The organism is Nocardioides guangzhouensis (genome assembly GCF_004519545.1).
Lineage (GTDB): Bacteria > Actinomycetota > Actinomycetes > Propionibacteriales > Nocardioidaceae > Nocardioides > Nocardioides guangzhouensis.
The window spans coordinates 1-56,244 of record NZ_SDKM01000020.1 but is presented as its reverse complement, the minus strand read 5'-3'; the positions used below and the strand labels follow the sequence as shown (position 1 = coordinate 56,244).

Genomic DNA, 56,244 nt, shown 5'->3' with positions numbered 1-56,244 from the left:
AGAGGGTCTGGAGGACGACCAGGATCCCGAACAGCGCGACCAGGAAGACCCGCAGCACAAGGACGACGTGACGCTCGATCATGGATCGAGTTTCGGTGGTTACCTATCGATTGTCAATCGATAACTGTCGACTGCGTCAGTGCGCGGCCTCGTGCCAGCTGTGCCCGGTGCCGACCGAGACGTCGAGCGGAACGGTCAGGTCGGCAGCGCCGGCCATCTCCTCCCGCACCAGCTTCTCCAGCTGGTCCCGCTCCCCGTCGGCGACCTCGAACACGAGCTCGTCGTGGACCTGGAGCAGCATCCGGGAGGCCAGGCCGGCCTCGCGCAACGCCCGGTCCGTGTTGAGCATCGCGACCTTGATCAGATCGGCCGCCGATCCCTGGATCGGGGCGTTCAGGGCCATCCGCTCGGCCATGTCCCGGCGCTGGCGGTTGTCGCTGGTGAGGTCGGGGAGGTAGCGACGCCGGCCCCAGATGGTCTCGGTGAAGCCCGCCTTGCGGGCCTCGTCGACGACGCCGCGGAGGTAGTCGCGCACCCCGCCGAAGGTCTCGAAGTACTCGTCCATGAGGCCGCGGGCCTCGCCCGGCTCGATCCGCAGCTGCTGGCCGAGGCCGAACGCCGACAGCCCGTAGGCCAGGCCGTAGTTCATCGCCTTGATCTTGGCCCGCATCTCCACGGTGACCTCGTCCGCGGGCACGTCGAAGACCCGCGACGCGGTGATCGAGTGGAAGTCGCGTCCGGACCGGAACGCCTCGATGAGCAGCTCGTCGCCCGAGAGGTGGGCCATGATCCGCATCTCGATCTGGCTGTAGTCGGCGGTCATCAGGCAGTCGTAGCCGGGGCCGACCACGAAGCCCTCGCGGATCCGTCGCCCCTCCTCGGTGCGGATCGGGATGTTCTGCAGGTTCGGGTCGGTCGAGGAGAGCCGCCCTGTCGCCGCGATCATCTGGTTGAACGTGGTGTGGATCCGGCCGTCCGGCGCCACCGTCTTCAGCAGCCCCTCGAGCGTCTGGCGGAGCCGCGCCACGTCGCGGTGCCGCAGCAGGTGCAGCAGGAACGGGTGCTCGGTCTGGACGTAGAGCTGCTGGAGCGCGTCGGCGTCGGTGGTGTAGCCGGTCTTGGTGCGCTTGGTCTTGGGCATGCCGAGCTCGTCGAACAGCACGACCTGCAGCTGCTTGGGCGAGCCGAGGTTGATCTCCTTGCCGATCACCGCGAACGCCTCGTCGGCGGCTCGCCGCACCTCCGCCGCGAAGTGGCTCTCGAGCTGCTCGAGGTGGTCGGTGTCGACCGCGATGCCGACCCGTTCCATCTCCCCGAGGACGCGCACCAGCGGCAGCTCGACCTCGGCCAGGAGGCGGGTGCCCCCGGCGGCCTCGACCTCGCCGTCGAGCGCCTCGGCGAGGTCGATCACGGCCCGCGCGTGCAGCATCGCGGTGTCTGCGACCTCGTCGCCACCCCCGGCCGGGTCGTCGAACAGGGAGTCCTGGTCGTCCTCCTGCTCCGTCCGCAGCTCGCGGCGGAGGTAGCGCAGGGTGAGGTCGGACAGGTCGTAGGAACGCTGGTCGGGCTGCACGAGGTACGCCGCGAGGGCGGTGTCGCTGACCACGCCCTCGAGCGTCCAGCCCTGGGCGGCCAGCGCGTGCGCCGGCCCCTTGACGTCGTGGAGCACCTTGGGACGGTCCGGGTCCGCCAGCCAGGTCGCCAGCGCCGCGTCGTCCTCGGGGGTGAGACCACCGACGTCGAGGTACGCCGCGAGTCCGCTGACGTCCGCGATGGCGATCCCGTCGACGCTTCCGGTCCCCGATCCCCAGTGCCCCCGGACGTGCACGCCGACGTGCTGGTCGCCCAGACCGCCGAGGAACTCCGCGACGTCGCCCGGCCCGAGGCGGCGCCCGGTCAGCTCGAAGCCGCCCTCCTCAACCGGCTCCTCGTCGGGACCGAGCGTGTCGATGGTGCGGGTGCGGAGCTCGCCCCGGAACTCGAGGTCGTCGAAGAGGGTCAGCGCCGTGTGCCGGTCCCACGGGGCCAGCACGAGGTCACCGGGCTGGCGCTCGAGGTCGAGGTCGCGGACCAGCGCGTTGAGGTGGCGGTTGCGGATCACGTCGCCGAGGTGCTCGCGCAGCGCCTCCCCCTTCTTGCCCGTGATCTGGTCGGCGTGCGCGATCACGTTGTCGAGGCCGTCGTACTGGTTGATCCACTTGGCGGCGAAGCCCTGACCGACGCCCGGCACACCCGGCAGGTTGTCGGAGGTCTCGCCCACGATGGCCGCGAGCTCGGGGTAGCGGTGCGGCGGGACGCCGTACTTCGTCTCGACCGCCTCGGGTGTCATCCGGGCCAGGTCGGAGACGCCGCGCATCGGGTAGAGCACGGTCGCGTCGTCGCTGACGAGCTGGAGCGAGTCGCGGTCACCGGTGAGGATCAGCACCTCCATGCCACCCTCGACGGCCTGCGTGGTGAGCGTGGCGATGATGTCGTCGGCCTCGTAGCCGTCCTTCTTGAGGAAGGTGATCCCGAACGTCGTGAGCACCTTCTCGATCAGGGGCAGCTGGCTGCTGAACTCCGAGGGCGTCTTGTTGCGCTTGGCCTTGTAGTCGGCGTACTCCTCGAGGCGGAACGTGTGGCGGGACACGTCGAACGCCACCGCGACGTGGGTCGGCTTCTCGTCGCGCAGCACGTTGACCAGCATCGAGGTGAAGCCGTAGACCGCGTTCGTGTGCTGCCCGGTGGTGGTCGAGAAGTTCTCCACCGGGAGCGCGAAGAACGCCCGGTAGGCCAGGGAGTGACCGTCGAGGAGGAGCAGGCGGGGACGGCCCGCGCCGGCCGTCTGACCGGTGCTCGGATCCGTGGTGCTGTCGGGCGTCGTGGCGGCGGTGTCGGTCACCCTCCGGACTCTATCCACTGCCGCCGACAGGTCGGGGGTGGGCCACAATGGCGCCCATGACCGACGCCACCCCCTCCCTGCCGGCCGGCCTCTCCATCGACGACTTCCTCGCCGCCATGCCCCAGGGCATGGGCGCGCTCAACGAGAAGATGGGCATCGAGCTGCTCGAGATCTCCCCCGAGCGGGTGGTCGCCACGATGCCGGTGGCGGGCAACACCCAGCCCTACGGCCTGCTCCACGGCGGCGCCTCGGTGGTGCTGGCGGAGACCCTGGGGTCGGTCGGGTCGGCCCTGCACGCGTGGCCGGACAAGCTCTCGGTCGGCGTGGACATCAACGCCACCCACCACCGCTCGGCCACCTCCGGGACGGTGACCGGTGTCGCGACCGCGACCCACCTGGGGCGCTCCATGGCGACGTACGAGATCGTGATCACCGACGAGAACGACAAGCGCGTGTGCACCTCGCGGATCACCTGCGCGCTGCTGCCGGCCAAGAAGTACACCTGAGCGGCCCGTCCCACCCGGGACGGGAGATCTGGACCGGTCGGTCAGACCGGGTCCTGCTGACGGCGGGCCGAACGGCGGGCCGCGAGCACCTGGCCGAGCTGGCGGTTGGGCGGCATCGGACGGCTGGCGACCGGGCGTACGACGGTCGGCAGCTCGACCGGGATCTTCGCCCGGATCTGCGCGGTCGGGCCGACCCGCATCACCGCGACCGGGGCCAGGCCCAGGCGGGCCAGGAACCGGTTGCCGGCCCGGGAGTTGACCGAGACGGCTCCCACGTGGGCGACGCCGAGGTCCTCGGCCCAGGCCACGGCGGCCTCGACCAGGGCCCGGCCGACGCCGCGGCGGCGGTGGTCGGGGGCCACCCGGAGGTGCGAGATCTGCACCGCCTTCTCGGTGGAGAACGGTCCCATCGTCTGGAGGCTCAGGTGGACCGCGCCCGCGAACGCACCGGAGTGCTCGGCGACCACGATCCGGGCGTCCTCGGACGCGAGGACGGAGCGCACGGACTGGGCGAGCTCCTCGACGGCGTCGCGGCCGTCGGCCGGACGACGGGAGAACTCCTCCCACAGCGCCAGAAGGTCGGCGGCGTCCTCGACGCGGACCTTGCGCAGCGCAATGGCAGACCTGCTCATTCGACCCTCCCAGGGGAACACAGACGGACGTACATGGCTTCACCCACGATTGCCTCCCCCGAGGCACAGGGTGTGAGACTACGCCCCGAGAGCACCAGTCGCCACAGGAGGAGCATGTTTCCCGGAATCGGAACGGTGGTGAACGTCGCCGCGGTGCTGCTCGGGGCCGGGATCGGGGTCCTGGTGGGCAACCGGCTCCCCCACCGCACGCGCGACCTGGTGACCGACGCGCTCGGCCTCGTGACGCTGCTGATCGCGGCCACCAGTGCGATGGCGGTGCTCGACGACGTCCTGGCCGACGAGGTCGGGGACTCGGCCCCGATGCTGATCGTGCTCGGCGCGATGCTGCTCGGCGGCATCGCCGGATCGCTGCTCCGGATCGAGAGCCGGCTCGAGGGTTTCGGGGGCTGGCTGCGCACCCGGTTGGCCGGGGAGGGATCCGCGGAGGCGCGGCGCCGGTTCATCGAGGGGTTCGTCACCGCGTCCCTCATCTTCTGCACGGGTCCGCTGACGATCCTTGGCTCCCTCAATGACGGCCTGGGCAACGGCGCCGACCAGCTCTTCCTCAAGTCCGCGCTCGACTTCTTCGCCGCGATCGCGTTCGCGGCGGCGTTCGGCTGGGGCGTCGCTGCCAGCGTCCTGGTGGTGGTCGCGGTGCAGGGCTCGCTCACGCTGCTCGGGCTCGCGCTGGGCGACGTCCTGCCCGACCCGCACCTGGCCGCGATCACCGCGACGGGTGGGCTGCTGCTGGTCGGGGTGGCGCTCCGGCTGCTCCGGATCCGGGAGATCCCGGTGGCCGATCTTCTGCCCGCGCTGTTGGTCGCGCCTCTTCTGGTGAGCGTCGTGGCCGCCGTACGCTGAGGCAAACGCCACGGAAACACATTTGTTGCACGACTGTTGCTGGGGTCGCTCTCGGACGGCCCGACGGTCCCCTAGGGTGGGGCCGCACATCGAGTGAAGAAGTGACTCAGGTCACGGTAGGGTCCGGTCGTCGGACCCCCGCGATCCGGCACATACCGGTCATACGCGACAGGAGCCAAATGCACGTGCGACTGCTACGAGTCTCAGTGCTCGTCCCACTTCTCCTCGGGGTCTTCTTCGCGCTGCTCGTCAGCACCTCAGGCGGTGCCCAGGCCTCCCCGGCCGGCACCAGCGTCGCTCCGGCGGCCGTCGAGGAGCCCGAGTGCGTGAAGCCCAAGGAGCGCGACGACGACACCATCCACGTGCAGGGCTGCCTGCGCGACAAGCGCGGGGGCGGCGACAAGCCGGTGCCCGGCGTGACGATCACGGTCGAGGACGACCAGGGCAAGGTCGTCGGCACCGGCGAGACCGACGAGACCGGCCTCTTCGACATCCCGCTGCCCGGCTCGACGATCGACGTGCTCGGCAAGACCTTCACGATCAAGATCGACACGAAGACGCTCCCGGAGGGCACGGCGCTCCAGGACCCGAAGCAGGTCTCGCTCAAGCAGAAGATCAACCTCGAGACGGACGTCTTCGTGACCTTCCCGATCGACGACAAGCCAGAGGTCGAGTCGGACCTCGAGCGGGCGCTCGACCTGGCGGTCGGCGGCATCGTCTTCTCGCTCTGCCTGGCCATGGCCGCCCTCGGACTGTCGATGATCTTCGGCACCACCGGGCTGACGAACTTCGCGCACGGCGAGCTGATCACGTTCGGCGCGATCGTCGCCTTCTGGGTCGACCAGTGGCCCGGTGACATCACGATCGGCGGCCTGAACATCACCTTCGTGGTGGCGATGGTCATCGGCTTCGTCGCCAGCGGTGCCTTCGGCTGGCTCAACGACAAGGCTCTCTGGGCCCCCCTGCGCCGGCGCGGCACCGGCCTGATCGCGATGATGATCGTCTCGATCGGCCTGTCGATCTTCCTGCGGAACGTCTACCAGTACGCCGCGGGCGCGAACAACCGCAACTACTCCCAGTACGGCAACGCCGCGCCCATCAACTGGGGCTGGTTCACGTTCACCTCCCGCGACGTCTTCGTCGTGGTGATCTCGGTGGCCGTGCTGGGCGCCACCGTGCTGGCCCTCAGCCGGACCCGCATGGGCAAGGCGACCCGGGCGGTCGCGGACAACCCGGCGCTGAGCGCCTCCTCCGGCATCGACGTCGAGCGGGTGATCAACGTGGTCTGGATCGGCGGCGCCGCCCTGGCCGGCCTGTCCGGCATCCTGCTCGGCCTCACCCAGGGCTTCAACTACCAGCTCGGCTTCAAGGTGCTGCTGCTGGTGTTCGCGGCGGTCACGCTCGGTGGTCTCGGCACCATCTGGGGCTCCATCATCGGCGCCTTTGTGATCGGCATCTTCATCGAGGTCTCGACGCTGTTCATCCCGGCGGAGCTGAAGTACGTCGGTGCGCTGGTGATCCTCATCCTCGTCCTGCTGGTGCGACCACAAGGCATCCTCGGCAGACGAGAGCGGATCGGGTAAGGGAGGAACGACATGGACTTCGTGAGCTTGTTCGGCGACTCGATTCAACAGGCCATCGGCCCGACCGCCATCGTCTACGCTCTGGCCGCCATCGGCCTCAACATCCAGTTCGGCTACACCGGGCTGCTGAACTTCGGCCAGGCCGCCTTCATGGCGGTCGGCGGCTACACCATGGCCGCGTTCGTCAGCACCTGGGGACTCAGCTTCTGGCTGGGCATCGTGGCCGGCCTCGGCCTCACCGCGGTCCTCGCGCTGCTGCTCGGGATCCCGACCCTGAGGTTGCGAGCGGACTACCTGGCGATCGTGACCATCGCAGCGGCCGAGATCGTGAGACAGGTGGTGGGATCGGTCAGCCTGAAGGACTGGTTCGGCGGCCAGGACGGCCTGCAGGAGTTCTCGGACACGTTCCGCTCCTACAACCCGTTCTCCGACCGGATCGAGGTCGGCACGCTGGTCGCGTGGAGCGCGAACGACGCCTGGGTGATGCTCGTGGGCTGGACCCTCGTGCTGCTCTGCTGCCTGATGACCTGGCTGCTGGTCCGCAGCCCGTGGGGCCGGGTGCTGAAGTCGATCCGCGAGGACGAGGACGCCGTCCGCAGCCTCGGCAAGAACGTCTACTCCTACAAGATGCAGTCGCTGATGCTCGGCGGCATGTTCGGTGCCCTGGCCGGCTTCTGCGTGGCCCTGCGCAGCGCGGCGATCAACCCGTCGATGTTCGCCACCGACGTGACGTTCTTCGCCTACACCGTGCTGCTCATCGGTGGGGCCGCACGCGTGCTCGGCCCGGTGGTCGGCTCGATCATCTTCTGGTTCCTGATCACGTTCCTCGACCTGTTCTTCAGCCAGGCGACGAACCCGTCGAGCGGACCGCTGATCCCGCCGTCGATCATGACCGAGACCCAGGCCAGCCTGATGCGCTTCATCTTCCTGGGACTCGCGTTGATGCTGCTGATGATCTTCCGGCCACAGGGGATCTTCGGCGACCGAAAGGAGCTGGCGATCGATGCCCGCTGAGACCAACCTCCCCACCAACGTCGAGGCCGCCACGCCCGAGGGCCTCGAGCGCTCTCGGGCGGCGCGGGCCGCGCTCAAGCAGGTCGAGACCGAGCCGGGCGCCAAGAAGCCCGACCCGATCGTCATCGCGGACAACATCACCCGCACGTTCGGCGGCCTCACCGCCGTCGACGTCGAGCACGTCGAGATCCAGCGTGGCGTCATCACCGCACTGATCGGCCCGAACGGCGCCGGCAAGACCACGTTCTTCAACCTGCTCACGGGCTTCGACCGCCCGGACACGGGCTCGTGGTCGTTCAACGGGACCTCGCTGAACAAGGTGCCGGCGTACAAGGTGGCCCGGATGGGCATGGTCCGCACCTTCCAGCTGACCAAGGTGCTCGCGAAGCTCACGGTCCTGGAGAACATGCGGGTCGGCGCGACCAGGCAGCGCGGCGAGTCCTTCTTCTCGGCGATGTTCGCGCCGCTGTGGCGGGCCGAGGAGGAGGCCAACACCGAGAAGGCGAACCACCTGCTCGAGCGCTTCCTGCTGATCAAGAAGCGCGAGGACTTCGCGGGCGAGCTGTCGGGTGGCCAGCGCAAGCTGCTGGAGATGGCGCGGGCGCTGATGGCCGACCCCGAGCTGGTGATGCTCGACGAGCCGATGGCGGGCGTGAACCCGGCGCTGAAGCAGTCGCTGCTCGGGCACGTGAAGTCGCTGCGCGACGAGGGGCGCACGGTGCTCTTCGTCGAGCACGACATGGACATGGTCCGCGACATCTCCGACTGGGTCATCGTGATGGCGCAGGGCAAGGTGATCGCGGAGGGGCCGCCGGACTCGGTGATGGGCGACCAGCGGGTCATCGACGCCTACCTCGGCGCGCACCACGACACGGCTCTCACCTTCGAGGAGGAGGAGAGGATCCTCGCCGAGGCGGAGAAGGAGCTCGAGGAGGAGGCGGAGAGCAATGACTGACGAGACCGGAACCGCGACCACCACGCCGGAGCGCGAGGCGCACCTACAGAAGGCCGAGGGCGCCGTCCTGCGGGCCGACGACCTGGTGGCCGGCTACCTCCCCGGGGTGAACATCCTCAACGGCACCGACCTCTACTGCCAGGAGGGCGAGCTGGTCGGCATCATCGGACCCAACGGTGCCGGCAAGTCGACCCTGCTCAAGGCCCTGTTCGGCCTGGTGAAGATCAAGACCGGCACGGTCATGCTCCAGGGCGAGGACGTCACCAACCAGCGTGCCGACAAGCTGGTCTCGGCGGGCATCGGCTTCGTCCCGCAGACCAACAACGTGTTCCCGTCGCTGACCATCCAGGAGAACCTCGAGATGGGCGTCTACCAGCGCCCCTCGGCGTTCGACGAGCAGTTCAAGTTCGTCAGCGAGCTGTTCCCGGCGCTCTACGACCGGCGCGCCCAGCGGGCCGGCTCGCTGTCGGGCGGTGAGCGGCAGATGGTGGCGATGGGCCGGGCGTTGATGATGAGCCCGTCGGTGCTGCTGCTGGACGAGCCGTCGGCGGGCCTCTCCCCCGTCATGCAGGACGAGGTGTTCGTGCAGACCCGGCGCATCAACCGGGCCGGTGTCTCCGTGGTCATGGTCGAGCAGAACGCCAGCCGCTGCCTGCAGATCTGCGACCGCGCCTACGTCCTCGACCAGGGCCGCAACGCCTACACCGGCACCGGCGAGCAGCTGGCGAAGGACCCGAAGGTGATCGAGCTCTACCTCGGCACGCTCGCCAAGAACTGAGCGCGCACTACGACGCATCGACGGCCCCCGGGATCATCCCGGGGGCCGTCGTGCGTCCCTGTCCGGCCCCAGGTGCAGCGCGCCGGCGGAGGCTGCCACGATGACGTCCATGACGATCTTGCACCACCGCACCGAGGGCTCCGGCCCCACCGTCGTCCTGCTCCACGCGGGCGTCGCCGACCTGCGCATGTGGGACACCCAGGCCGAGGAGCTCCACATCGACCACACGGTCGTGCGCTGCGACCTCCGCGGCTACGGGAGGACCCCGCTGGAGCCGGGCTCCGACCACGGCGACGCCGAGGACGTGCTGGCGCTGCTGGACCACCTCGCCGTCGACACCTTCGCGCTCGTGGGCGCGTCGTACGGCGGCTACGTGGCGCTCCAGGTCGCCTCGGCCGTCCCGGACCGTGTCGAACGGCTGGTGCTCCTCGACCCCCTGGCCGAGGTGGCCGAACCCGATGACCGGCTGCGCGCGTTCTGGGAGCGCGAGGGTGCGCTGCTGGAGGCCGGAGACCTCGACAGCGCCACGGACCTCAACGTGGCCACGTGGCTGGGCCCCGAGGCCGCGCAGGACCACCGCGACCTGCTGTGGCGCATGCAGCGCAACGCCTTCGAGGTGCAGGTCGCCGCCGGCGACGTCGAGGGGCGGGAGCTGCCCGTCGACCTGGCCCGGATCACCGCGCCCACCACGGTTGTGGTGGGCGACCACGACCTGCCGTTCTTCCTCGAGACGGCGCGGATCCTCGCCGAACGACTCCCCCGGGCCGAGCTGGTGGAGCTGGCGTGGGCGGCCCACCTGCCGTCGCTGGAGCGGCCCTTCGAGACCGCCCACCTGGTGCGCGCCAGCCTGGAGTGACCGCGTCTCGCACCGGAGCGCGAACGCACAGGGCCCCGACCGGCGAAGCAGTCGGGGCCCTGTGTGTGTTGCCTGCTGGGCTACAAGGTCAGTCGAGAACGCCGGAGACGCTGTCGATCTGGCTGTACTTGTTGCCCTTGTACTCCTGGATGCCGATGGTGGCCTTGTTCGGGCTACCCGTGTCGTTCATGTCGCACGGGCCGGAGACACCGGTGTAGTCGATGTCCTCACCGTCGTCGAGCAGCTTCTTGCACTCCTCGAATCCCTTGCACTCCGTGCCGTCCTTGGAGACGTTGACGATCTCCTTGGCCAGCGCGGTGCCGTCGTCGTCCTTGGCCGCCTCGGCCGCCAGGGCGATCAGCATCACCGCGTCGTAGGACTGCGGACCGTAGGTGAAGTCCTTCAGCTTGGGGTTGACGGACAGGAGCTTGTCGTTGAACGACGTGTCCACCTCGGCCGGCGCCGGGAAGGTGCCCTTGACGCCGGTCAGGTCGACCTGCTTCAGGGTGTCGGAGTAGTCGGCCATGTTGCCGTCCACGAAGTAGAGCTGGACGTCCTTCGGGCCGATGCCCTTGGAGACGAACTGCGGGATGATCTTCGTGGTCTCCTCGAAGGCGACGAGCACGACGGCGTCGGGCTTGGAGGCCGCGACCTTGTTGACCTCGGCGGTGAAGTTCTCCGCGTCGGCGTTGTAGAGGACGTCCGCGGTGACCGTGGCGCCCTTCTCCTTGAGGGTCTCGACGACCTGCTCGGCGAGGCCCTGGCCGTACGCGTCCTGGCGGGCCATGACCGCGACATTGGTGTGGCCGTCCTCGACCGCCATGTTGCCGATGACCTGGCCCTGGAGGCGGTCGGACGGCGAGGTGCGGAAGTAGAGGCCCTTGTCGTCGTAGGTGTCGAACGCCGCGGCGGTGTTCGCCGGGGAGAACTCCACCTTGCCCGCGCCGGTGATCTTGTCGATCACGGACAGCGAGACGCTGGACGCAGCCGCACCGACGACCACGTCGGCGTTGCCGTTGAGCAGCTTGTCGACCGACGCGCCCGCGATGTCGGGGGTACCGTCACCGGAGTCCGCCTTCACCTGCGCGAGGGGCTTGCCCAGCACGCCGCCGGCGTCGTTGATCTCCTGGACGGCCAGGTCGACACCCGCGAACTCCGGCGGGCCGAGGTAGGCCAGGTCACCGGTCTGCGGGAGCAGGGTGCCGATGGTCAGGGTTCCGTCACCCTTCGCCGCGGTCTTGCTGCCGCTGTCGCCGCTGTCGCCGCCGTCGTCGTCCGAGCCGCAGCCTGCGAGAGCCAGGGCACCGACGAGAGCGATGGCACCGAGACGTGCAATGGTGGTGGGGCGCTTCATGAAGCCTCCGGTTCATCAATCAGTGTCCGGCGACACCAACTGCCGCCGAATGGGACGAAGTTAGCGCCAAACGCTGGGAAGACGCTGAGGGGCACCGGCTCGTTGTCAACTTGTGACCTTGCCGTTTCCGACCGTGGATGGAGGCTGCCCGGAGCGGGTCAGCCGGCGGCGCCACCGGGTCCGTGCTCGATGACTCCGTCCGCCACCTGGCGCATGGAGAGTCGCAGGTCCATGGCGGTCTTCTGGATCCACCGGAAGGCGTCCGGCTCGGTCAGCCCGAGGTCCTTCTGGAGCACGCCCTTGGCCCGGTCCACGGCCTTGCGGGTCTCGAGGCGGTCGGTGAGGTCGGCGACCTCCCGCTCGAGCAGCGTCAGCTCGGTGAACCGGCTCACCGCCATCTCGATCGCGGGCACCAGGTCGCTGCGGGAGAACGGCTTGACGAGGTAGGCCATGGCGCCGGCGTCGCGCGCCCGCTCGACGAGGTCGCGCTGCGAGAACGCGGTCAGCATGACCACCGGCGCGATCCGCTGCTCGGCGATCCGCTGGGCCGCGGAGATGCCGTCGAGCTTCGGCATCTTCACGTCGAGGATGACCAGGTCCGGGGTGAGCTGCTCGGCCAGCGTGATCGCCTGCTCGCCGTCGGCGGCCTGCCCGACCACCTCGTAGCCCTCCTCGGCGAGCATCTCGGCGAGGTCCATCCGGATCAGCGCCTCGTCCTCGGCGATGACGACGCGGCGGGCGGGACTGGCTTCGGCGGTCACGGGGCCAGCCTAGGGTGGCGGCGCACCCGCGCCGCAACCCGGGCGGACCTCCCTGCGGGTGCCCCTCAGGCGGTACGGCGCGCCGCGCGGTCGGCGAGGAAGCTCTCCACGTCCTCGCGTTCCACGCGCAGCCGCGACAGGTCGGTGCTGGCTCCGCGGGCGTTGGCGACGGCACCGGCGCCGCCCCAGCGCCGGACCACCGCGCCGGCCACCCGGCGTACGTGTCGGTCCGCTCGTGTCATGAAGCCCTCCCGTTCCTGACGTCCTCCGAACCAAACACTACAAACTGACTCGACATTGTTCAAGGGCTGCCGCGACCGAACGGCGCGGCATGGTCCGGTACGGTTTCACCACCCTGGCCGGGTTGGCGGAATGGCAGACGCGGTGGTCTCAAACACCACTGTCCGAGAGGGCGTGTGGGTTCGAATCCCACACCCGGCACGCGCAGACTTTTCTCTCGCACGATGTTGTCGGTACCGCCGGCGAGTCTTTGTCCATGCCCCATGTTCGCCCGCAGTCGGTCGTCGAGAGCGCCCTGCGCGCATCCGACGCGGGGATCCCTGACCGGAGGAACGCCGAGATGCACGGCGTCGCCGTCAAGACGATCCGCCGGTGGCGGCGCGACTACAGTGACGTGGACTCCCCCGCGGTCAGTCGCACACCTCTGCCGCGTGCCCGCGGTGAGGACGGATGGCTCGACACGGTCGCCTATGCCGAGCTCCTCGGGTGGTACCTCGGCGACGGCTACATCAGCAGGGGACGCCGAGGCGTCTTCAACCTGCACGTCTCCAACGACGTGACGTACCTCGGCCTCAACGCGCAAGTCGCTGAGCTGATGCGAACTGTGAAGCCGGGTGGACGCCCACACACGCGGCTCATGGGGAGGCAATGCATCGCCATCACCGTGTCGTGGAAGCACTGGCCGTGCCTGTTTCCCCAGCACGGCCCCGGCCGCAAGCACGAGCGGCCGATCGTGCTGGAGGATTGGCAGGCACGGATCGTCGAGGCGCACCCTGCGGACTTCCTGCGCGGGCTCTTCCACTCCGACGGCTCGCGGGTGGCCAACTGGACGCAACGCGTCGTGGCCGGGAAGCCGAAGCGCTACGACTATCCCCGGTGGCAGTTCACCAACGTCTCCGCCGACATCCGCGAGCTCTGCTGCTGGGCCCTGGACCTCGTCGACGTGCCGTGGCGACAGTCCAACCACAAGACCATCTCGGTGTCGACCCGCTCCGGCGTCGCCCGACTCGATGCGTTGATCGGACTCAAGGACCAGGGCGCGTCTCTCAAGTCGGTGCGAGACGCCCCTAGCGGTGACCCCGCCGGTACGCCGGCGCGGCCTCGTTGATCGCGTCGGCCATCTTGTGGATGCGCAGCGCGTTGGTGGAGCCGGGGATGCCGGGCGGCGAGCCGGCGATGATGACCACGAGGTCGCCCTCCTTGACCCGGCCGATCCTGAGCAGCTGCTCGTCGACCTGGCGCACCATCTCGTCGGTGTGCTCGACCGGCGCGGTCTTGAACGTCTCGACGCCCCAGGTCATCGACAGCTGCGAGCGGACCCGGGCCTCCGGGGTGAACGCCAGGATCGGGATCTCCCCGCGGTAGCGCGCGAGCCGGCGGGCGGAGTCGCCGGACTGGGTGAACGCGACGAGGTACTTCGCGCCGACCCGCTCGGCGACCTCCGCGGCGGCCTTGGCGATCACGCCACCCTTGGTCCGCGGCTGCCAGTCGATCGCGGTGAGGCCCTGCAGGCCGTGCTCCTCGGTGGCGGCGAGGATGCTGGCCATCGTCTCGACGGTGCGGATGGGGTACTCCCCCACGCTGGTCTCGCCGGACAGCATCACGGCGTCGGCGCCGTCGAGCACCGCGTGGGAGACGTCGGTGACCTCGGCCCGGGTGGGTGCCGGCGCGGAGATCATCGACTCCAGCATCTGGGTCGCCACGATCACCGGCTTGGCGTTGCGGCGGGCCTTGTCGATCACGCGCTTCTGGAGGAACGGCACGTCCTGGAGCGGACACTCGACACCCAGGTCGCCGCGGGCCACCATCAGCCCGTCGAACGCCTTGACGATCTCGTCGAGGTTCTCGATCGCCTGCGGCTTCTCGATCTTCGCGATCACCGGCACGTGCACGCCGACCTCGTCCATCACGGCGCGCACGTCGTCGACGTCCTTCGCCGACCGGACGAAGGACAGTGCCACGAAGTCGACGCTGAGGCTGAGCGCGAACCGGAGGTCCTCGACGTCCTTCTCCGACAGCGCCGGCACGGACACCGCGACGCCGGGCAGGTTGATGCCCTTGTGGTCGCTGACCTTGCCGGCCACCACCACCTCGGTGCGGACGTCCTCGCCCTCGACAGCGAGGACCTTCAGGCGCACGCGGCCGTCGTCGAGCAGCACCGGGTCGCCGGGCGAGACGTCGCCCGGCAGGCCGTCGTACGTCGTGGAGCAGACCTTGGCGTCACCCGGCACGTCCCGGGTGGTGATGGTCCACTCCTGGCCGCGCTCGAGGACGGCAGAGCCGTCGGCGAACTCGCCCAGCCGGATCTTGGGGCCCTGGAGGTCGGCGAAGATGCCGACGCCGTGGCCGGTGTTGTCCGCAGCCTTGCGGACCAGCTGGTAGGCCTTCCGGTGCTGCTCGTGGCTGCCGTGGCTCATGTTCAGCCGGGCGACATCCATGCCCGCTTCGACCAGAGCCTTGATCTGCTCCGGGGAGGAGGTCGCAGGACCGAGGGTGCAGACGATCTTTGCTCTACGCACCCCTCGACCCTAGCCGTCCGGAGCCAGCGCTCAACGACGTGCGCGTGAATTCGGACGCACCGTGAGACGGCGCCCCGGTCCGGACCGGACCGGGGCGCCGGACGAACCGGTCAGGCGGCGGGGTCGGACCCGGCCGAGTTGGGTCAGACCACCAGCGGCCGGGCGGTCGGCGGGATCGGCGCCGGCAGCGCGGTCGAGCCGGTGAGGTACTCGTCCACCGCAGCCGCCGCGGCCCGGCCCTCGGCGATCGCCCACACGATCAGCGACTGCCCGCGACCCGCGTCGCCGGCAACGAACACGCCGTCGACCGACGAGGCGTACGTCGTGTCCCGCTTCACGTTCCCGCGCTCGTCGAGCTCCACGCCGAGCTGCTCGACCAGGCCGGTCTGCTGCGGGCCGGTGAAGCCCATCGCGAACAGCACCAGCCCGGCCGGGATCTCGCGCTCGGTGCCCTCGACCGGCTGGAACCCGGCGTCCACCTCGACCAGCCGCAGCGCCCGGACGTTGCCGTCTTCGTCGCCGAGGAACTCGGTGGTGCTGACGGCGTACACCCGCTCGCCGCCCTCCTCGTGCGCCGAGGAGACCCGGAACAGCATCGGGTACGTCGGCCACGGCTGGCCGGCGGGCCGGTCCTCGCCCGGCTGGGGCATGATCTCGAGCTGCGTGATCGACGCCGCACCCTGCCGGATGGCGGTGCCGAGGCAGTCGGCGCCGGTGTCGCCGCCGCCGATGATCACGACGTCCTTGCCGGCCGCGGTGATCTGGTCGTCGACGGTCTCCCCCAGCGAGACCCGGTTGGACTGAGGCAGGTAGTCCATCGCCTGGTGGATGCCGCCGAGCTCGCGCCCGGGGACCGGCAGGTCGCGCGGCAGCGTGGCGCCGATGGCGATGACCACCGCGTCGTACCGCTCGCGCAGCTGGGTGCCGGTCAGCTCCCCGCCCACGTCGACGCCGGCCCGGAAGACCGTGCCCTCGCGCCGCATCTGGTCCAGGCGCCGGTCGAGGTGGCGCTTCTCCATCTTGAACTCGGGGATGCCGTAGCGCATCAGCCCGCCGATCTTGTCCGACCGCTCGTAGACCGCGACCGTGTGGCCGGCGCGGGTCAGCTGCTGGGCCGCCGCGAGCCCGGCCGGGCCGGAGCCGACCACGGCGACGGTGCGGCCCGAGAGCCACTCCGGCGGCTGCGGCCGCACCGCGCCCGACTCCCAGGCCCGGTCGATGATCGAGACCTCGACGTTCTTGATGGTCACCGGGTCCTGGTTGATGCCGAGCACGCACGCGGTCTCGCAGGGTGCCGGACACAGCCGACCGGTGAACTCCGGGAAGTTGTTGGTCGCGTGCAGCCGCTCGATCGCGCCGTCCCAGTCGTCGCGCCAGACCAGGTCGTTCCACTCCGGGATGATGTTGCCCAGCGGGCAGCCCTGGTGGCAGAACGGGATGCCGCAGTCCATGCAGCGGCCGGCCTGCTTGCTGATGATCGGCAGCAGCGCCCGCCCGATGCCGTCGGGGTAGACCTCGTTCCAGTCCTTGACCCGCTCGTCGACCGGGCGCCGTACGGCAACCTCGCGGCCGTCCTTCAGAAAGCCCTTGGGATCAGCCATTGCTGGCTCCTTCCACGTGGGTGCCGGGGATGCGGTCAGCGACGGCGCCGCCGTTCGCCGTCAGGGCGACGCGATCATCCATGAAGCACCTCCATGATCCTGGCCGCCGCCTCTTCCTCGCTGAGCCCGTCCTCGAGCGCCTCCTCGCGCGCCTCGAGCACCTTCTTGAAGTCGCTCGGCATGACCTCGGTGAACCGCGGCAGCGCGGCGTCCCAGTCGGCCAGCAGCTCCTCGGCGACCTGCGAGCCGGTCTCCTCGAAGTGCCGCTGCACGATCTCCTGCAGCTCCTCGGCCGCCTTGCCCTCCACCGGGCTGAGCTCGACCAGCTCCTTGTTCACCCGGATCTCCTTGAGGTCGAGCACGAACGCGTAGCCGCCGGACATGCCGGCCGCGAAGTTGCGACCGGTCCGGCCGAGCACGACCACGCGCCCTCCGGTCATGTACTCGCAGCCGTGGTCGCCCACCCCCTCGGTCACCACGGTGGCGCCGGAGTTGCGGACGCAGCACCGCTCCCCCACGCCGCCGCGCAGGTAGATCTCGCCGGACGTCGCGCCGTACGCGATCGTGTTGCCGGCGATGATGTGCTCGTCGGCGCGGAACGGCGCCGCCCGGTCGGGCCGCACCACGATCCGGCCACCCGAGAGGCCCTTGCCGACGTAGTCGTTGGCGTCGCCCTCGAGCCGCAGCGTGACACCCGGCGGCAGGAACGCGCCGAAGGACTGCCCGGCCGAGCCGGTGAACGTGATGTCGATCGTCCCGTCCGGCAGCCCCTCGCCGCGGTAGCGCTTGGTGACCTCGTGGCCGAGGATCGTGCCCACCGTGCGGTTGACGTTGCGGATCTCCAGCTGGGCCCGCACCGGCTCGCCGCGCTCCAGGGCGGCCTCGGCCAGCGCGACCAGCTCGTTGTCCAGGGCCTTGTCGAGGCCGTGGTCCTGGCCGCTGGTGTTGTGCAGCGCCGCCCCCTCGGGCAGCTCCGGCAGGTGCAGGATCGGCGACAGGTCGAGCCCGGACGCCTTCCAGTGCTCCACCGCGCGGGCCACGTCGAGCGAGCCGACCTGGCCGATCGCCTCGTCGAGGGTGCGGAAGCCGAGCTCCGCGAGCAGCTCGCGGACCTCCTCGGCGACGTACTCGAAGAAGGTGACCACGAACTCCGGCTTGCCGGTGAACCGCTCGCGCAGCACCGGGTTCTGGGTCGCCACGCCCACCGGGCAGGTGTCGAGGTGGCAGACCCGCATCATGATGCAGCCCGAGACCACCAGCGGCGCGGTCGCGAAGCCGAACTCCTCGGCCCCGAGCAGCGCGGCGATCACCACGTCCCGGCCGGTCTTCAGCTGGCCGTCGGTCTGGACGACGATCCGGTCGCGCAGCCCGTTGAGCAGCAGCGTCTGCTGGGTCTCGGCGAGCCCGAGCTCCCAGGGTCCGCCCGCGTGCTTGAGCGAGGTGAGCGGGGAGGCGCCGGTGCCGCCGTCGTGGCCGGAGATCAGCACCACGTCGGCGTGCGCCTTGGAGACGCCCGCCGCCACGGTCCCGACGCCGACCTCGGCGACCAGCTTCACGTGCACCCGCGCGGACGGGTTCGCGTTCTTCAGGTCGTGGATCAGCTGGGCCAGGTCCTCGATCGAGTAGATGTCGTGGTGCGGCGGCGGCGAGATCAGGCCCACGCCCGGCGTCGAGTGCCGGGTCTTCGCCACCCACGGGTAGACCTTGTGGCCGGGCAGCTGGCCACCCTCGCCGGGCTTCGCGCCCTGCGCCATCTTGATCTGGATGTCGTCCGCGTTCGTGAGGTACTCCGAGGTGACGCCGAACCGGCCCGAGGCGACCTGCTTGATCGCCGAGCGGCGCTCGGGGTCGTGCAGGCGCTCCGGGTCCTCGCCGCCCTCACCGGTGTTGGACTTGCCGCCCAGCCGGTTCATGGCGATCGCCAGGGTCTCGTGCGCCTCACGGCTGATCGAGCCGTAGGACATCGCCCCCGTCGAGAACCGCTTGACGATCTCCGAGACCGGCTCGACCTCCTCGAGCGGGATCGGCTGCCGGCCGCTCGCCCCCGCGTCCTTGAACCGGAACAGGCCACGCAGGGTCATCAGCCGCTCGGACTGCTCGTCCACGCGCGCGGTGTACTGCTTGTAGACGTCGTAGCGCCCGGACCGGGTGGCGTGCTGGAGCCGGAAGACGGTCTCGGGGTCGAACAGGTGCGGCTCGCCCTCGCGGCGCCACTGGTACTCCCCGCCGATCTCGAGCTCGCGGTGCGCCGGCGCGATCCCCTGCCGCGGGTAGGCCTTGGCGTGCCGGCGGGCCACCTCCTCGGCGATGGTGTCGAGCTCGACGCCGCCGAGCTTGGAGGTGGTGCCGGTGAAGTACCGGTCGACGACGGCCTGGGAGAGCCCGACCGCCTCGAAGATCTGGGCACCGGTGTACGACGCGACCGTGGAGACGCCCATCTTCGACATCACCTTGAGCACGCCCTTGCCGAGCGACTTGATGAGGTTCGCGACGGCCTTCTCGGGCTCGACCTTCACGTAGTACGCCTCGCGGGCGAGGTCCTCGACGGACTCCATCGCGAGGTACGGGTTGACCGCGGCCGCGCCGTACCCGACCAGCAGGGCGACGTGGTGCACCTCGCGAACGTCGCCGGCCTCGACCAGCAGACCGACCTGGGTGCGGGTCTTCTCCCGGACCAGGTGGTGGTGGACGGCACCGGTGAGCAGCAGCGACGGGATCGGGGCGAGCTCCGCGGTGGAGTGCCGGTCGGAGAGCACGATGATCCGGGCGCCGTCGGCGATCGCCTGCGATACTTCGGCACAGATCTCGTCGATCCGCTCGGCCATCGCGGCGCCGCCGCCCTCGACCTGGTAGAGGCCGCGGGAGACGTGGGTGATGAAGCCGGGCATGTCGCCGTCACGGTTGACGTGGCGGATCTTGGCCAGGTCGTCGTTGGAGATCACCGGGAACGGCAGCACCACCTGGCGGCACGACGCGGGCGCCGGCTCGAGCAGGTTCGCCTCGGGGCCGATGGTGCCGTTCAGCGAGGTCACGAGCTCCTCGCGGATGGCGTCCAGCGGCGGGTTGGTCACCTGCGCGAACAGCTGGCTGAAGTAGTCGAACAGCAGCCGCGGCTTGTCCGACAGCGCCGCGATCGGGGTGTCGGTGCCCATGGAGCCGAGCGGCTCCGCTGCGGTGTTGGCCATCGGCGTGAGCAGGATGCGCAGCTCCTCCTCGGTGTAGCCGAACACCTGCTGGCGCCGGGTGACCGACGCGTGGGTGTGCACGATGTGCTCCCGCTCGGGGATGTCCTTGAGGTGGATCAGGCCGGCGTGCAGCCACTCGTCGTACGGGTGCTCGGCGGCCAGCTCCTCCTTGATCTCCTCGTCCTCGATGATCCGGTGCTCCTCGGTGTCGACGAGGAACATGCGGCCCGGCTTGAGCCGGCCCTTGCGGACCACGGTGGCGGGGTCGAGGTCGAGCACGCCGACCTCGGAGGCCAGCACCACCAGGCCGTCGTCGGTGACCCAGTAGCGCGAGGGGCGCAGCCCGTTGCGGTCGAGGACCGCGCCGACCTGGGTGCCGTCGGTGAAGACCACGCAGGCGGGGCCGTCCCACGGCTCCATCATCGAGGAGTGGAACTCGTAGAAGGCCCGACGCTTCGGGTCCATCTCGGTGTGGTTCTCCCACGCCTCCGGGATCATCATCAGCACCGCGTGCGGCAGCGAGCGGCCGCCCATGTGCAGCAGCTCGAGCACCTCGTCGAACGACGCGGAGTCCGAGGCACCGGTGGTGCAGATCGGGAACAGCCGCTCGAGGTCTCCGGGGATCACGTCGGAGTCGAGCAGCGCCTCGCGGGCCCGCATCCAGTTGCGGTTGCCCATGACCGTGTTGATCTCGCCGTTGTGGGCGATGAAGCGGAACGGGTGCGACAGCGGCCAGCTCGGGAAGGTGTTGGTCGAGAACCGGGAGTGCACGACCGCCACCGCGGACGCGACCCGCTCGTCCACGAGGTCGGGGAACACGTGGTCGAGCTGCTCGGTCGTGAGCATGCCCTTGTAGATCAGCGTCCGCGACGACAGCGACGGGAAGTAGACGTCGGTCTCGTGCTCGGCCCGCTTGCGCAGGCAGAACGCGAGCCGCTCCAGGGCCATGCCGGCCAGCCGCTGGCCGTCGCCGGCCACGAACAGCTGGGCGAAGGCCGGCATCACGGACAGCGCGGTCGCGCCGAGGCTGTCCGGGACGACCGGTACGTCGCGCCAGCCGAGCACAGCCAGGCCCTCCTCGGCCGCGATCTGCTCGATCCGCAGCCGGGTCTTCGCGACCTGCTCCTCGTCCCCGGGCAGGAACGCCGTGCCGACGGCGTACTGGCCCTGGCCGGGGAGCGTGAAGTCGACGACCTCGCGCAGGAACGTGTCCGGCACCTGCATGAGGATGCCGGCGCCGTCACCGGAGTTCGCCTCGGCGCCGGCGGCGCCGCGGTGCTCGAGGTTGCGGAGGGCGGTGAGCGCCTGCTCCACGATGGCGTGGCTGGCCTCGCCGGTCAGCGTGGCCACGAACGCGACGCCACAGGCGTCGTGCTCGTGCATCCCGTCGTAGAGCCCCTGAGGAGCAGGTCCTCCCGAGAAGCCGGGGCGAGTCCCGGTCCTGGGCTGGGGTCCTCCCGAGAGTCCGGCAGGCGCCGAGGACACGGGCGGCGGGAACGCGTGCATGGGCATTCTCCCGTCGTCGTCTGCGCCGTCCCGGAAACCGGGCACGGCGAACTGGCAGAAGCTGTCGATGCGTGTCTTGTGCAGGGGACGACGTTGGCCCGCGCGGAGGCCTCACCCTAGCACCACGGTTCCGGCCCGGCACCGGGCTGACCGAGGGGTGAACGGCCCGCGAGGAGGTCCCCTCAGAGGCAGTCGCGGCTGCCGGAGTCGGGGGTCCGGCCGTCGACCGTGCGGAACTTCCACGTGTAGGAGCCGCGCTTCAGCTGGAGCACGAGCACCCCGGGGACGCTGGCCTTGAAGACCGCCGAGCCCCGCTTGCGGGTGCCGAGGTGGTAGAGCGACTTGCCGCCCGCGCCCGACACGAACGACTGGATGCCGCGGCGCGGCTGGGCGTCGGCGCCGGGGCTGAGCCTGACGAACCGCTCGTAGTCGTGGTCGTGGCCGGCGAGCGCGATGTCGACGCGGTGGTTGTAGGCCACCTTCCAGAACCGGCCGACGCTCGGGTTGTTGCCGTGCTCGCGGCCGGAGGAGAAGCGGGGGTGGTGCATGGCGACGATCGTGCACCTGCGCGGGTTGCGGTCGAGGTCACGACGGAACCAGGCGTTCTCGGCAGCGCAGTCGATCTTGTCGCAGTTGGAGTTGAGGTTGTAGATCCGCCAGCGGCCGGCGTTCCAGGCGTAGTAGCCGGGGGCGCTGCGGTCGAAGTAGCGGTAGTAGCCGCTGGCTCCGCGGGTGTAGTACTCGTGGTTGCCGGGCAGCGGCCTCGTGATCGGCTTCAGGCTCCCCCACGACGCGTCGTACGACGAGCGGAACTGCGCGAGCGTGCCGTTCTGGTACTGCAGGTCCCCGAGCGCGAGGACGTACGCCGGGTCGAGGCTGCGGGTGAGCCGGGCGGTGTCGGCCTGCCGGCAGCTGGTCGAGGTGGTGCGGTCGCCGTCGGCGCAGGCGATGTCGCCGACCGCGACGATCCGCACGCCGGACGCTGCGGTGGTCGTGCTGCTGGAGGTCGAGGTGGTCGGCGACGACGTCGTGGTGGTCTCCGCCGAGGCCTGGCGGGCGGTGGCCCGGTCGTCGCCCCGGCTGTCACCCGACCCGCTGCTGCAGGAGGTCAGCGCCAGAGCACAGGCGACGCCGACCGCGGCGAGGCGGGCGGTCCTGGTCTTCCCGAGACGGTTCACGCCTCCACCTTGCCATCCGACGAGCCGTTGTCGGGCTCGTTCGTCGATGTGTCCTCCTCCTCGTCGTACCGCCCGTCGCGGAAGACGACCTCCTCGCGCCCCGGGTTGCGGCGCAGGGAGACCACGAAGTACACCGCCGCCGCGGCGAACAGGATGATCGACGTCCAGACGTTCCAGCGCAGCCCGAGCACGTCGTCGAGCTGGACGTCGTCGATCCGCAGCGTCTCGATCCAGCCGCGGCCGAGCGTGTACGCCATGACGTAGAGCGCGACCACGCGACCGTGGCCCATCTGCCAGCGGCGGTCGATCCACACGATCACGAAGAACGCCGCGACGCACCACAGCGCCTCGTAGAGGAAGGTCGGGTGGAAGGTGGCCTGGTCGAGGTAGCCGGACGGCCGGTGAACCGGGTCGATCTCGAGCCCCCACGGCAGGTCGGTGGGGCGGCCGAACAGCTCCTGGTTGAACCAGTTGCCGAACCGGCCGAGCGCCTGCCCGATCAGCACGCCGGGCGCCAGCGCGTCGGCCACCGGGGGCACCTTGATGCCCATCCGCCGAGCGCCGATGTAGAGGCCGACCGCACCGAGGGCGATCGCGCCCCAGATGCCCAGGCCGCCGCGCCACACGTAGAGCGCGGTGATCGGCTCCCGCCCCTCCCCGAAGTAGAGGTGCGAGTCGGTGATCACGTGGTAGAGCCGGCCGCCGACCAGGCCGAACGGCACCATCCACAGCGCGAGGTCCGAGACCTGGCCGGGCCTGCCGCCCCGGGCCACCCAGCGCTTCTCGCCGATCCAGATCGCGGCGATGACGCCGAGGATGATGCACAGCGCGTAGGCCCGCACGGGGAAGGGCCCGAGATCCCACACCCCCTGGGACGGGCTCGGGATGGTCAGCACGCTCATGGCTCCGCCTCTACTCCTGGTGCAGGAAGGTCGTGATGTCCTCGGCCAGCGTGGCCGGGGAGGTCTGGGCGCCCCAGGTCACGGGCGCCTGGTCATTCGCGTCGATCGCGAAGACGTTGGTGCTGTGGGACACGTCGTAGCCGCCGGTGGCCAGCTTGTCCTCGTGCTCCATGTAGACGCCGAACGCCTTGCCGATGCCGACGATCGTGTCGAGGTCGCCGGTCAGGCCGATCATGCCGTCGCCGAAGCGCTCCAGGTAGGAGCGCAGGACCTTCTCGTCGTCCCGCGACGGGTCGGTGGTCACGAACACCACGTCGACCCTGGACCGGTCGGACTCGTCCAGCCGGGCCAGCGCCGAGGTGATGTTGGCCATCACCATCTGGCAGATGTCTGGGCAGTGTGTGTAGCCGAAGAACAGCAGCGTGAGCGGCTTGTCGGTGTCGTCGGCCAGGGAGTACGGCGCGCCGTCGGTGTCCGTGAGAGGGGTCGCGGGCGCGTCGAACGGATCCCTGATCCGGGTGCCGCTCATGCCGTTGTGGTCGTGCCCGGTGGCACTCTCGCCGGAGGCGCAGCCGGTGGCGAGGACCAGGGTCGCGAGCAGCACTGCGAGCGCGCGCAGGCCGCTACTGGCCACGGCGTACCCCCGCGGCGAGGTCCTCCGTGAGCGCGGACAGGGCCTTCAGCCCCTCGGCCCGCGACGGGGCGTCCAGCAGCGTCCGCACGAAGGCGGAGCCGACGATCACGCCGTCGGCGTACGACGCCACCTCGGCCGCCTGCGCGCCGTCGGAGACGCCGAGCCCGACGCCGACGGGGAGGTCGAGCCCCTGGTCGGCGATCGCGGCCCGGGTGCGCGAGACCAGTGGGCCGGCCAGGTCGGAGGTGGTGGCCCGGGCGCCGGTCACGCCCATGACCGCGGTGGCGTAGACGAAGCCGCGGCACTGCGCGACGGTCATCGCCAACCGGGCGTCGGTGGAGGACGGGGCGACCAGGAAGATCTTGTCGAGGTCGTGCGCGTCGGCGGCCGCGACCCACTCCGCCCCCGAGTCGGGGGTCAGGTCGGGCGTGATCAGGCCCGCGCCCCCGGCGCCGGCGAGGTCCGCGGCGAACCGCTCCACGCCGTACCGCTCGACGGGGTTCCAGTAGGTCATGATCACCGTCGGCGTGCTGGTCGCGGCGACCGCCTCGACCGTGCGCAGCACGTCGGTGGTGCGGACCCCGCCGTCGAGCGCCTGCTGGGCGGCGGCCTGGATGGTGGGTCCGTCCATGACCGGGTCGCTGTAGGGCAGGCCGACCTCGATGACGTCACAGCCGGCGTCGACCATGGCGGTGAGCGCGTCGATGCCGCCGGCCACGTCGGGGAACCCGGCCGGGAGGTAGCCGACCAGGGCCGCCCGTCCCTCGCCACGAGCCTTCTGGAAGGCGCGCGAGACGCTCATCGGTCCTCCTCGGCGTCCCCGAGCCCGAACCACTCGATGGCCGTGCCCATGTCCTTGTCGCCGCGGCCGGACAGGTTGACCAGGATCGTGGCGTCCGGTCCCTTGTCCGCCTTGAGCTTGTCGGCCAGGCGCAGCGCTCCGGCGACGGCGTGCGCCGACTCGATGGCCGGGATGATGCCCTCGGTGCGGGCCAGCAGCGCCATCGCGTCCATCGCCTCGGCGTCCGTCACCGGCTCGTAGGTCGCCCGGCCGGTCGCCGCGAGATGGGCGTGCTGCGGCCCCACCCCGGGGTAGTCGAGGCCGGCGGAGATCGAGTGCGACTCGATGGTCTGGCCGTCCGCGTCCTGGAGGATGTAGGTGCGGGCACCGTGCAGGACGCCGGACGCGCCGACGTGGATGGTGGCCGCGTGGCGGGGGGTGTCCACGCCCTCTCCCCCGGGCTCGAAGCCGTAGATCGCGACGTCGTCGTCGAGGAACGCGGTGAACAGCCCGATCGCGTTCGACCCGCCACCGACGCAGGCCGCGACCGCGTCCGGCAGCACGCCGTACTGGTCGAGGCACTGCTGGCGGGCCTCGTCGCCGATGCCGCGGGTGAAGTCGCGGACCATGCTCGGGAACGGGTGCGGGCCGGCCGCGGTGCCGAAGAGGTACGCCGTGTGGTCGACGCTGGCGACCCAGTCGCGCAGCGCCTCGTTGATGGCGTCCTTGAGCGTGGCGCTGCCGGAGTCGACCGGGACCACCTTGGCGCCGAGCAGCTGCATGCGGGCGACGTTGAGCGCCTGACGGCGGGTGTCGACCGAGCCCATGTAGACGGTGCAGTCGAGCCCGAAGTACGCCGCCGCGGTGGCGCTGGCGACGCCGTGCTGGCCAGCGCCGGTCTCGGCGATCACGCGGGTCTTCCCCATGCGCCGGGTCAGCAGCGCCTGGCCGAGCACGTTGCGGATCTTGTGCGCTCCGGTGTGGTTGAGGTCCTCGCGCTTGAGGAGGACGCGCACGCCGACCTGCTCGGAGAGCCGGGTCGCCTCGTAGAGCCGGCTCGGGGTGCCGGCGTACTCGCGCTGGATGGCGTCGAACTCCGCGACGAAGCCCGGGTCAGCCATCGCCTCCCGCCACGCGTCGGTCAGCTCGTCGAGCGCCGCGACCAGCGCCTCCGGCATGAACCGGCCACCGAAGTCGCCGAAGAAGCCGATCTCGTCGGCGTCCCAGGTGGTCACTTCCCCAGTCCTCTCATCGACGCGACCGCCGCCTCGGGGTCGCCGTCCCTCACCAGGGCCTCGCCGACCAGGACCACGTTGGCGCCCTCGGCGGCGTACCGCTCGACGTCGGCGACACCCGAGATCCCGGACTCGGCGACCTTCACGCGGTCGTCGGGGACCAGCGGGGCCAGCCGGGCGAACGTGTCGGGGTCGACGTCGAGGGTCTTGAGGTTGCGGGCGTTGACCCCGATCAGCTCGGCGCCGAGGTCGACCGCCCGCCGGGTCTCCTCGGCGTCGTGGACCTCGACCAGCACGGTCAGGCCCAGGCCGCGCGCCTCGGCGTACAGCTTCTCGAGGGTCGGCTGGTCGAGCGCCGCCACGATCAGCAGGACCAGGTCGGCGCCGGCGGCGCGCGACTCGTGCAGCTGGTACGGCGTGACCATGAAGTCCTTGCGCAGCAGCGGGGTGTCGACGGCCGCGCGGACGGTGCGCAGGTCGGCCAGGCTGCCGCCGAAGCGGCGCTGCTCCGTGAGCACGCTGATCGCGGCGGCCCCGCCGGCGGCGTACGCCTTCGCGAGCACCGCGGGGTCCGGGATGTCGGCCAGCTCGCCCTTGCTGGGGCTGCGCCGCTTGACCTCGGCGATCACGCTGGTGCCGGGGGCGCGGAACCGGGGCATCGGGTCGCGCGGGCGCGGGGTGGCCGCGGCCAGCGCGACCACCTCGTCGTACGGCGCCCGGGCGGCGCGCGTCGCGAGGTCGACACGCACGCCGGCGACGATCTCCTCGAGCACGGACATGCGACCTCCAGCAACGGATCGGTTTCGGGGTCCACCCTCTCATTCGGGCGGTGACGGCGGGCGGGCGCCTCTCAGGGAGCGAGCCAGGCGCCGAACGGCAGGTTGCGGGCCACCGAGAAGACCAGCACCGGCACCACGACCAGCCAGACCAGGGCGGTCGGCACCCCGGTGGTGCGCCGCGGGGCGCCGGTCCACGAGCGGCGCAGCCAGGCCAGCCAGATCGCCGCCACCAGCGGCAGCGCCAGGACCAGGACCAGGTTGGACGACGCGGCGGCCGGCAGGTCGCCGTGGGTCAGGTCGTTCACGGCCCGGAGGCTGCCGCAACCCGGGCACCACAGCCCGGTCATGGCGTGGAACGGGCAGAAGCCCCACGAGCCGGAGACGTGGGGGTCGCGCAGGTGGAGCGCGAGGGACGCCAGGCCGACGGCACCGGCGGCGGCGAGCGGCGGGACGATCCGACCCGCCCGGCTACGAGCCGGTCCGGGGGGTCCCGGGGCGGGCGGGGCCGCGACCGGGTCAGTGGCCGGGCTCGCCAAGGCCCATCTTCGTCATGACCGCGAACACCACGAGCGCGAGGGGCAGCATCGCGATGCCGACCCAGAACAGGGGCATGCTCACCGGGTCGAGCATGAGGGCCAGACCACCCACGACGAAGCCCGCGAGGCCGATGAACACCGCCGTCCAGGCTGCGGGGGTGTTGCCGTGGTTGTCAGACATGCGGGGCTCCTCGGAACTGCTCGGACGGGGCGCGTTGCGGACAGTCTAGGGCTCAGCTCAGGCGGTCGGGTCGTGCCCCTCGTCGATGGCGCGCCACAGCTCTCCGTCGGCCGCGTCGTCGGGATCGACGACCCGCTCCTTCGGTGCCCCCGGGGCGTCGTACCGGCTGCCCATGGCGGGCCACGCGGCGACGTGGCGGACGGCGAGGAGGGTGGCAGCGACCGAGCCGACCGCGCCGACCAGGGCGGCCCACCACCAGCCGGTCATGCCGGTCTCCACGTCGCCGGCGAGGCCGACCGAGCGGAAGGTCTCGCGCATGTCGTCCTGGGTGCTCCACCAGCCGAGCACCGTGGTCACCAGCAGCCCGACCGCGGCCACCGCGCCGACCACGGCGAGCGCCCGTCGTACCTTCCCGCGGGTCACCAGGACCACGCCCCAGCTGGCCAGGACCAGCAGGCTCAGCGCGCCGGCGAGCGGCATCTGCCCCGCGTCGGCGTACGCCGCCTCGGCCATCGGCACCGCGGCGTCCGAGGCCCCTCCGGTCACCTCGGCCCACTGCCTGGTCCCGGCGACCGCGGCCAACGCTCCCGAGGCCAGGCCTAGCAGCACGACGGGAGCGAACGTACGGCGCGACTCAGGCATCGGCCGGTGCCTCCGCGGACGTGAGCAGGTCGGCGTCGAAGCAGGTGCGGGTGCCGGTGTGACAGGCCGGGCCCTCCTGGTCGACCTTGACCAGCAGGGTGTCGCCGTCGCAGTCGAGCCGGACCTCCTTGACCCACTGGCGGTTGCCCGAGGTCTCGCCCTTGACCCAGTACTCCTGCCGCGAGCGGCTCCAGTACGTCGCCCGCCCGCTGCCCAACGTCCGCGCCAGCGCCTCGTCGTCCATCCAGCCGAGCATCAGCACCTCGCCGGTGTCGTGCTGCTGCACCACCGCCGGCACGAGTCCGTCGGCGGAGCGCTTGAGGCGCGCTGCGATCGCGGGGTCCAGGGAAGTCACGCCCGAAAGCCTAGTTCCGCCCGGTTCCCCCGCCGCAGCCCCCCGCTGGTTGAGGAGGGCGAGGGAGGACGAGCCCGTCTCGAAACCAAGACCCCCACAGCCCGGCCGCTGGTTGAGGAGGGCGGGCCGCGCCCGTCTCGATACCAAGGCCATCGCGAGAGTCCTTGGTTTCGAGACGCTCGCTGGCGCTCGCTCCTCAACCAGCGGGGAGAGACAGGCTCCTGGACCAGCGGGAGGGGGTCAGGCGTCGAGCTCCTCCATGACGTCGTCGGGCACGTCGAAGTTCGCGAAGACGTTCTGCACGTCGTCGAGGTCCTCGAGCGCCTCGATGAGGCGGAACACCTTGCCGGCGGCGTCCTTGTCGAGCTCCACCTGCATGTCGGGCAGGAACGACGCCTCGGCGGAGTCGTAGTCGACGCCGGCCGCCTGCAGCGCGGTGCGTACGTCGACCAGGTCGGTCGCCTCGGAGATCACCTCGAAGTTGTCGCCGAGGTCGTTGACGTCCTCCGCACCCGCCTCGAGGGTTGCCTCGAGCACGTCGTCCTCGGTGACCTGCTTGCCCTCCTGGTCGGCGGGCACCAGCACGACGCCCTTGCGCTTGAACAGGAACGACACCGAACCCGGGTCGGCGAGCGAGCCGCCGTTGCGGGTCATCGCGGTGCGGACCTCCATCGCGGCGCGGTTCTTGTTGTCGGTGAGGCACTCGATGAGCATCGCGACCCCGGCCGGGCCGTAGCCCTCGTACATGATCGTGGTGTAGTCGGCGCCGCCGGCCTCCGCACCGGAGCCGCGCTTGACCGCACGGTCGATGTTGTCGTTGGGGACCGAGGACTTCTTGGCCTTCTGGATCGCGTCGTACAGCGTCGGGTTGCCGCCCGGGTCACCGCCGCCCATGCGGGCCGCGACCTCGATGTTCTTGATCAGCTTGGCGAACATCTTGCCGCGGCGGGCGTCGATGACGGCCTTCTTGTGCTTGGTGGTCGCCCATTTCGAGTGGCCGGACATGCGCTCTCTTCCCGTGTCGCGTTGCGTGTGGCCGGGTCAGCCGTGCCGCACGAGGTCCACGAACAGCTCGTGGATCCGGCGGTCGCCGGTGATCTCCGGGTGGAACGACGTGGCGAGCAGGCCGCCGCGCCGGACCCCGACGATCCTATCCCCGCCGTCCGCGAGGCGGGCTCGCGCGACGACCTCGACCCCGTCGCCCACCTTCTCCACCCACGGCGCGCGGATGAACGTGGCCGGGAAGTCGAAGCCCTCGGACCAGGACGGGTCGAAGCGCACGACCTCCTCGAAGGAGTCGACCTGGCGGCCGAACGCGTTGCGGCGCACGACGACGTCCAGGCCGCCGAACGTCTCCTGCCCGGCGATGCCCGACTCGATGTGGTCGGCCAGCATGATCATGCCCGCGCAGGTACCGAACGCCGGCAGCCCGTCGCGCAGGGCGTCGCGCAACGGCTCGAAGAGGTCGAACGTGCGGGCCAGCTTGTCCATCGTGGTGGACTCGCCACCGGGCAGCACGATCCCGTCGAGGCCGGCCAGCTCGGAGGGGCGGCGTACGCCGACCGTGGCGACGCCGCACGCCTCGAGCATGGCGCGGTGCTCGCGGACGTCACCCTGGAGGGCGAAGACCCCGATCGTCGGACGGGACAAGGATCACCAGCCGCGTTCGGCGAGGCGGTGCGGCTGCGGGAGCTCCTCGACGTTGATGCCGACCATGGCCTCGCCCAGCCCACGGGAGACCTTGGCGACCACGTCGGGGTCGTCGTAGAAGGTGGTGGCCTTCACGATCGCCTCGGCCCGCTGCGCCGGGTTGCCGGACTTGAAGATCCCGGAGCCGACGAAGACGCCCTCGGCACCCAGCTGCATCATCATCGCCGCGTCTGCCGGGGTCGCGATGCCACCCGCGGTGAACAGCACCACCGGCAGCTTCCCGCGCTCGGCGACCTCCCGGACCAGCTCGTACGGCGCCTGCAGCTCCTTGGCCGCGACGTACAACTCGTCGCCCTCCAGCGCCCCGAGACGCCGGATCTCGGCCCGGATGGTGCGCATGTGGGTCACCGCGTTGGACACGTCCCCGGTGCCGGCCTCGCCCTTGGACCGGATCATCGCCGCGCCCTCGGTGATCCGCCGCAGCGCCTCGCCCAGGTTGGTGGCGCCGCACACGAACGGCACCGTGAACGCCCACTTGTCGATGTGGTTGGCGTAGTCGGCCGGGGTGAGCACCTCGGACTCGTCGATGTAGTCCACCCCGAGGCTCTGCAGGACCTGGGCCTCCGCGAAGTGCCCGATCCGGGCCTTCGCCATCACCGGGATCGAGACCGCCTCGATGATGCCGTCGATCATGTCGGGATCGCTCATCCGGGAGACACCGCCCTGGGCGCGGATGTCGGCCGGCACCCGCTCGAGCGCCATCACCGCCACGGCGCCGGCGTCCTCGGCGATCTTCGCCTGCTCCGGAGTGACGACGTCCATGATCACGCCGCCCTTGAGCATCTCGGCCATGCCGCGCTTGACGGTGGCGGTGCCGGTGGTGGGCGTGCCGGTGGTGGGGGTCTCGGGGGTCTGCTCTGCCATGGGACAAATCGTACGGCGCGTGGTCGCCGTCACGGCAATCGGGAGGGTGCTCGCCGCCGCCCGTGCGGAGCGGTCAGGGCTGGGTGGGGCCGGCCTCGGCGTACGCCTGCTGCCGGACCACCCAGATCCGCTGCACCACGGTGACCGTGCTGGCCACCGCCAGCGCCCACAGCGCGATCTCCAGCAGCACAGGGAGGTCGAAGATCCGGCTGAACCCGGTCATCACCAGGATCGCCACCAGCCGGTCCGCGCGCTCGGCGATGCCGACCTTCGCCTGGAAGCCGAGGCTCTCGGCGCGGGCCCGGGCGTAGGAGGTCACCGCGCCCATCACCAGGCACACCAGCGCCAGCACGGTGTAGAGGTCGCTGTCCCCCGGGCCGGAGAAGTAGAGCGCGATGCCGGCGAAGATCGCACCGTCGCCGATCCGGTCCAGCGTGGAGTCGAGGAACGCGCCGAACTTGCTGGTGCGCCCGCTCAGCCGCGCCATGGTGCCGTCGAGGAGGTCGCTGAACACGAAAGCCGTGATCACCAAGACGCCGGTCAGCAGCTTGCCCTGCGGGAAGAACACCAACGCCCCGGCGCACACGCCGAGCGTGCCGACCACGGTGACGGCGTCGGGGCTGACCCCGAGGCGCAGGAGGAGTCGGGCGACCGGCGAGATGACCTTCGTGAAGAAGGCACGGAAACGTTCCATCATGGCGGGAGCAGGCTACCCGCCGGGTCGGCCGGGTCAGCGACGCACCGCGGCGTACGACGCCACGAGTGCCTGCGGGTCGGTGAGCAGGGGTGCGAAGGCGAGCTCGGCGGCTCCCAGGAGCGAGGAGTCCGTGCCGAGCGCGGCGGAGCGGATCACGACCTCGCCGTGCGGGGAGATCAGCCGGGTGCGGTCGAGGACCTCGTTGACGTGATCCTGCTCGGCCTCCCAGACCTGGGCGAGGTGGCCACCGAGGACCACGACCTCGGGGTTGAAGACGTTGATCAGGCCGCGGAGTCCGACCCCGAGCCATTCCGCGACGTTCGCGAGCACCTTCGTGGCCCGCTTCTCCCCCGCCTGCGCGGCAGCCACCACCTCGGCGACCGCCCGCGGGCCGCCACCGGGGAGCCGGCCGGACTGGGTGAGGATCTGGTTCTCACCGATCTTCATCTCCCAGCAGCCGATGTTGCCGCAGCGGCAGGCCGGGCCGTTGCTGTCGACGAGCAGGTGGCCGATCTCGCCGGCGTACCCGTTGGCGCCGCCCATCGGCTGCCCGTTGACCAGGAAGCCGCCACCGATCCCGACCGATCCGCTGAGGTAGGCGACCTCGTTGAAGCCGACCGCTGCGCCGCGGACGTGCTCGGCCAGCGCACCGACGTTCGCGTCGTTGCCGGTCGCCACCGGCATGTCCAGCCGCTTGCGGAGGAGCTCGGTGAAGGGCTCGTCGACCCACCCGAGGTTCGGCGCGAACCGGACCAGTCCGTCCCGCTCACGGACCGCGCCCGGGACGGAGGCTCCGAGGCCGAGGCAGCGGACGTCGTCGCGGCCCGAGAGGACGTCGTCGACCATCTGCGCCAGCGACTCCACGACGTGCTCGACGTCGTGCTCGCCGCGGGCGTGCGGGCGCTCGCGGCGCTCGAGCACCTCGCCGCCGAGCCCGACCAGCGCCACCGCGATGCGGTCGACCCCGAGGTCGACCGCCACCACGGCGTTGTCGCTGCGCGGAACGACGAGGTGCGAGGGGCGTCCGGAGCGGCCCACCGCAACGGACTCCCCCTCGATGACCAGGCCGAGCTGGGTCAGCTCGTTGGCCAGGTCACCGATCGTGCTCCGGTTCAGCCCGGTCTCGCGGGTGAGCGAGGCGCGGCTGGTCGGGCCGGACACGTGGACCCGGGAGAGCAGCCGGCTCATGTTGTTGCGCCGGAGCTGCTCCCTGCCGGCCGCCGGCCGTGCCGGCACCGTGGTCACACCCGTCCGGATGCACGGGCCTTGCGGCGGCTGATCGCGTCGACGCTGGCGGCCAGGAGCAGCACCAGACCGGTGACCAGGTAGACCCGGCCGGACGGCTGGTCGAGCATCAGCATGCCGTTGTTGATGACCGCGATCACGAGGCCGCCGATCACCGCGTCCATGATGCGTCCCTTGCCGCCGAAGAGGCTGGTGCCACCGATCACGGCGGCGCCGACCGCGTAGAGCAGCGTCAGGGAGCCACCGGTCGACGGGGAGACCGAGTTGTCCCGGCTGGCGATCAGCAGGCCGGCCACGGCCGCGAGCGACGAACACATCATGAAGCAGGACAGCTTGACCTGCGCGACGGCGATGCCGGCCCGGCGCGCGGCCTCGGCGTTGCCGCCGACGGCGTACACGTGCCGGCCCCAGGCCGTGCGGCTCAGCATGAACGTGAGCACGACGAGCAACCCGAACAGGATCACCACGACGATCGGGACGCCCTTCAGCGAGATCAGCGCAGGGTTCCGGGACCGCTCGAGGTTGAAGTAGTACGTCATCCAGAGCAGGACGACCGCCACGGCACCGGTCTTGAGCGCCCAGAGCTGCAGCGAGCCGCCGCCGAGCCCGGCGTCGAGCCGGCGCTTCACGCGCAGGTAGGTCACGAGCCCGTAGGCCAGGATCCCCACGATGCACAGCGTCCAGCCCAGCCAGACCGGCAGGTTCTTGTTCATGATCGCGAGCAGCTTGTCGTCGCGGTAGGGGATGGTGCCGCCCTCGCCGATGATCAGCAGCATCACGCCCTGCAGGCCGAGGAACGCTGCCAGCGTCACGACGAACGACGGGATCCCGAGCCGGGCCACGAGCAGGCCGATGAGGAGACCGATCACGGCGCCGGTGGCGATGCCGGCCAGGATCGCGAGGTACCACGGCCATCCGCGCTCCGTGGCGCAGACGCCGATCACCGCGGCACAGGTGCCCGCAGTGAACCCCGCCGACAGGTCGATCTCGCCGAGCAGGAGCACGAACACCAGGCCCATCGCGATGACCATGACACCGGCGGACTGGTTGAACAGATTGGCGAAGTTGAACTGGTTCGTGAACGTCTCGCCGCGCAAGGAGGTGAAGACGATGACCAGGAAGATCAGGCCGAGGACGGCGGGCAGGGAGCCGACGTCGCCGCCCCGGACCTTGGTGACGTAGTCGCGGGCGATGGTGCCGAGGGTCTCCTTGTGAGCCTCTTCGACCGGGGGCGTGGGCGCCGAGGGAGCCGGCGTGGTGGTGGTGCTCATCGGTCGTTGTCCTTCCGGGGCTCGGCATCGGACTTGCCGGTGGTGATCCACTGCACGACCTGCGAGTTGCTGACCGTGTGGGCGTCGAGCTGGGCGGCCATCTGGCCGAGGTAGAGCACGGCGATGTCGTCGGCCACCGCGAACACGTCGTTCAGGTTGTGGCTGATCAGCACCACGCCGAGGCCGCGGTCGGCCAGCCGGCGTACGAGCTTGAGGACCTGCTCGGTCTGCGCGACGCCGAGTGCGGCGGTCGGCTCGTCAAGGATCACGATGCGGGAGTTCCACAGCACCGCACGGGCGATGGCCACGGTCTGCCGCTGGCCACCCGACAGCGAGGCGACCTGGGTGCGCACGGACTTGAGGGTGCGCACGGACAGCCCGTCGAGCACCTCGCGTGCCTTGATCTCCATGGCCGACTCGTCGAGCAGCGCGCGGGTGGTCTGCTCGCGGCCGAGGAACATGTTGTGGACCACGTCGAGGTTGTCGCACAGCGCGAGGTCCTGGTAGACGACCTCGATGCCGAGGGCGTTGGCGTCACGCGGTCCGTGGACGTGGACCGGCTTGCCCTCGAAGGTGTACTCCCCCGAGTCGAAGGCGTGGATGCCGGCGATCCCCTTGATCAGGGTGCTCTTGCCGGCACCATTGTCGCCGACCAGCGCGGTCACGCGACCGGGGCGGATGTCGAGGTCGACGCCGCGGAGCACGTGCACGGCTCCGAAGCTCTTGTTGATGTTCCGCAGCGAGAGCAGGGGCTCGGCGGAGGCAGTGGTCGGGGTTTCCTCTGCGGTGGCGGTCACGAGGACTCCTGTTGTGTGAGACGAGGAAGGGCACGCCGGACGTGCCCTCCCGCTGGTGCAGATGTCGAGCGAAGGGTCGTGCTGGCTGCGGCGGGGGCGGGACGGGCCCGAGCCCGTCCCGCCGCCGTTCGCGTTACTGGACGCCGTTCTCCTGGCAGAGCTTGGCGTACTGGCCGGTGCAGACGTCGTCGGCGGACTGGAAGCCGTCCGAGATCACCTTGGCCACGCCGTCCGTGTAGATGATCTCCGGAGTAGCCAGCGCGGAGGGCACGTCCACGTTGAGCTCGGTGTCCTTGACCGTGCCGGAGGCCAGGCTGGCGGCCTTCTCCTTGTCACCGTTGATCAGCGCGATGGCCAGGTCCGAGGCGGCCTTGGCCTCGAGGTTGGTGTCCTTGTAGACCGTCATGCACTGGGTGCCGGCGAGGATCCGCTGCAGGCCCTCGACGCTGGCGTCCTGGCCGGTGACCGGGACCTTGCCGTCGAGCCCGTTGGCCTTGAGGCGGGCGATGATGCCGCCGGCCATGGTGTCGTTCGCGGAGACCACACCGTCGACCTTGCCGTTGTTCTGCGTGAAGATCTGCTCGAACGCCGTTCCGGCCTTCGTCGCGTCCCACTCACCGGTCTGGTCGCCGACCAGCTTGTAGTCGCCCGAGTCGAACTTCGGCTGCAGGTTCTGCTGGTAGCCCGACTTGAAGAGCGCGGCGTTGTTGTCGTTCGGGTCGCCGTTGATGAACACGATGTTCGCCTTGGTCTTGCCTGCGTCGTCGAGGCACTTCGTGAGGCCCTCACCCATGAGGTCGCCGACCTTCACGTTGTCGAACGACACGTAGTACGACGCGCCGCCACCGAGGGTGAGCCGGTCGTAGTCGATGCTCTGGATGCCGGCGTCCTTCGCCTTCTTCAGACACGCGGACCCGGACTCGGAGTCGAGGTTCACGATCATCAGGACCTGGACGCCCTCGTTGATCATGCTGTCGCAGATGCTGCCGAACTTGGCCACGTCGCCGTCGGCGTTCGTGATCGTCGACTCGATGCCCGCGTCGTCGAACGCCTGCTGCAGGCTCGGACGGTCGTTGGCCTCCCACCGAGGCGACGTCGTCGCGTCAGGCAGGATCACGCCCACCTTCTTGGCGGAGTCACTGCTGCCGCCGTCGCCGCCGTCGTCGCTGGTGTCGCTGCCGCAGGCCGTGAGTGACAGTGCCCCGAGCACTCCGACCGCCGCCAGCGCCACCAGGCGCCTCGTACCCAACCTCATGCCCATGACTTGTCCTCCGTCGTAATTGGGGCTTGCGGTGTGACTCGCGTCACGGTGTATGTTGCGAGTCACAACATACTCAGCGCCAGAGGGCGGCACAACCCCCTCGCCGAGCCATCTTTGTTGGATCACGGAACGAACATCTGGAGGCAGACCATGAACGACTGGGCAGGGCTCCGGCCCACACGCGACGACCGGTTCTCGTTCGGGTTGTGGACCGTCGGCTGGCAGGGCGTCGACGTGTTCGGCGGGGCGATCCGGGAGCCTCTCGACCCGGCGGAGGCGGTGCACCGGCTCTCCGACCTCGGCGCGTACGGCATCACCTTCCACGACAACGACGTGTTCCCGTTCGGTGCCGACGCCGGCGTCAAGCAGCAGCACCTCGCACCTCTGCGGCGGGCGCTGGAGGAGACCGGGCTCGAGGTCCCGATGGTGACCACGAACCTCTTCTCCCACCCGGTGTTCCGCGACGGCGGGTTCACCAACAACGACCGCGACGTGCGCCGGTTCGCGCTCCGCAAGGCGCTCGACAACATCGACCTCGCCGCCGAGCTGGGGGCGCACATCTTCGTGGCGTGGGGCGGCCGCGAGGGCGCCGAGTCCGGCGCGGCCAAGGACATCAGGACCGCGCTCGACCGGTACGCCGAGGGGTTCGACCTGATGGCGGCGTACGTCCTGGACCAGGGCTACGACATGCGGTTCGCCATCGAGCCCAAGCCCAACGAGCCCCGTGGCGACATCCTGCTGCCCACGGTGGGGCACGCCCTGGCCTTCATCGAGGAGCTCGAGCACTCCGAGCTGGTCGGCGTGAACCCCGAGACCGGGCACGAGGAGATGGCCTCGCTCAACTACGCGCACGGCCTGGCCCAGGCGCTGTGGCACGGAAAGCTGTTCCACATCGACCTCAACGGCCAGACCGGCCCGCGCTACGACCAGGACCTGCGGTTCGGGGCCGGCAACGCGCGCGGCGCGTTCTGGACCGTCGACATCGTCGAGAACGGCGGGTACGACGGCCCCCGGCACTTCGACTACAAGCCGCCGCGCACCGAGGACATGGACGGCGTGTGGGCGACCGCCGAGGCGTGCATGCGGAACTACCTGATCCTGCGGGAGAAGGTGCGCGCGTTCCGGGCCGACCCTGAGGTCCAGCAGGCGCTGCGCGACGCCCGGGTCGACCAGCTCGCGGAGCCGACGATGGCTCCGAACGAGACCGTGGCCGACCTCCGCAAGGAGTCGTTCGACCCGGACGAGGCGGCCCGCCGCGGCATGGGCTTCGAGCGTCTGGACCAGCTCGCGCTCGAGCACCTCTACGGCACGCGGGGCTGAGCGTGGCGCTGGTCGCGGGAGTCGACTCCTCCACCCAGGCCTGCAAGGTGGTCGTCGTCGACGGGGCCGACGGCCGGACGGTGCGCACCGGCCGGGCCGCGCACCCCGACGGCACCGAGGTCGACCCCGAGGCATGGTGGTCCGCGCTGCAGGAGGCGATCCGGGCCGCCGGCGGGCTCGACGACGTCGCGGCGGTGTCGGTGGGCGGGCAGCAGCACGGCATGGTCTGCCTCGACGAGGACGGCGCCGTGGTCCGGCCCGCCCTGCTCTGGAACGACACCCGGTCCGGTGACGCCGCCGCCGAGCTGGTCGCCGAGCTCGGCGGCCCGGCGGCCTGGACGGAGGCGGTGGGCAGCGTCCCGGTGGCGTCGTTCACGGTCACCAAGCTGCGCTGGCTGGCCACCCACGAGCCGGCGGCCGCGGCCCGCACCGCCGCGGTCTGTCTCCCCCACGACTGGCTGACCTGGCGGCTCGGCGGCACCACTGACCTGACGGACCTCGCCACGGACCGCTCCGACGCGAGCGGCACGTCGTACTGGTCGCCCCTGGAGGACGCCTACCGCCCCGAACTCGCCGAGCGGGCGCTCGGGCACGCTCCCCTGCTCCCCCGGGTGCTGGGGCCGGCGGAGTCCGCGGGGACCACGCCGTGGGGCGCGGTGCTGGGGCCGGGCGCCGGCGACAACGCCGCGTCCGCGCTCGGCCTGCGGGCCGGGCCGGGCGATGCCGTGGTGTCGATCGGCACCTCGGGCGTGGCCTGCGCGGTCTCCGACGTCGCCGCCGCGGACAGCACGGGCACCGTCGCCTCCTTCGCGGACGCCACCGGGCGGTTCCTGCCACTGGTGGCGACGCTCAACGCCGCCCAGGTCCTCGACTCCACCGCCCGCTTGCTCGGCGTCGACCACGCCGGTCTGTCCGGCCTGGCGCTGGAGGCGCCGCCGGGTTCCGGTGGCGCGGTGCTGGTGCCGTACTTCGCCGGGGAGCGCACGCCCAACCGGCCCCGCGCCACGGCCTCGCTGCACGGCCTGGACGCGACGTCGTGGAGCCGCGCCCACCTGGCCCGGGCGGCCGTCGAGGGGCTTCTGTGCGGGCTCGCCGACGCGCTCGAGGCGCTGGAGGAGCAGGGCGCCGACGTACGCCGGGTGCTGCTGACCGGCGGCGCTGCCGCCTCGCCCGCGGTCCAGGACGTCGCGCCGCGGGTGCTGGGCCGGACCGTGCTGGTCCCGGCCCCCGACGAGTACGTCGCCCGCGGGGCGGCGTACCAGGCGGCCTGGACGCTGACCGGCACCCCGCCTGACTGGCCCGCCCCGCCCGCGTCCACCCACGAGGCCCCGGTCACCCCGGGCCTGCGCCAGCGGTACGCCGTGGCCCGCGACCTGGTCCTGGAGCGGGTGGATGCACCTCACGGTTCCCCGGTCGACCGGTGAATCAGGTGCTGGTCAGGCGTTTCAACCCCTGACCAGCACCTGACATCCCTGACCGGGCTCTCAGACCAGCTCGGGCAACCGCAGGTGGGCGAGGGCGAGGTCGAACTCGGCGATGTCGAGGAACTCGACGCCGAGCTCGCGTGCCGCCATGTCCCTGATCTCGCGGGCCCGCTCGCGGGTGCCGACCAGCGCCTCCCGGGAGTCGAACGTGACCGTGCCGCAGGTGAGGCCGCGGGCACGGTCGATCAGGAGGCTGGCACTGCAGAAGCCGTCCATCAGCTCGAAGGCGGCGAGCAGCCGGGTGCGCCACATCTCGACGGTGGCGTCCATGTCCCGCGGCCGGGCCCAGGTCACCCGGCAGCAGGTCCGGTCGGTCGTGGCGTGGTCGCGGTGCATCACGGCCACCTCCCACTCCTCGACCTGCGGGGTGCCGCCGAGGAGCTCCCCACCGCGGCCGCGGTACGTCGCGACGGCCTGGTCGGTGGCCCGCATCGACGCCTCGTCGCGCCAGGAGCTGGTCGCGATGCAGCGTCCGTTCTCCCGGTCGACGAGGAGGGACATCCCGACGCAGCCGTCCATGGCCATGATCGCCGGCATCGCCTCGTCGCGGATGAAGGTGATCCCACCTTCGACGGCGCCCGGGTCACCCTGGATCGTGGTGGAGCGCGCAAACATCTCGAAAGCCTCCTCGGGGGTCGGAGGCGACGCCCGGGCGGCGCCGCCGCTCCGGACCACGTTCCTCCGGTCCGACCCCGGAAGCAACGAGGAGGAGACTTCCGGGCGCTGTGGTCAGGACCGGACCGGCGGCCACGCCTCGGCCAGCAGCTGCCGGGTGTCGGTCAGCAGCTCGGGCAGGGTCTTGGTGCGGCCGATGATCGGCATGAAGTTCTGGTCGCCGGGCCAGCGCGGGACCACGTGCTGGTGCAGGTGGGCGGAGATGCCGGCACCGGCGATCGCGCCCTGGTTCATGCCGAGGTTGAAGCCGCCGGCGCCGGATACCTCCCGGATCACCGTCATGGCCCGCTTCGTGAGGGCCGCGATCTCGGCGGCCTCCGTGTCCGTGGTCTCCGTGTAGTCGGCGACGTGGCGGTAGGGGCAGATCATCAGGTGCCCCGGCGCGTAGGGGTAGAGGTTGAGCACGACGAACGCGAGCTCACCGCGCGCCACCACCAGACCCTCCTCGTCCGGCAGGCCGGGCACCCGGCAGAACGGGCACTCCCCCGGCGTGCCGTCGGCCGGCTTCTTCTCGCCCCGGATGTAGGCGATCCGGTGCGGGGTCCACAGCCGGTCGAGCTGGTCGGGGTCCCCCACGCCGTCCTGGCTCACGCGATGGTCGTCGACGCCGTCCATCACACCTGGGCCCGGGTCGCGATCGCCTCGGCGACCCGGGCGATCGCCTCCTCGACCGGGACGCCGTTCTCCTGGTGGCCGTCGCGGTAGCGGAACGAGACGGCGCCCGAGGCCATGTCGTCGTCCCCCGCGATCAGCATGAAGGGCACCTTCTGGAGCTGGGCGTTGCGGATCTTCTTCTGCATCCGGTCGTCGGAGTCGTCGACCTCGACCCTGATGCCGGCCGCCTGCAGGCGCTTCGCGACGTCGTACAGGTAGTCGTTGTGGCGTTCGGCGATCGGGATGCCCTGCACCTGCACCGGCGCCAGCCAGGGCGGGAACGCGCCGGCGTAGTGCTCGACCAGCACGCCGTAGAACCGCTCCAGCGAGCCGAACTTGGCGGAGTGGATCATCACCGGCTGCTGGCGCGAGCCGTCGGCCGACTGGTACTCGAGGTCGAAGCCGGCCGGCTGGTTGAAGTCGTACTGGATGGTCGACATCTGCCAGGTGCGACCGATCGCGTCGCGCGCCTGCACGGAGATCTTCGGGCCGTAGAACGCGGCCCCGCCCGGGTCCGGCACCAGCTCGAGGCCGGTCTCGGCGGCCGCCTCCTCGAGGATCCGGGTCGCGCTCTCCCACTGCTCGTCCGAGCCCATGAACTTGTCCTTGGACTCGTCCTTGGTGGACAGCTCGAGGTAGAAGTCGTCGAGCCCGAAGTCGCGCAGCAGCCCGAGCACGAAGCCGAGCAGGTGCTTGACCTCGTCGGCGGCCTGCTCCGGCATGCAGTAGGAGTGCGAGTCGTCCTGGGTTAGGCCCCGCACCCGGGTGAGGCCGTGCACGACGCCCGACTTCTCGAAGCGGTAGACGGTGCCGAACTCGAAGAGCCGCAGCGGCAGCTCACGGTAGGACCGGCCGCGCGAGCGGTAGATCAGGTTGTGCATCGGGCAGTTCATCGCCTTGAGGAAGTAGCGCGCGCCCTCCATCTCCATGGGCGGGAACATGGTGTCCTCGAAGTACGGCAGGTGCCCGGAGGTGTGGAACAGCCCCTCCTTGGTGATGTGCGGGGTGCCGACGTACTGGAAGCCCTCGTCGATGTGCCGCTGCCGGACGTAGTCCTCCATCACCCGCTTGATCACGCCACCCTTGGGGTGGAAGACGGCGAGGCCCGAGCCGAGCTCGTCGGGGAAGCTGAACAGGTCGAGGTCGCGCCCGAGCTTGCGGTGGTCGCGGCGCTCGGCCTCCTCGATGCGGTGCAGGTGCTCCTCGAGCGCCTCCTTCGACTCCCACGCGGTGCCGTAGATGCGCTGGAGCTGCTTGTTCTTCTCGTCCCCGCGCCAGTACGCCGCGGCGGAGCGCATCAGCTTGAACGCCGGGATCCGCTTGGTGGTGGGCAGGTGCGGGCCGCGGCACAGGTCCTTCCACGCCCGCTCGCCCCTGCGGTCGAGGTTGTCGTAGATGGTGAGCTCGCCGGCGCCGACCTCGACGGAGGCGCCCTCGGCCGCGCCCTCGGCGTGCCCGGAGCCCTTGAGCCCGATCAGCTCGATCTTGTAGGGCTCGTCGGCCAGCTCGTCGAGCGCCTCGGCGTCGCTGACCGCGCGGCGGGAGAACTTCTGGCCCTCCTTGACGATCTTGCGCATCCGGGTCTCGATCCTCGCGAGGTCCTCGGGCACGAACGGGGTCTCGACGTCGAAGTCGTAGTAGAAGCCGTTCTCGACCGGCGGGCCGATGCCGAGGCGCGCGTCCGGGAACAGGTCCTGGACGGCCTGGGCGAGGACGTGCGCGGTCGAGTGCCGCAGGATGTCGCGGCCGTCGGCCGAGTCGATCGCGACGCCCTCGACGACCGACCCGTCGGCCAGCTCGTGTGACAGGTCGCGGAGCACCTCGTCGACCCGGGCGGCGATCACCTCGGGGCTGTCGGCGAAGAGCTCCCAGGCCTTCGTGCCGGTGGCCACCGTGCGCTCGGCCTTGCTGTCGGCGGCGACGACGGTGACCTGGATCTCGGGCACGGAGTCGGACACGTGGGGCACTCCTCAGGGGATTGGGACGACGGTCCTACGATCGTATCCGTGCCCGCGGGCGGGTCGCTCCCCGGTTTCATCGTCCTGAGGAACAGATGCTGAAGAACAAGCGGACCTGGCTGGTCGCGCTGGTGCTGGCCCTGATCGCCGGGGGCGCCGCCGTGGCACTCGGCCAGCGCTTGACCGGCGACGACGGGCGAGGCGACAAGCTCGGGGTCCAGCTGCCCGACGGACCCGTCGGCGGCGGGGACGACGAGCCCGGCCGGACCCGCGTGTACGTCGACAACGCCGGCCCCGTCGTCAGCGTCTCGATCCGGACCACGAAGCGACCCTGGGCGACGTCGCTCCGGGTTGAGGTGGGCGGCGTGTCCACCACGGTCCGCCGCGACCGTCCCGCCACCGGGGCGACCGGCCGGTGCGAGCCGACGGTGACCGACGAGCCGACCTCCCTGCTCTCGCGCGTCGACCTGCCACGGTCGTGCCTGACCGGTGACACCTCGACCGTCGACGCCACGGTGCGGGTCGACGGCGGCCGGCCGGTCACCGCGTCCTCGCAGCAGACCAGGCAGCCGAACGTGCTCATGATCATGGTCGACGACATGCGCACCGACGAGCTCCAGTGGATGCCGAACGTCCAGAAGCTCATCGCCGACCGCGGCGTCACGTTCGAGAACGGCTTCGCCAGCCTCCCGCTGTGCTGCCCGGCCCGCTCGTCGGTGCTGACCGGCCTCTACCCCCACAACCACCAGGTGTGGTCCGAGAAGCCGCCGTGGGGCTTCAGCGCGCTCCGCGACAGCAACACGCTGCCGGTGTGGATGAAACGGGCCGGCTACTACACGACCTACATGGGGAAGTACCTCAACGGCTACGGCCGCGACCCCGTCCCCGGCAGCGACACCGGCACGTCGACGCAGTACTGCCCGCCCGGCTGGGACCTGTGGCGCGGCTCCATCGACGGCGGCCTGCCGAAGGACGACCCGAACGACGGCGGCACCTACCGCTACTTCGACACCACCCTCAACGACAACTGCAACGGCTACCTGAACCTCCGCGACACCTACCAGACCACGGCGTACGCCGACCTGGCGAGCGACCAGCTCGACACCGACGCCGGGCAGGATCGGCCGTGGTTCAACTACATCTCGTTCACCGCGCCGCACCACGGTGCCCCCCGGGAACCCGACGACCCCGACCACCTGGTCACCCCGGCCCGACCGGAGCGGGTGCGCGGGATCCTCGACGACTACATAGCCGAGGCTCCCGGCGCCGACTGGCTCGACCCGGATCGCAGCGACAAGCCGTCGCGGATCCGCAAGCCTCCGCCGGGTGAGGCCATGAAGGCCGAGATGCTCGACGTCACGCGGCAGCGGGCCGAGGCTGTCTACGTCGTCGACCACGCGGTGAAGAAGATCCTGGGCCGGCTGAAGGCCACCGGCCAGCTGGAGAACACCATGGTCGTGTTCACGAGCGACAACGGCTACTTCCTCGGCGAGCAGGGCGAGCGGCAGGGCAAGATCCTCCCCTACGAGCCGTCGCTGCGGGTCCCGGTCGTCGTCGCAGGCCCCGGCGTCCCGAAGGGCGAGGTGCGCACCGACCCGTTCCTGTCGATCGACTTCGCCCCGACGCTCGCGCAGCTCGGCGACGCCAGCCACGGGTCGCTGGACGGCACGTCCCTGCTCGATGTCGCGCGGCTCGGGGACGAGTCCCCGACCTCGATGTGGAGCCGGACCGTGCTCACCGAGACCCCGCCGCTCCCCTCGGTCCGCGCGGCGCTCGACCGTCGCGACCCGGTCGGCGCGCACACGAAGCGGACGTTGCAGGGCAAGACCACCGGCATCCGCACCGGACGCTACCTCTACACGGAGTGGCTGGTGGGACCGCACAACAAGCACCCCGGTGCCACGGCCGAGCTGTACGACGTGCTGAAGGACCCCGAGCAGTACGACAACCTGGCCGGCGACCCGGCGTACCACGACGTCGTGGCCCGGTTGCACGAGGTCCTGGCCAGGGCGCGCGCGTGTCGGGCCGAGCAGTGCCGGGTGCCGTTGCCACCCGACCTGCGCTGAGCGCCCCTGGCACGACGAAGGCCCCCGGGACGTCCCGGGGGCCTTCGTGCGTGGTGGCGGGAGACCCGCTCAGCGGGTCACGCGCACGTCGAAGTTGTCGAACGTGAAGCGGGCGGGGTTGCCTCCGGTGGACACGACCTCGACGCCGAAGCAGATCTGGTTCAGCTTCGCGGTCGCGGGGAGCATGCCGCGCTGGCGCAACCACTTCAGGCGGGCGCCGATGCGCATGTCGCCGGAGGTGACCTTCGCGTTGGGCAGGAACGTGATGGCCCGGTTGCCGGAGGTCGCAAACACCCGCCACGTGCGGTTGTTGAACTTCAGACCGCGGGCGACGACTCGTCCACTCGGTACCTGCCGGTAGTTCTCGGTCCAGATCATCACCTCGTAGTCCATGTCGTTCAGCCAGATGTCGTACGCGATGTTGTAGATCCCGACGCGAGGACCTCGAGCCGCGAAGTGGCTCCGAATGGTCCGCAACGAGGTCACACGCGGGTCTCGTGGGAAGTCCTTGTGCACGTTCGGGTAGGTCTTCACCTCACCCGAGCCGTCGCGGTTGTTGGCGGTCGCGGTGACGTGCCAGTCCCGATAGCTGCACGCCCTGATGGTCTCCGGGATGTTGCGGTTCCACTCGTTGTTGTGAATCCAGTAGCCACCGTTCTTCCACATCGCGTTGGAGCCGCTGAGCACCCGGGGGTTGCTGCAGGCCAGCGCGTCCGCCGGCGAGGCCGTCAGCAGGGGCATCGCGAACACCGGCAGCAGGAGGGTGGCCAGGACGAGCTTCAGTCGTCGAGAGAGATTCATAAGGGGGTTCCTCGATCTGCGGGGGTGATGCCGGGTGCAGACCGGGACGCTGGACCGCCCCTGACAACCCGGACATCTCGGGCAGTTTCGGACGGCACCCTACCCCGGGCGTGACGGGCATCACTGCTTTCCAGCGACACGACATCCGATCGGCCAGCGGGTCCGACCAGGCCGACATCCGGACCGCACCACCGCCCCCAGTCCTCGCACCGGGAGGGCATGCGACCCTCGGCCGCGGGTAACGTGATCATTGCCGGCAGGCGCCGCTTACCCGAGAAGCGAGGAAGCCGCTGGCGCGCGGGCACCGTCTCAATGCGGGGGGCTTCGGGGCGGTGCCCGTCGACGTGCCGGCACGGCCCCATGGGTGCGCACCCGACGCCCCGCGCCAGCCCGGATCCCGCGGAAGGGCCACCTCGCCCTGGCCCGATCGGGCCATGCGAACCATCCCTGGGGGTGAGGAAAATCCGGTTCATCCCGTGTAGGAAGGAAGTCCGACCCCCGGACTCACGCAGACCTCGGGTCGCAGGCGCCGCCCGGTTTCGCTGACAGCCCCCGGGCGGCGTCTTAGCGCTCGGGCCCCTCGCCACAGCGCCCGGCTGGAGGCACAGCGCTTCTCGGGCACTCGTCCCACGATGCGGTGCCGATGCCCCGATCCTGCGACGCGACCGCCGCGCGCCCGCCTGAGGCACCACTCAGGACTGCCGTCCGCGCGCAGCCCGGGGGGCGCCTCTCGCCGGGCGGGCGCGCCCGCCCGTCACGGGGGTGCAAGGCGGACGGGCGCGCACTCCCAGCGTGCAGCAATCCGCGGCCAGCACCAAGACCCATACGGGCGGCGCCCCCCCGGGAATCAGAGGGGGTTGGAACTCGGAGCGGCGCCTGAGTCGGCCGAGCGCAGCGAGCCTCTGACAGGAATCCCGAGACACGCCTCTCGGCGGACCTGTCTCCAACGCTAGGAGGACGGCTCCCTGCTCCGCAGGGGATCCGTGGGGAACGTGCCGATCCTGTTATCTCCACGCTCGGGTGAGTAGCCCCCATCGGCCGACCATGTGTGGCCCGGGCTCCAGAGCCAGGTCAGGGGTTCGAACCAGTGACCTCTTCGGTGGAGACGACAGAGCCGCGTTCGGTGGGGACAACAGAGCCGCGCTACCCCGGTAGCGCGGCTCGAGTCGCAATCGGTGGGCGATACTGGGTTCGAACCAGTGACCTCTTCGGTGTGAACGAAGCGCGCTACCACTGCGCCAATCGCCCGCGTGGTGCGACCGGAACGATAGCGCATCGCTCGAGGTCCCCCGAAACCGCCCCGGGCCACCGCCGGAATCGTCGGCGAGCACAGGCCAGCACGGGTCGATCCACGCGTGATCCACGCCCCGGACAGCGGTTTTCCACTTTCTCGGATTTTTCTTTCGATTCTCGCGTCATGCCCCGTCACGGGGCCCGTCTCATCGGCAACTTGGGTATCTGGGAGGAACCGATGAGGAAGCACGACCACCGCTTCTCGGGCGGCGTTGCGCAGGACATCACGATGGACTGTGTCGACGCAGCAGGGCAGGCAATGAAGCTCGAGGCCTCGCTCGGCTACCAGCCGTCGGATCCGTACGCGGTCACCGTGACGTTCAGGACGGCCGGGGGGGACGTCATCTGGACCTTCGCGCGTGACCTGCTGACCCGCGGACTCACCGCCCCTGCAGGGGAGGGCGACGTCCACGTGTGGCCGTGCCTCAACTCGACCGGGCGGGCGGTGGTCATCATCGAGCTCCGCTCGCCCGACGGAGAGCTGCTCGTGCAGGCTCCGGCGCTCGAGCTCACGGCCTTCGTCAACCGCACCCTGGCGCTGGTCCCCACCGGCACCGAGAGCTCCCAGTTCGACATCGACGAGCTGATCGGTCAGCTGTTCGCCGTCTGATGTCCACCCGCTGAGTTTCGTGCCGCACCACCACGTCGACCCCGGTCCAGCCAGGACCGGGGTCGTCTGCGTCTCCGCCTGCGGTCCGGGGCCTACGGGTCGAGCTGCTCCCGCTCCTTCGCGGCCCAGAGGTCCGCGACCTCCTTCGTGACCGGGCCGGGCGCGGGGTAGCTGCGCCCGTCACAGGTGTGCACCGGCTGTACGTCGCGGGTGGTGGAGGCGAGGAAGATCTCGCTGGCCCGCTCGAGCACCGTCGCCGGCTCGTCGATCTCGCGCCCGCCGTACCACTCCAGGATCAGGGCCCGGGTGATCCCGGCCAGGCAGCCGGCGCCCAGCGTGGGCGTGCGCAGCTCGCCGTCGACGACGTAGAAGATGTTGGAGCCGGTGCCCTCGCACAGGTTGCCGGCGGTGTTCGCGAAGATCGCCTCACTGGCGCCCTGCTCGGCGGCCCGGGCCAGCGCGATCACGTTCTCGGCGTACGACGTGGTCTTGAGACCGGCCAGCGCGCCGTGCTCGTTCCGCGGCCACGGCACGGTGGCGATCGCCGTGGTCTCCTCGAACGGACTCATCGGAGCGGTCACCACGACGAGCGTCGGCGAACCGCCGCCACGGTTGGAGCCGAGCGGCGCGATGCCGTCGGTGTAGGTGATCCGGATCCGCCCGAGCGGCAGGTCCTGGCCCTCCAGCGTGGCCGCCACCCCGCGCCGTACGGCGTCGTGGTCGAGGTCCGTGAGCCCCAGCGCCTTGGCGTTGCGGTCCATCCGTTCGAGGTGGCGGGTGAGGGCGAACGGCTGCCCGTCCATCACCTTGACCGCCTCGAACACCCCGTCTCCCACGGTGAACCCGTGGTCCGCGACCGCGATCGCAGGTGCGTTCGGATCGTCCAGCAGTTCCCCGTTCACCCAGGCGCGCATGGCTCCACGGTAGCGATCCCGAGGCCCGAACACGCCCCGCCGACCCCGGATTTTGCCCTCCCCAACGGTTCGGCTACTGTTCTCTCGCACCCGGTCCTCCGGATCGGGGCAAGCGGACGTAGCTCAGTTGGTAGAGCGCAACCTTGCCAAGGTTGAGGTCGCGAGTTCGAGCCTCGTCGTCCGCTCGGAGAGGTCTCTCCCATACGTCGGGCCTCCACGGTGGGTTGGCCGAGAGGCGAGGCAACGGACTGCAAATCCGTGTACACGGGTTCAAATCCCGTACCCACCTCCACGCCACCATCCGCCACACAACTCCATAGACTCGGGCGATTGGCGCAGTGGTAGCGCGCTTCCTTGACACGGAAGAGGTCACTGGTTCAAACCCAGTATCGCCCACCAGCACGTTTCCGCAGGTCAGCGGCACAATTCGGCCCCTCGCTCGTCAGAGTCGAGGGGCCTCGTTGTTCCCGGAGGGGCACTAGCGGGGGCACTAACTCCTGTCCGCTACCTCGCTCGTCCGATCCGGCGGCAGGTCGAACAGAGTCTCCATGACCTGGGTGCCCGAGGTCAGAACCGGCCGCAACTGCTTCCGGTAGACGGTCTCGGTCACCTTGGTGCTGCCGTGCCCGACCAGGCGGGCGATGTCCTCCAGGGGCACGCCAGCGTCACTCATCAGGCTGACGAACGAGTGCCGGAGCTCGCGAGGGGTCCACTCCCCCGCATCCAGACCCGCCTCGACACACAGGGTGCGGAATCGACCGGCTGCCTGCGTGGCGGAACGATGCTGCTCGAGAGCGTGCACACACTGGCTTGGCAGCCCAATGGTGCGGCGCGACAGGCGTGTCTTGGTATCTCCGCCTGCCCGCACGGACCGCCACACGCGCACGCTCGGCGGAGTCGGTGGCTCGGCGGCCGGCTTGCCGACCAGATCGACGTGATCCCAGGTCAGTGCGCGCAGCTCCTCGTTACGTACCCCGAGGAGAAGGGCGAGGCTCACGTAAGCCCCGAGTGGGTTGTACTCGCACGCTTCGAGCAGCGTACGCGCCTGGCTGAGGGTCATCGACTTCCCTCTCTGCAGAGTCGAGGTGCTCAGCTGATCGCGGCGTGCAGCGAGCATCCGGTCGACGTCGTGGGCGCGCAGATCACGCAGTCGCTTCTTCCCGATCAAGGCGATGATGTGCACCTCGGCCAGGTGGCGGTTCTGCGCCAGCGTGGCCTCCGACCGGCCGTTGAGCCCGTGCCTGAGCCAGGCCTCGACCACCTCCCCAACCGTGATCGCACCGTGGTTCAGGTCGACGCCCCGGTCGACCTCCCGAAGCAGCTCCCGGAGCCGCTCGTTGCCTTCCGTCTTGGTGCGTGCGTGGACCTTGCGCCGACGCGGCTTTCCTCGACCGTCATAGCCGACGGTCGCGACCCCGATCCACCGCTGCTTCGTCTCGTCCCAGTACAGGCCGCCGTCGCCACGGTTACGCCGTGCCACGCCCGCTCCCCCGCAGCAGCCGCGCAACGTACTCATCAAGCGCTCGGGCCGGCACACGTCGACTGCCGCCCACCCGCACGGTGCGCAGCTGGTTCGACCGGATGAGTTCGTAGATCCGGCTGCGGCTCACACTGAGCAGAGCCACTGGTGGACTCACCCGCCGTGCAGGCGGCGGTCGCGACCAAGGTGACGGATGCGATCCAGCAGCAGGTCGACGTCGAGGCCCTGCTCAACCAGGTGTTTGCCGGAGTCATCACCGACCGGCCCCGACTGCAGGCGCTGGTGGGCCCGATAACCGGCGCGACCAACGCGTTGATCGAAACCCAGGTGCGGGAGTTCCTCGCCTCCGACGACTTCGCCGACCTGTGGGTCAGGGTCAGCACGAAGGCACAGCAGACCCTCGTGCGGGTGCTCAAGGGTGAGGAGTCGGGAGCCGTTTCGATCCAGAGAGCGACCAACTCGTTCTCGATCTGTCCGAGGTCATCGACGAGGTGAAGACGAGGCTCGCCGATCGCGGGCTGACGATCGTCGAGAAAGCCCCGATCCGCGACACCGACAAGCAGATCGTCCTGCTCGACGCGCCCCAACTCGAATAGGCCCAGACGATCTACGCGTTCACCAACCCGGTCGCACGCTGGCTGATCCTCCTCGTCGCGGTGCTTTTCCTCGCCGCCTTCCTGCTGGCCCGCAACAAGCCACGGTTGGCGGTCGTGATCGGCCTGACCGTTGCGGCCAATGGGCTGCTGATGGCGCTGCCGTTGGCGATCGGACGGCAGCTGTTCGTCAACCACCTGGCCGGCACGGTCTTCGGACCCGCGAGCCGGATCTTCTACGACACCCTGCTGTCCTACCTCGAGCGAAGTCAGCGGGTGATGTTCTTCCTGGGTGCGACCCTGGTCGTGATGGGCTGGTTCGCCGGGCGCAACGCATCCGGGACCGCCGTGCGCACCACCAGCGCCGAAGGCCTTGAGGCTGTCGGCGCGGCGCTTGCCAGCACACCGGTCGTGGCCACCACCGGTAAGTGGGGCGCCGCCAACATCCGGTGGTTACGCTTGGCCGCCGCACGTCTCGGTGTCATAGTCCTGCTCTGGGGCAACGACATCTCCCAGTCAAGGTTCTTCTGGTCCCTCACCGTTGTCCTCGTGCTGCTCGCGTGCCTGCAGGTCCTCATCGGCGCAGGACGCTCGACGGATCCGACCGACAGGAGCACGCCGGCACCATCCGAGCAGGGCGTTGCTGACAACACCTGAACGTCTCCACACCCCAGCACCCGCCCACCTCTCGCCCGCTCATCGGCGCGCGCGGAACGCCTCATGAGCGGAGAGTTCGTTCAATAGCCGGCGGGGGCTCCATCGGCCTCCGCGGCAGCCTTGGCCGCGTCACGCGCCGCACCCAGGTCGGCGAGAAGGGAGTCGACGACCGTGACGACTCCTCCGAGCAGGACCGCACCGATCGGCGTCGGCACTCTAGTTCGTCGAAGGCCTGTGGCCGCGGCCAACATCACGGTCGACCAGGACGCTACGGATGTCGCAAAGGGGACCGTGCCGCGCTTCCATGGCTCGTCCGTGTCAGGAACGACCATGAAGACCTGCAATCCGGGTTTGTCCAGGAACCAGCCGCCGGTGTAGGCCGCGAACAGGATGCCCGAGCGTTTGGACCCCGCTGGTGCAACACATGCGAGCGCTACTCCCACGCCTCGCAGCACTGCCCCCGGCCGCACCTTCATGGCAGCTCCTTCCCGTCCGATGGTCTCGTGCCGCTAGCCCTGGGGCAACGGCCTCGCCCTCATCGGCGGGCAGTGCACTTCGATTCCAATTGGGACACACCCAGTAAGAAGGCCTCCGGCGGGGGCAGGGGTACCTCGCGACAGGGATCCCGTCAGGAAGTTCCTCTGCGCCGGGTCGGCGCCACGTTGCCGAGGTCTGAAGCTGTTCCGCGCCCGCTCGTCAACGAGTGTCGAAGCGCTCCGCGGGTTTACAACAGCACCGCAGAGCGCTACATGTGATGTAGGTCACTGGGACGGGAGGCACCCATGGTTCGGGCACGGCGCGGCCTCGCCGCAACGGGAGCACTGGTGGTCGCCACGGGGGTCCTTGCCGCGTGCTCGGCCGGCGCCAGCTCGAGCGACACCTTGACCTGGTACATCAATCCCGACGCCGGGGGCCAGGCCAAGGTCGCGGAGAACTGCAGCACCGACGACTACACGATCGAGGTGCAGGTCCTCCCGCAGAACGCCAGCGAGCAGCGCATCCAGCTCTCGCGACGACTCGCGGCCGAGGACCCCGAGATCGACATCATGAGCATCGACCCGCCGTACACGGCGGAGTTCGCGAACGCTGGCTTCCTGGCCACGATCCCCGACGACCTCCAGAGCAGGCTGCGGCAGCAGTCCTTCAAGGGCGCGGTGGACGCTGCCACCTGGGACGGCAAGCTGGTCGTCGCGCCCTTCTGGTCCAACACCCAGGTGCTCTGGTACCGCAAGTCGTTCGTCCAGAAGGCCGGGCTCGACATGACGAAGCCGGTCACGTGGGACCAGATCATCGACGCCGCCGCCAGCAACGACGGCAAGGTCGCCGTGCAGGCGAACAAGTACGAGGGCTACGCGGTCTGGATCAACGCGCTGATCTCGGGCGCCGGCGGCGCCATCGCCACCAACACCGACCGGGGCGTCGACCTCACCCTCGAGGTCGACTCCCCCGCGGGCGAGGCCGCGGCACAGATCGTCGAGAAGCTGGCGCGCTCCTCCGCTGCCCCGGCCGACCTGTCGGTCTCCAACGAGGGCACGGCCGGTGCGACGTTCGGCGGGCCCCAGGGGGCGTTCATGGTCAACTGGACCTACATCTGGACCAACTACGACGCCATTCAGCCGGAGGTGAAGGACGACCTCGGCTTCACCCGGTACCCGCAGTCCAAGCCGGGCGAGGAGTTCCGCCCGCCGTACGGCGGCATCGGCGTCGGCGTGAGCGAGTACTCGCAGCACAAGGACGAGGCGATGCAGGCGATCGAGTGCATCACCTCGCCCGAGAACCAGGGTGTGAACGCCGAGCTCACCGGCAACATGCCGGCCAGCTCGGCCGGCTACCAGTACCCGGCGCTGGCCAAGATCTACCCGCAGCCGCTGCTCAGGCTGTTCCAGGAGAGTCTCGACGCAGCCGCTCCCCGCACGGTGACGCCGTATTGGAGCGACATCTCCGGCGCTCTCCAGAGCTCCTGGCACCCTCCGGACAGCGTCGACCAGCAGACCCCGCCGGACTCGCAGCAGTTCATCGAGGACGTCCTGCAGGGAAGGAGGCTCCTGTGAGCGCCGCGAGCACCACCGCGCCGGCGAAGGTGAGCGAGAAGCCGAAGGTGCGCAAGAAGCGAAGCGACCGGGCGCGCGCCGAGAACCGACTCGGCCAGCGCCTGGTGGCGCCGGCAGTCATCGTGATGCTGGGCGTGACGGCATGGCCCATGTTCCAGGCCCTCTACCTGTCCCTGTTCCGCTACCGGCTCACCTCGCCGGACGACAAGGAGTTCATCGGCCTGAGCAACTACGGGACGGTGCTCACCGACCCGCTGTTCTGGCAGGACACGTGGAACACCGTGCTGATCATGGTGGTCACGGTCGCGGTCGAGCTTGTGATCGGCTTCGCCTTCGCGATGGTGATGCACCGGATCGTGTTCGCGCGCGGCGTCGTCCGCACGGCGATCCTGATCCCCTACGGCATCATCACCGTGGTCTCGGCGTACGCCTGGCAGTTCGCGTTCAGCCTCAACAACGGCTGGGTGAACGCCTGGTTCGGCTGGCTCCCCTGGATCGAGGCGGACACCAACTGGTTCGGCAGCCACTGGCCCGCCATGTTCGCGATCATGATCTCGGAGATCTGGAAGACCACGCCGTTCATGTCGTTGCTCCTGCTCGCGGGCCTGGCGCAGATCTCCGAGGACATGATCGAGGCCGCGAAGGTCGACGGCGCCACGTGGTGGCAGCGGCTCTACAAGGTGATCCTCCCCAACATGAAGGCCGCGATCATGGTCGCGGTGCTGTTCCGAGCACTGGATGCCTTCCGCATCTTCGACGCCATCTACGTGATGACGCGCGGAGCGCAGGACACCGAGTCCTCGTCGTTCCTGACCTACCGACAGGTGATCGAGCAGATGCAGCTCGGCCTCGGCTCGGCGCTCTCGGTGCTGCTGTTCCTCTCGGTCCTGCTGCTGGCGTTCCTGATCGTCAAGCTCTTCAAGGTCGACCTGGCGCAGGCGAGGGGTGAGGGTTGATGAACGAGACGCGGACCAAGATCGGGACCTGGGTGGGGTTCCTGCTCATCCTCGTCTGGTGCCTGCTGCCGGTCGTCTGGATCATCTCGTTGTCCTTCAAGGGGCCGAACGAGACGGCAGCGGGCAGCCCGCAGTTCCTGCCCAAGAAGCCGACAATCAAGAACTACGACGACATCCTGAGCAACTCCGACTTCCAGGACTCCCTGATCAACTCGTTCGGCATCGCCGCGATCTCCACGTTCCTGTCGGTGATCCTGGCAACGCTCGCCGCCTACGCGATCGCCCGCCTCGAGTTCAAGGGCAAACGTCTGGTGCTGTCGATCGCCCTGGCGATCGCGATGTTCCCGGTGGTCGCGCTGGTCGGACCGCTGTTCGACCTGTGGCGGACGCTCGGCCTGTTCAACACCTGGCCGGGCCTCATCATCCCGTACATGTCGTTCACGCTGCCTCTGGCGATCTGGACGCTGTCGGCGTTCTTCCGGGAGATCCCGTGGGAGATGGAGCAGGCGGCCCAGGTCGACGGCGCGACCTCGTGGCAGGCCTTCCGCAAGGTGATCGTGCCGCTGGCGGCACCGGGGGTGTTCACCGCGGCGATCCTGACCTTCTTCTTCGCCTGGAACGAGTTCGTGCTCGCGCTCTCACTGACGTCGACGACCCAGTCCCGCACCGTCCCGGCCCAGCTGTCCTACTTCGTCGGGCCCGACCCGTTCAACCCGCCGTACGGTCAGCTGGCCACCGCGTCCGTGGTGGTGACCATCCCGATCATCATCATCGTCCTGTTGTTCCAGCGAAAGATCGTCGCCGGGCTCACGTCCGGCGCGGTGAAGGGGTGACCCGATGACCACCATCGAGATGAAGAACATCGTCAAGAGGTACGGCGACGGGTTCCCGGCGGTCAACAACGTCAGCATCGACGTGCAGGACGGCGAGTTCATGATCCTGGTCGGCCCGTCCGGCTGTGGGAAGTCGACCCTGCTGCGGATGATCGTCGGGCTCGAGGACATCACCGAGGGCGAGATGCTGATCGGGGACAGGGTGGTCAACGACCTGGCCCCACGCGACCGCAACCTTGCGATGGTGTTCCAGAACTACGCTCTGTACCCGCACCTGACCGTCTACGAGAACATCGCGTTCCCGCTTCGGTTGGCCCACGCGTCCGATGCCGAGGTCGACAAGAAGGTCCGCGAGGCCTCGAAGACCCTCGAGCTCGACGAGCACCTCGAGCGCAAGCCGGGCAACCTGTCCGGCGGGCAGCGGCAGCGCGTCGCGATGGGCCGCGCGATCGTGCGCGAGGCCGACGCGTTTCTCTTCGACGAGCCGCTCTCGAACCTCGACGCCAAGCTCCGTGGGCAGATGCGGACCGAGATCTCGCGGCTCCAGAAGCGGCTCGGCATCACCACGGTCTACGTCACCCACGACCAGACCGAGGCGATGACGCTGGGCCACCGGGTCGCGGTGCTCAAGCGTGGCCTGCTGCAGCAGCTCGCGACGCCGCGCGAGCTCTACGAGAACCCCGGCAACCTCTTCGTGGCCGGCTTCATCGGCTCACCGCCCATGAACTTCCTGCCGGCCACCGTCGAAGGCACCTCGGTGAAGCTGCCGTTCGGCAGCGTGGAGCTGCCCCCTGAGCGGGCGGAGAAGGCAGCCGGCAAGGGGCTGCTGATGGCCGGCATCCGCCCGGAGCACTTCGAGGACGCGTCGGTGCGCACCGAGCGGGACGCCGGTTCGACGTTCCGGGCGCAGGTCGAANNNACGCGTCGGTGCGCACCGAGCGGGACGCCGGTTCGACGTTCCGGGCGCAGGTCGAAGTCGTCGAGTGGCTGGGCAACGAGACCTACGCCTACATCCCGTTCGAGGCGCCGCCGGAGGTCGAGGAGCAGCTGCGCCAGCTCGAGCGGGACCTGGACGGGGAGTCGTTGCACACCCAGCTCGTCGTGTCGCTCGACGGCGCCAGCCGGATCCGGGAGGGCGAGGAGGCCGAGATCTGGGTCGACGGGACGAAGATCCACCTCTTCGACCCGGGCTCCGGCGAGAACCTCACCGTCGACTACGACAACGCCGGCCGGATCCCCGGGCACGAGGAGGCTGCGGCAGAGCCGCCCGGCGCCGCGCGGTAGAGGGCCACGATCGTCCGCACGCCCCGACGCGGGTCCTCAGGGCGCCGTCGTCTCCGCGAACGTCTCCGCGAACGTCTCCGCGGGTGACGCCGTCGACGACTGAGTCGGTGCCGTCGAGTCTGTGGGGGACGGCAGCAGGGTCTCCGACGGCGAGGCCGTCTCAGTCGGTTCGTCGGACGGCTCCACCGACGTGCTCGGGCCTGGGGACCCGGTCGGCTGGTCGTCGGGGTCCTTCTGGTCGTCGCCGCCGGAGTCGCGCCCACCGACGTTCCCGATCGTGGTCGTGCCGGAGTCGGATCCGCCGGTGATCGCGGA

53 protein-coding genes, 5 tRNA genes and 1 pseudogene (1 of these 59 only partly in view) are annotated in these 56,244 nt (G+C 70.2%); 23 read left to right on the top strand and 36 right to left on the bottom strand.

All coding sequences use genetic code 11. From position 1 onward, the window contains the following. Together EKO23_RS14350 and polA are read right to left on the bottom strand one after the other, a co-directional pair. Positions 1-82: the 5' portion of a DUF2975 domain-containing protein gene (locus EKO23_RS14350; protein ID WP_134718440.1), read on the bottom strand. The gene continues 395 nt to the left of window position 1, outside the view; 82 of the gene's 477 nt are visible here — the first part of the coding sequence; its start codon is at positions 80-82; its stop codon lies beyond the left edge, outside the window. Between the two features lie 54 nt (positions 83-136). Beyond that, the gene (gene polA / locus EKO23_RS14345) at positions 137-2,881 is read right to left on the bottom strand and encodes a DNA polymerase I (RefSeq protein WP_134718438.1); all 2,745 of its coding nucleotides are present in this window, start codon (positions 2,879-2,881) and stop codon (positions 137-139) included. Positions 2,882-2,937: 56 nt separating this feature from the next. Here polA and EKO23_RS14340 point away from each other — a divergent pair, with 56 nt between their 5' ends. Continuing rightward, entirely contained in the window at positions 2,938-3,387 is a 450-nt protein-coding gene (locus EKO23_RS14340) for a PaaI family thioesterase (RefSeq protein WP_134718436.1), read from the top strand. 41 nt (positions 3,388-3,428) lie between these two features. Here the strand turns inward: EKO23_RS14340 and EKO23_RS14335 are convergent, their stop codons facing one another. Next, on the bottom strand, positions 3,429-4,019 hold the full coding sequence (locus EKO23_RS14335) for a GNAT family N-acetyltransferase (RefSeq protein WP_134718434.1): 591 nt from the start codon (positions 4,017-4,019) through the stop codon (positions 3,429-3,431). 114 nt (positions 4,020-4,133) lie between these two features. On the opposite strand from EKO23_RS14335, the gene EKO23_RS14330 reads away from it, so the two are divergent. The 6 genes from EKO23_RS14330 to EKO23_RS14305 all read left to right on the top strand — a co-directional run bounded on the left by EKO23_RS14330 (position 4,134) and on the right by EKO23_RS14305 (position 10,066). Next, positions 4,134-4,880 (top strand): DUF554 domain-containing protein, encoded by a 747-nt coding sequence (locus EKO23_RS14330; RefSeq protein ID WP_134718432.1) that lies wholly within the window; start codon positions 4,134-4,136, stop codon positions 4,878-4,880. Between the two features lie 206 nt (positions 4,881-5,086). Next, complete coding sequence (locus EKO23_RS14325) at positions 5,087-6,463, top strand: branched-chain amino acid ABC transporter permease (RefSeq protein ID WP_167880480.1); 1,377 nt, start codon at positions 5,087-5,089, stop codon at positions 6,461-6,463. A gap of 12 nt (positions 6,464-6,475) precedes the next feature. After that, complete coding sequence (locus EKO23_RS14320) at positions 6,476-7,477, top strand: branched-chain amino acid ABC transporter permease (protein ID WP_134718428.1); 1,002 nt, start codon at positions 6,476-6,478, stop codon at positions 7,475-7,477. Further along, on the top strand, positions 7,467-8,432 hold the full coding sequence (locus EKO23_RS14315; RefSeq protein WP_134718426.1) for an ABC transporter ATP-binding protein: 966 nt from the start codon (positions 7,467-7,469) through the stop codon (positions 8,430-8,432). Before EKO23_RS14320 ends, EKO23_RS14315 begins: the two co-directional genes overlap by 11 nt. Then, a complete protein-coding gene (locus EKO23_RS14310; protein ID WP_134718424.1) occupies positions 8,425-9,210 on the top strand; it encodes an ABC transporter ATP-binding protein in 786 nt (261 codons plus the stop codon). The genes EKO23_RS14315 and EKO23_RS14310 overlap by 8 nt, the downstream gene beginning before the upstream one ends. A 109-nt stretch (positions 9,211-9,319) precedes the next feature. Continuing rightward, positions 9,320-10,066, top strand: coding sequence for an alpha/beta fold hydrolase (locus EKO23_RS14305; RefSeq protein ID WP_134718422.1), 747 nt, complete (start codon positions 9,320-9,322; stop codon positions 10,064-10,066). 88 nt (positions 10,067-10,154) lie between these two features. On the opposite strand, the gene EKO23_RS14300 is transcribed toward EKO23_RS14305, so the two are convergent. From EKO23_RS14300 to EKO23_RS25310, 3 genes are all read right to left on the bottom strand, one after another. Continuing rightward, positions 10,155-11,420, bottom strand: a complete 1,266-nt coding sequence (locus tag EKO23_RS14300; RefSeq protein WP_134718420.1) for an ABC transporter substrate-binding protein — start codon at positions 11,418-11,420, stop codon at positions 10,155-10,157. Between the two features lie 158 nt (positions 11,421-11,578). Then, complete coding sequence (locus EKO23_RS14295) at positions 11,579-12,181, bottom strand: ANTAR domain-containing response regulator (RefSeq protein WP_134718418.1); 603 nt, start codon at positions 12,179-12,181, stop codon at positions 11,579-11,581. A 65-nt stretch (positions 12,182-12,246) separates the two neighbouring features. After that, positions 12,247-12,423, bottom strand: coding sequence for a hypothetical protein (locus tag EKO23_RS25310; RefSeq protein ID WP_167880479.1), 177 nt, complete (start codon positions 12,421-12,423; stop codon positions 12,247-12,249). Positions 12,424-12,539: 116 nt separating this feature from the next. Between EKO23_RS25310 and EKO23_RS14290 the strand changes: the two genes are divergently transcribed. After that, positions 12,540-12,622: transfer RNA gene (locus EKO23_RS14290), tRNA-Leu, on the top strand. A gap of 55 nt (positions 12,623-12,677) precedes the next feature. Continuing rightward, positions 12,678-13,529 carry a transcriptional regulator gene (locus EKO23_RS14285; RefSeq protein ID WP_175582697.1) on the top strand — a complete coding sequence of 284 codons (852 nt, stop codon included), beginning with the start codon at positions 12,678-12,680 and terminating at the stop codon, positions 13,527-13,529. On the opposite strand, the gene pyk is transcribed toward EKO23_RS14285, so the two are convergent. The 21 genes and pseudogenes from pyk to EKO23_RS14180 form a co-directional block, all read right to left on the bottom strand. Beyond that, the gene (pyk, locus tag EKO23_RS14280) at positions 13,489-14,940 is read right to left on the bottom strand and encodes a pyruvate kinase (RefSeq protein WP_134718416.1); all 1,452 of its coding nucleotides are present in this window, start codon (positions 14,938-14,940) and stop codon (positions 13,489-13,491) included. The two genes, EKO23_RS14285 and pyk, sit on opposite strands and share 41 nt — an antisense overlap. 143 nt (positions 14,941-15,083) lie before the next feature. After that, positions 15,084-16,541 carry a glutamate synthase subunit beta gene (locus tag EKO23_RS14275; RefSeq protein WP_134718415.1) on the bottom strand — a complete coding sequence of 486 codons (1,458 nt, stop codon included), beginning with the start codon at positions 16,539-16,541 and terminating at the stop codon, positions 15,084-15,086. A 74-nt stretch (positions 16,542-16,615) separates the two neighbouring features. Continuing rightward, positions 16,616-21,127 (bottom strand): annotated as a pseudogene (gene gltB / locus EKO23_RS14270) (glutamate synthase large subunit); the annotation flags it as partial. 287 nt (positions 21,128-21,414) lie between these two features. Further along, the gene (locus EKO23_RS14265) at positions 21,415-22,410 is read right to left on the bottom strand and encodes a metallophosphoesterase family protein (protein WP_134718411.1); all 996 of its coding nucleotides are present in this window, start codon (positions 22,408-22,410) and stop codon (positions 21,415-21,417) included. Continuing rightward, complete coding sequence (gene lgt, locus EKO23_RS14260) at positions 22,407-23,312, bottom strand: prolipoprotein diacylglyceryl transferase (RefSeq protein WP_134718409.1); 906 nt, start codon at positions 23,310-23,312, stop codon at positions 22,407-22,409. The genes EKO23_RS14265 and lgt overlap by 4 nt, the downstream gene beginning before the upstream one ends. Positions 23,313-23,322: 10 nt before the next feature. Continuing rightward, the gene (locus EKO23_RS14255) at positions 23,323-23,946 is read right to left on the bottom strand and encodes an SCO family protein (RefSeq protein ID WP_246051089.1); all 624 of its coding nucleotides are present in this window, start codon (positions 23,944-23,946) and stop codon (positions 23,323-23,325) included. After that, entirely contained in the window at positions 23,936-24,748 is an 813-nt protein-coding gene (gene trpA, locus EKO23_RS14250; protein ID WP_134718407.1) for a tryptophan synthase subunit alpha, read from the bottom strand. Before trpA ends, EKO23_RS14255 begins: the two co-directional genes overlap by 11 nt. Further along, positions 24,745-25,962, bottom strand: coding sequence for a tryptophan synthase subunit beta (trpB, locus tag EKO23_RS14245; protein ID WP_167880478.1), 1,218 nt, complete (start codon positions 25,960-25,962; stop codon positions 24,745-24,747). The genes trpA and trpB overlap by 4 nt, the downstream gene beginning before the upstream one ends. Beyond that, positions 25,959-26,741 (bottom strand): indole-3-glycerol phosphate synthase TrpC, encoded by a 783-nt coding sequence (trpC, locus tag EKO23_RS14240; RefSeq protein ID WP_134718405.1) that lies wholly within the window; start codon positions 26,739-26,741, stop codon positions 25,959-25,961. Before trpC ends, trpB begins: the two co-directional genes overlap by 4 nt. A gap of 71 nt (positions 26,742-26,812) precedes the next feature. After that, positions 26,813-27,277 (bottom strand): DUF2752 domain-containing protein, encoded by a 465-nt coding sequence (locus tag EKO23_RS26495; RefSeq protein WP_281280936.1) that lies wholly within the window; start codon positions 27,275-27,277, stop codon positions 26,813-26,815. After that, entirely contained in the window at positions 27,258-27,458 is a 201-nt protein-coding gene (locus EKO23_RS14230; RefSeq protein ID WP_134718403.1) for an HGxxPAAW family protein, read from the bottom strand. Before EKO23_RS14230 ends, EKO23_RS26495 begins: the two co-directional genes overlap by 20 nt. A 57-nt stretch (positions 27,459-27,515) precedes the next feature. Then, positions 27,516-28,100 (bottom strand): Trp biosynthesis-associated membrane protein, encoded by a 585-nt coding sequence (locus EKO23_RS14225; protein ID WP_134718401.1) that lies wholly within the window; start codon positions 28,098-28,100, stop codon positions 27,516-27,518. Next, a complete protein-coding gene (gene hisI, locus EKO23_RS14220; protein ID WP_246051087.1) occupies positions 28,093-28,455 on the bottom strand; it encodes a phosphoribosyl-AMP cyclohydrolase in 363 nt (120 codons plus the stop codon). Before hisI ends, EKO23_RS14225 begins: the two co-directional genes overlap by 8 nt. 240 nt (positions 28,456-28,695) lie before the next feature. Then, positions 28,696-29,460, bottom strand: coding sequence for a YebC/PmpR family DNA-binding transcriptional regulator (locus EKO23_RS14215; RefSeq protein WP_134718397.1), 765 nt, complete (start codon positions 29,458-29,460; stop codon positions 28,696-28,698). Between the two features lie 36 nt (positions 29,461-29,496). Further along, positions 29,497-30,105, bottom strand: a complete 609-nt coding sequence (gene pdxT / locus EKO23_RS14210) for a pyridoxal 5'-phosphate synthase glutaminase subunit PdxT (RefSeq protein ID WP_134718395.1) — start codon at positions 30,103-30,105, stop codon at positions 29,497-29,499. A gap of 3 nt (positions 30,106-30,108) precedes the next feature. Then, complete coding sequence (gene pdxS / locus EKO23_RS14205; RefSeq protein ID WP_134718393.1) at positions 30,109-31,029, bottom strand: pyridoxal 5'-phosphate synthase lyase subunit PdxS; 921 nt, start codon at positions 31,027-31,029, stop codon at positions 30,109-30,111. Positions 31,030-31,102: 73 nt separating this feature from the next. Next, on the bottom strand, positions 31,103-31,726 hold the full coding sequence (pgsA, locus tag EKO23_RS14200) for a phosphatidylinositol phosphate synthase (RefSeq protein ID WP_134718391.1): 624 nt from the start codon (positions 31,724-31,726) through the stop codon (positions 31,103-31,105). Positions 31,727-31,759: 33 nt separating this feature from the next. Then, positions 31,760-32,971, bottom strand: a complete 1,212-nt coding sequence (locus tag EKO23_RS14195; protein WP_246051086.1) for an ROK family protein — start codon at positions 32,969-32,971, stop codon at positions 31,760-31,762. Further along, a complete protein-coding gene (locus tag EKO23_RS14190; RefSeq protein WP_134718389.1) occupies positions 32,968-34,242 on the bottom strand; it encodes a sugar ABC transporter permease in 1,275 nt (424 codons plus the stop codon). Before EKO23_RS14190 ends, EKO23_RS14195 begins: the two co-directional genes overlap by 4 nt. Continuing rightward, the gene (locus tag EKO23_RS14185; protein WP_134718387.1) at positions 34,239-35,039 is read right to left on the bottom strand and encodes an ATP-binding cassette domain-containing protein; all 801 of its coding nucleotides are present in this window, start codon (positions 35,037-35,039) and stop codon (positions 34,239-34,241) included. Before EKO23_RS14185 ends, EKO23_RS14190 begins: the two co-directional genes overlap by 4 nt. 133 nt (positions 35,040-35,172) lie before the next feature. Continuing rightward, positions 35,173-36,294 carry a sugar ABC transporter substrate-binding protein gene (locus tag EKO23_RS14180; RefSeq protein ID WP_134718385.1) on the bottom strand — a complete coding sequence of 374 codons (1,122 nt, stop codon included), beginning with the start codon at positions 36,292-36,294 and terminating at the stop codon, positions 35,173-35,175. A gap of 156 nt (positions 36,295-36,450) precedes the next feature. Here EKO23_RS14180 and xylA point away from each other — a divergent pair, with 156 nt between their 5' ends. Together xylA and xylB are read left to right on the top strand one after the other, a co-directional pair. Beyond that, complete coding sequence (xylA, locus tag EKO23_RS14175; protein ID WP_134718383.1) at positions 36,451-37,620, top strand: xylose isomerase; 1,170 nt, start codon at positions 36,451-36,453, stop codon at positions 37,618-37,620. A 2-nt stretch (positions 37,621-37,622) separates the two neighbouring features. Beyond that, positions 37,623-39,044 (top strand): xylulokinase, encoded by a 1,422-nt coding sequence (xylB, locus tag EKO23_RS14170; protein ID WP_134718381.1) that lies wholly within the window; start codon positions 37,623-37,625, stop codon positions 39,042-39,044. Positions 39,045-39,104: 60 nt separating this feature from the next. On the opposite strand, the gene EKO23_RS14165 is transcribed toward xylB, so the two are convergent. From EKO23_RS14165 to thrS, 3 genes are all read right to left on the bottom strand, one after another. Beyond that, entirely contained in the window at positions 39,105-39,719 is a 615-nt protein-coding gene (locus EKO23_RS14165) for a hypothetical protein (protein ID WP_134718379.1), read from the bottom strand. Positions 39,720-39,833: 114 nt separating this feature from the next. Next, a complete protein-coding gene (locus EKO23_RS14160) occupies positions 39,834-40,394 on the bottom strand; it encodes an HIT family protein (RefSeq protein WP_134718377.1) in 561 nt (186 codons plus the stop codon). Beyond that, complete coding sequence (gene thrS / locus EKO23_RS14155) at positions 40,394-42,379, bottom strand: threonine--tRNA ligase (RefSeq protein ID WP_134718496.1); 1,986 nt, start codon at positions 42,377-42,379, stop codon at positions 40,394-40,396. Before thrS ends, EKO23_RS14160 begins: the two co-directional genes overlap by 1 nt. Before the next feature lie 107 nt (positions 42,380-42,486). Here thrS and EKO23_RS14150 point away from each other — a divergent pair, with 107 nt between their 5' ends. Beyond that, complete coding sequence (locus EKO23_RS14150) at positions 42,487-44,457, top strand: sulfatase-like hydrolase/transferase (RefSeq protein ID WP_134718375.1); 1,971 nt, start codon at positions 42,487-42,489, stop codon at positions 44,455-44,457. A gap of 69 nt (positions 44,458-44,526) precedes the next feature. Here the strand turns inward: EKO23_RS14150 and EKO23_RS14145 are convergent, their stop codons facing one another. Continuing rightward, positions 44,527-45,258: a GH12 family glycosyl hydrolase domain-containing protein gene (locus tag EKO23_RS14145; protein WP_134718373.1), complete on the bottom strand. Its 732-nt coding sequence runs from the start codon at positions 45,256-45,258 to the stop codon at positions 44,527-44,529. A 1,176-nt stretch (positions 45,259-46,434) separates the two neighbouring features. Continuing rightward, positions 46,435-46,506: transfer RNA gene (locus EKO23_RS14140), tRNA-Val, on the bottom strand. Positions 46,507-46,729: 223 nt separating this feature from the next. Between EKO23_RS14140 and EKO23_RS14135 the strand changes: the two genes are divergently transcribed. Next, on the top strand, positions 46,730-47,161 hold the full coding sequence (locus tag EKO23_RS14135) for an SsgA family sporulation/cell division regulator (protein WP_246051085.1): 432 nt from the start codon (positions 46,730-46,732) through the stop codon (positions 47,159-47,161). A gap of 92 nt (positions 47,162-47,253) precedes the next feature. Here the strand turns inward: EKO23_RS14135 and EKO23_RS14130 are convergent, their stop codons facing one another. Continuing rightward, a complete protein-coding gene (locus EKO23_RS14130; RefSeq protein ID WP_134718371.1) occupies positions 47,254-48,075 on the bottom strand; it encodes an aminotransferase class IV in 822 nt (273 codons plus the stop codon). Positions 48,076-48,187: 112 nt separating this feature from the next. Between EKO23_RS14130 and EKO23_RS14125 the strand changes: the two genes are divergently transcribed. The 3 genes from EKO23_RS14125 (at position 48,188) to EKO23_RS14115 (ending at position 48,474) form a co-directional block, all read left to right on the top strand. Next, positions 48,188-48,260: transfer RNA gene (locus EKO23_RS14125), tRNA-Gly, on the top strand. A gap of 33 nt (positions 48,261-48,293) precedes the next feature. Further along, positions 48,294-48,367 (top strand) — tRNA-Cys (locus EKO23_RS14120). Positions 48,368-48,399: 32 nt separating this feature from the next. Next, positions 48,400-48,474, top strand: a tRNA-Val gene (locus EKO23_RS14115). Between the two features lie 91 nt (positions 48,475-48,565). Here the strand turns inward: EKO23_RS14115 and EKO23_RS14110 are convergent. Beyond that, entirely contained in the window at positions 48,566-49,555 is a 990-nt protein-coding gene (locus tag EKO23_RS14110) for a site-specific integrase (protein ID WP_217702633.1), read from the bottom strand. Beyond that, positions 49,542-49,685: an excisionase family DNA-binding protein gene (locus EKO23_RS26700; protein WP_425464397.1), complete on the bottom strand. Its 144-nt coding sequence runs from the start codon at positions 49,683-49,685 to the stop codon at positions 49,542-49,544. The genes EKO23_RS14110 and EKO23_RS26700 overlap by 14 nt, the downstream gene beginning before the upstream one ends. A gap of 32 nt (positions 49,686-49,717) precedes the next feature. Between EKO23_RS26700 and EKO23_RS14100 the strand changes: the two genes are divergently transcribed. Continuing rightward, entirely contained in the window at positions 49,718-50,050 is a 333-nt protein-coding gene (locus EKO23_RS14100) for a hypothetical protein (RefSeq protein ID WP_134718365.1), read from the top strand. A 161-nt stretch (positions 50,051-50,211) separates the two neighbouring features. Continuing rightward, entirely contained in the window at positions 50,212-50,805 is a 594-nt protein-coding gene (locus EKO23_RS14095; protein WP_134718363.1) for a hypothetical protein, read from the top strand. A gap of 80 nt (positions 50,806-50,885) precedes the next feature. On the opposite strand, the gene EKO23_RS14090 is transcribed toward EKO23_RS14095, so the two are convergent. After that, positions 50,886-51,281 (bottom strand): hypothetical protein, encoded by a 396-nt coding sequence (locus EKO23_RS14090; protein ID WP_134718361.1) that lies wholly within the window; start codon positions 51,279-51,281, stop codon positions 50,886-50,888. 306 nt (positions 51,282-51,587) lie between these two features. On the opposite strand from EKO23_RS14090, the gene EKO23_RS14085 reads away from it, so the two are divergent. From EKO23_RS14085 to EKO23_RS25855, 5 genes are all read left to right on the top strand, one after another. Beyond that, positions 51,588-52,856 (top strand): extracellular solute-binding protein, encoded by a 1,269-nt coding sequence (locus EKO23_RS14085; protein WP_134718359.1) that lies wholly within the window; start codon positions 51,588-51,590, stop codon positions 52,854-52,856. Then, positions 52,853-53,812, top strand: coding sequence for a carbohydrate ABC transporter permease (locus tag EKO23_RS14080; protein ID WP_134718357.1), 960 nt, complete (start codon positions 52,853-52,855; stop codon positions 53,810-53,812). Before EKO23_RS14085 ends, EKO23_RS14080 begins: the two co-directional genes overlap by 4 nt. Then, a complete protein-coding gene (locus EKO23_RS14075) occupies positions 53,812-54,645 on the top strand; it encodes a carbohydrate ABC transporter permease (RefSeq protein WP_134718355.1) in 834 nt (277 codons plus the stop codon). Before EKO23_RS14080 ends, EKO23_RS14075 begins: the two co-directional genes overlap by 1 nt. Positions 54,646-54,649: 4 nt before the next feature. Continuing rightward, the gene (locus EKO23_RS26490; RefSeq protein ID WP_167880477.1) at positions 54,650-56,032 is read left to right on the top strand and encodes an ABC transporter ATP-binding protein; all 1,383 of its coding nucleotides are present in this window, start codon (positions 54,650-54,652) and stop codon (positions 56,030-56,032) included. A gap of 18 nt (positions 56,033-56,050) precedes the next feature. After that, positions 56,051-56,244 (top strand): hypothetical protein (locus EKO23_RS25855; protein ID WP_217702631.1); only part of this gene is annotated, 194 nt, incomplete at its 3' end.

Coding starts and splice junctions, on each gene's coding strand:
- EKO23_RS14340 (WP_134718436.1), top strand. CDS start 2,938: ATGACCGACGCCACCCCCTCCCTGCCGGCCGGCCTCTCCATCGACGAC.
- EKO23_RS14335 (WP_134718434.1), bottom strand. CDS start 4,019: ATGAGCAGGTCTGCCATTGCGCTGCGCAAGGTCCGCGTCGAGGACGCC.
- EKO23_RS14330 (WP_134718432.1), top strand. CDS start 4,134: ATGTTTCCCGGAATCGGAACGGTGGTGAACGTCGCCGCGGTGCTGCTC.
- EKO23_RS14320 (WP_134718428.1), top strand. CDS start 6,476: ATGGACTTCGTGAGCTTGTTCGGCGACTCGATTCAACAGGCCATCGGC.
- EKO23_RS14315 (WP_134718426.1), top strand. CDS start 7,467: ATGCCCGCTGAGACCAACCTCCCCACCAACGTCGAGGCCGCCACGCCC.
- EKO23_RS14310 (WP_134718424.1), top strand. CDS start 8,425: ATGACTGACGAGACCGGAACCGCGACCACCACGCCGGAGCGCGAGGCG.
- EKO23_RS14305 (WP_134718422.1), top strand. CDS start 9,320: ATGACGATCTTGCACCACCGCACCGAGGGCTCCGGCCCCACCGTCGTC.
- EKO23_RS14300 (WP_134718420.1), bottom strand. CDS start 11,420: ATGAAGCGCCCCACCACCATTGCACGTCTCGGTGCCATCGCTCTCGTC.
- EKO23_RS25310 (WP_167880479.1), bottom strand. CDS start 12,423: ATGACACGAGCGGACCGACACGTACGCCGGGTGGCCGGCGCGGTGGTC.
- EKO23_RS14285 (WP_175582697.1), top strand. CDS start 12,678: ATGCCCCATGTTCGCCCGCAGTCGGTCGTCGAGAGCGCCCTGCGCGCA.
- EKO23_RS14275 (WP_134718415.1), bottom strand. CDS start 16,541: ATGGCTGATCCCAAGGGCTTTCTGAAGGACGGCCGCGAGGTTGCCGTA.
- lgt (WP_134718409.1), bottom strand. CDS start 23,312: ATGAGCGTGCTGACCATCCCGAGCCCGTCCCAGGGGGTGTGGGATCTC.
- trpA (WP_134718407.1), bottom strand. CDS start 24,748: ATGAGCGTCTCGCGCGCCTTCCAGAAGGCTCGTGGCGAGGGACGGGCG.
- trpC (WP_134718405.1), bottom strand. CDS start 26,741: ATGTCCGTGCTCGAGGAGATCGTCGCCGGCGTGCGTGTCGACCTCGCG.
- EKO23_RS14230 (WP_134718403.1), bottom strand. CDS start 27,458: ATGTCTGACAACCACGGCAACACCCCCGCAGCCTGGACGGCGGTGTTC.
- EKO23_RS14225 (WP_134718401.1), bottom strand. CDS start 28,100: ATGCCTGAGTCGCGCCGTACGTTCGCTCCCGTCGTGCTGCTAGGCCTG.
- EKO23_RS14215 (WP_134718397.1), bottom strand. CDS start 29,460: ATGTCCGGCCACTCGAAATGGGCGACCACCAAGCACAAGAAGGCCGTC.
- pdxS (WP_134718393.1), bottom strand. CDS start 31,029: ATGGCAGAGCAGACCCCCGAGACCCCCACCACCGGCACGCCCACCACC.
- pgsA (WP_134718391.1), bottom strand. CDS start 31,726: ATGATGGAACGTTTCCGTGCCTTCTTCACGAAGGTCATCTCGCCGGTC.
- EKO23_RS14190 (WP_134718389.1), bottom strand. CDS start 34,242: ATGAGCACCACCACCACGCCGGCTCCCTCGGCGCCCACGCCCCCGGTC.
- EKO23_RS14180 (WP_134718385.1), bottom strand. CDS start 36,294: ATGAGGTTGGGTACGAGGCGCCTGGTGGCGCTGGCGGCGGTCGGAGTG.
- xylA (WP_134718383.1), top strand. CDS start 36,451: ATGAACGACTGGGCAGGGCTCCGGCCCACACGCGACGACCGGTTCTCG.
- EKO23_RS14165 (WP_134718379.1), bottom strand. CDS start 39,719: ATGTTTGCGCGCTCCACCACGATCCAGGGTGACCCGGGCGCCGTCGAA.
- EKO23_RS14160 (WP_134718377.1), bottom strand. CDS start 40,394: ATGGACGGCGTCGACGACCATCGCGTGAGCCAGGACGGCGTGGGGGAC.
- EKO23_RS14150 (WP_134718375.1), top strand. CDS start 42,487: ATGCTGAAGAACAAGCGGACCTGGCTGGTCGCGCTGGTGCTGGCCCTG.
- EKO23_RS14145 (WP_134718373.1), bottom strand. CDS start 45,258: ATGAATCTCTCTCGACGACTGAAGCTCGTCCTGGCCACCCTCCTGCTG.
- EKO23_RS14135 (WP_246051085.1), top strand. CDS start 46,730: ATGAGGAAGCACGACCACCGCTTCTCGGGCGGCGTTGCGCAGGACATC.
- EKO23_RS14130 (WP_134718371.1), bottom strand. CDS start 48,075: ATGCGCGCCTGGGTGAACGGGGAACTGCTGGACGATCCGAACGCACCT.
- EKO23_RS14090 (WP_134718361.1), bottom strand. CDS start 51,281: ATGAAGGTGCGGCCGGGGGCAGTGCTGCGAGGCGTGGGAGTAGCGCTC.
- EKO23_RS14085 (WP_134718359.1), top strand. CDS start 51,588: ATGGTTCGGGCACGGCGCGGCCTCGCCGCAACGGGAGCACTGGTGGTC.
- EKO23_RS14075 (WP_134718355.1), top strand. CDS start 53,812: ATGAACGAGACGCGGACCAAGATCGGGACCTGGGTGGGGTTCCTGCTC.